Source organism: Shewanella sp. Pdp11 (assembly GCF_002838165.1).
Lineage (GTDB): Bacteria > Pseudomonadota > Gammaproteobacteria > Enterobacterales > Shewanellaceae > Shewanella > Shewanella hafniensis.
Genome location: NZ_CP015194.1, coordinates 3,336,915 through 3,394,585, shown reverse-complemented (window position 1 = coordinate 3,394,585; position 57,671 = coordinate 3,336,915). Strand labels below are relative to the sequence as shown.

General features: G+C 46.2%; 50 protein-coding genes (2 of these 50 cut by a window edge). 26 read left to right on the top strand and 24 right to left on the bottom strand.

What is annotated here, in order from left to right:
- Positions 1-3,115: the 3' portion of an Ig-like domain-containing protein gene (locus AYJ58_RS14990; protein WP_106650742.1), read on the top strand. The gene continues 371 nt to the left of window position 1, outside the view; 3,115 of the gene's 3,486 nt are visible here — the last part of the coding sequence; the start codon falls outside the window, past its left edge; the stop codon is at positions 3,113-3,115.
- Positions 3,116-3,170: 55 nt separating this feature from the next.
- Here the strand turns inward: AYJ58_RS14990 and astB are convergent, their stop codons facing one another.
- Complete coding sequence (gene astB, locus AYJ58_RS14985; RefSeq protein ID WP_106650741.1) at positions 3,171-4,505, bottom strand: N-succinylarginine dihydrolase; 1,335 nt, start codon at positions 4,503-4,505, stop codon at positions 3,171-3,173.
- Between the two features lie 330 nt (positions 4,506-4,835).
- On the opposite strand from astB, the gene topA reads away from it, so the two are divergent.
- Entirely contained in the window at positions 4,836-7,478 is a 2,643-nt protein-coding gene (topA, locus tag AYJ58_RS14980) for a type I DNA topoisomerase (RefSeq protein WP_106650740.1), read from the top strand.
- A gap of 222 nt (positions 7,479-7,700) precedes the next feature.
- On the opposite strand, the gene zomB is transcribed toward topA, so the two are convergent.
- Entirely contained in the window at positions 7,701-8,480 is a 780-nt protein-coding gene (gene zomB, locus AYJ58_RS14975) for a flagellar motor control protein ZomB (protein WP_106650739.1), read from the bottom strand.
- 228 nt (positions 8,481-8,708) lie between these two features.
- Here zomB and cysB point away from each other — a divergent pair, with 228 nt between their 5' ends.
- Positions 8,709-9,692 (top strand): HTH-type transcriptional regulator CysB, encoded by a 984-nt coding sequence (gene cysB, locus AYJ58_RS14970; RefSeq protein ID WP_106650738.1) that lies wholly within the window; start codon positions 8,709-8,711, stop codon positions 9,690-9,692.
- Positions 9,693-9,756: 64 nt separating this feature from the next.
- On the opposite strand, the gene AYJ58_RS14965 is transcribed toward cysB, so the two are convergent.
- The 4 genes from AYJ58_RS14965 to ppsR all read right to left on the bottom strand — a co-directional run bounded on the left by AYJ58_RS14965 (position 9,757) and on the right by ppsR (position 13,362).
- Complete coding sequence (locus AYJ58_RS14965; protein WP_106650737.1) at positions 9,757-10,419, bottom strand: response regulator transcription factor; 663 nt, start codon at positions 10,417-10,419, stop codon at positions 9,757-9,759.
- A 219-nt stretch (positions 10,420-10,638) separates the two neighbouring features.
- Positions 10,639-11,103, bottom strand: coding sequence for an acyl-CoA thioesterase (locus AYJ58_RS14960; RefSeq protein ID WP_198555476.1), 465 nt, complete (start codon positions 11,101-11,103; stop codon positions 10,639-10,641).
- Positions 11,104-11,302: 199 nt separating this feature from the next.
- Positions 11,303-12,367: a 3-deoxy-7-phosphoheptulonate synthase gene (locus tag AYJ58_RS14955; protein WP_006086250.1), complete on the bottom strand. Its 1,065-nt coding sequence runs from the start codon at positions 12,365-12,367 to the stop codon at positions 11,303-11,305.
- Positions 12,368-12,549: 182 nt separating this feature from the next.
- Complete coding sequence (gene ppsR / locus AYJ58_RS14950; RefSeq protein ID WP_106650736.1) at positions 12,550-13,362, bottom strand: posphoenolpyruvate synthetase regulatory kinase/phosphorylase PpsR; 813 nt, start codon at positions 13,360-13,362, stop codon at positions 12,550-12,552.
- A gap of 124 nt (positions 13,363-13,486) precedes the next feature.
- Here ppsR and ppsA point away from each other — a divergent pair, with 124 nt between their 5' ends.
- The 4 genes from ppsA to AYJ58_RS14930 all read left to right on the top strand — a co-directional run bounded on the left by ppsA (position 13,487) and on the right by AYJ58_RS14930 (position 20,149).
- A complete protein-coding gene (gene ppsA / locus AYJ58_RS14945; RefSeq protein WP_106650735.1) occupies positions 13,487-15,856 on the top strand; it encodes a phosphoenolpyruvate synthase in 2,370 nt (789 codons plus the stop codon).
- Positions 15,857-15,954: 98 nt separating this feature from the next.
- Positions 15,955-18,996 (top strand): D-2-hydroxyglutarate dehydrogenase YdiJ, encoded by a 3,042-nt coding sequence (gene ydiJ / locus AYJ58_RS14940; protein ID WP_106650734.1) that lies wholly within the window; start codon positions 15,955-15,957, stop codon positions 18,994-18,996.
- A gap of 117 nt (positions 18,997-19,113) precedes the next feature.
- Positions 19,114-19,587 carry a DUF1285 domain-containing protein gene (locus AYJ58_RS14935; protein WP_106650733.1) on the top strand — a complete coding sequence of 158 codons (474 nt, stop codon included), beginning with the start codon at positions 19,114-19,116 and terminating at the stop codon, positions 19,585-19,587.
- A 145-nt stretch (positions 19,588-19,732) separates the two neighbouring features.
- Entirely contained in the window at positions 19,733-20,149 is a 417-nt protein-coding gene (locus AYJ58_RS14930) for a MarR family winged helix-turn-helix transcriptional regulator (protein ID WP_006081948.1), read from the top strand.
- A gap of 138 nt (positions 20,150-20,287) precedes the next feature.
- Here the strand turns inward: AYJ58_RS14930 and AYJ58_RS14925 are convergent, their stop codons facing one another.
- Together AYJ58_RS14925 and AYJ58_RS14920 are read right to left on the bottom strand one after the other, a co-directional pair.
- Positions 20,288-20,632: a hypothetical protein gene (locus AYJ58_RS14925; protein ID WP_106650732.1), complete on the bottom strand. Its 345-nt coding sequence runs from the start codon at positions 20,630-20,632 to the stop codon at positions 20,288-20,290.
- Between the two features lie 192 nt (positions 20,633-20,824).
- Positions 20,825-21,859 (bottom strand): Glu/Leu/Phe/Val dehydrogenase dimerization domain-containing protein, encoded by a 1,035-nt coding sequence (locus AYJ58_RS14920; RefSeq protein ID WP_106651836.1) that lies wholly within the window; start codon positions 21,857-21,859, stop codon positions 20,825-20,827.
- 280 nt (positions 21,860-22,139) lie between these two features.
- On the opposite strand from AYJ58_RS14920, the gene AYJ58_RS14915 reads away from it, so the two are divergent.
- The gene (locus AYJ58_RS14915; RefSeq protein WP_106650731.1) at positions 22,140-22,589 is read left to right on the top strand and encodes a DUF4826 family protein; all 450 of its coding nucleotides are present in this window, start codon (positions 22,140-22,142) and stop codon (positions 22,587-22,589) included.
- 151 nt (positions 22,590-22,740) lie between these two features.
- Here the strand turns inward: AYJ58_RS14915 and AYJ58_RS14910 are convergent, their stop codons facing one another.
- From AYJ58_RS14910 to rluE, 6 genes are all read right to left on the bottom strand, one after another.
- A complete protein-coding gene (locus AYJ58_RS14910) occupies positions 22,741-23,880 on the bottom strand; it encodes a ribosomal protein uL16 3-hydroxylase (protein WP_106651835.1) in 1,140 nt (379 codons plus the stop codon).
- Positions 23,881-24,014: 134 nt separating this feature from the next.
- A complete protein-coding gene (gene purB, locus AYJ58_RS14905; protein ID WP_012089398.1) occupies positions 24,015-25,385 on the bottom strand; it encodes an adenylosuccinate lyase in 1,371 nt (456 codons plus the stop codon).
- A 29-nt stretch (positions 25,386-25,414) separates the two neighbouring features.
- On the bottom strand, positions 25,415-26,005 hold the full coding sequence (hflD, locus tag AYJ58_RS14900; protein ID WP_443019244.1) for a high frequency lysogenization protein HflD: 591 nt from the start codon (positions 26,003-26,005) through the stop codon (positions 25,415-25,417).
- 30 nt (positions 26,006-26,035) lie between these two features.
- A complete protein-coding gene (gene mnmA, locus AYJ58_RS14895; protein ID WP_106650729.1) occupies positions 26,036-27,154 on the bottom strand; it encodes a tRNA 2-thiouridine(34) synthase MnmA in 1,119 nt (372 codons plus the stop codon).
- A gap of 282 nt (positions 27,155-27,436) precedes the next feature.
- The gene (locus AYJ58_RS14890) at positions 27,437-27,931 is read right to left on the bottom strand and encodes an NUDIX hydrolase (protein ID WP_106650728.1); all 495 of its coding nucleotides are present in this window, start codon (positions 27,929-27,931) and stop codon (positions 27,437-27,439) included.
- A gap of 67 nt (positions 27,932-27,998) precedes the next feature.
- A complete protein-coding gene (gene rluE, locus AYJ58_RS21965) occupies positions 27,999-28,784 on the bottom strand; it encodes a 23S rRNA pseudouridine(2457) synthase RluE (RefSeq protein WP_232790818.1) in 786 nt (261 codons plus the stop codon).
- A 343-nt stretch (positions 28,785-29,127) separates the two neighbouring features.
- Between rluE and AYJ58_RS14880 the strand changes: the two genes are divergently transcribed.
- A complete protein-coding gene (locus AYJ58_RS14880) occupies positions 29,128-31,353 on the top strand; it encodes an NADP-dependent isocitrate dehydrogenase (protein ID WP_106650727.1) in 2,226 nt (741 codons plus the stop codon).
- Between the two features lie 325 nt (positions 31,354-31,678).
- Here AYJ58_RS14880 and cspD read toward each other — a convergent pair whose 3' ends face one another.
- The gene (cspD, locus tag AYJ58_RS14875) at positions 31,679-31,885 is read right to left on the bottom strand and encodes a cold shock domain-containing protein CspD (RefSeq protein WP_006081937.1); all 207 of its coding nucleotides are present in this window, start codon (positions 31,883-31,885) and stop codon (positions 31,679-31,681) included.
- 194 nt (positions 31,886-32,079) lie between these two features.
- Between cspD and clpS the strand changes: the two genes are divergently transcribed.
- Both clpS and clpA read left to right on the top strand, forming a co-directional pair.
- A complete protein-coding gene (clpS, locus tag AYJ58_RS14870; protein ID WP_106650726.1) occupies positions 32,080-32,388 on the top strand; it encodes an ATP-dependent Clp protease adapter ClpS in 309 nt (102 codons plus the stop codon).
- Positions 32,389-32,431: 43 nt separating this feature from the next.
- Positions 32,432-34,699, top strand: a complete 2,268-nt coding sequence (clpA, locus tag AYJ58_RS14865; RefSeq protein ID WP_106650725.1) for an ATP-dependent Clp protease ATP-binding subunit ClpA — start codon at positions 32,432-32,434, stop codon at positions 34,697-34,699.
- 116 nt (positions 34,700-34,815) lie between these two features.
- Here the strand turns inward: clpA and infA are convergent, their stop codons facing one another.
- The 3 genes from infA to aat all read right to left on the bottom strand — a co-directional run bounded on the left by infA (position 34,816) and on the right by aat (position 36,527).
- Entirely contained in the window at positions 34,816-35,034 is a 219-nt protein-coding gene (gene infA, locus AYJ58_RS14860; RefSeq protein WP_006081934.1) for a translation initiation factor IF-1, read from the bottom strand.
- A 91-nt stretch (positions 35,035-35,125) separates the two neighbouring features.
- Entirely contained in the window at positions 35,126-35,827 is a 702-nt protein-coding gene (locus AYJ58_RS14855) for an arginyltransferase (RefSeq protein ID WP_106650724.1), read from the bottom strand.
- Entirely contained in the window at positions 35,814-36,527 is a 714-nt protein-coding gene (gene aat / locus AYJ58_RS14850) for a leucyl/phenylalanyl-tRNA--protein transferase (protein ID WP_106650723.1), read from the bottom strand. The genes AYJ58_RS14855 and aat overlap by 14 nt, the downstream gene beginning before the upstream one ends.
- A 54-nt stretch (positions 36,528-36,581) precedes the next feature.
- On the opposite strand from aat, the gene AYJ58_RS14845 reads away from it, so the two are divergent.
- Together AYJ58_RS14845 and AYJ58_RS14840 are read left to right on the top strand one after the other, a co-directional pair.
- Complete coding sequence (locus tag AYJ58_RS14845) at positions 36,582-37,052, top strand: glycine zipper 2TM domain-containing protein (RefSeq protein WP_106650722.1); 471 nt, start codon at positions 36,582-36,584, stop codon at positions 37,050-37,052.
- A gap of 70 nt (positions 37,053-37,122) precedes the next feature.
- Positions 37,123-37,875, top strand: coding sequence for a Nif3-like dinuclear metal center hexameric protein (locus AYJ58_RS14840; RefSeq protein ID WP_106650721.1), 753 nt, complete (start codon positions 37,123-37,125; stop codon positions 37,873-37,875).
- A 157-nt stretch (positions 37,876-38,032) separates the two neighbouring features.
- Here the strand turns inward: AYJ58_RS14840 and AYJ58_RS14835 are convergent, their stop codons facing one another.
- Positions 38,033-38,989, bottom strand: a complete 957-nt coding sequence (locus tag AYJ58_RS14835) for an AEC family transporter (protein WP_106650720.1) — start codon at positions 38,987-38,989, stop codon at positions 38,033-38,035.
- A gap of 300 nt (positions 38,990-39,289) precedes the next feature.
- Complete coding sequence (gene metG / locus AYJ58_RS14830; RefSeq protein ID WP_106650719.1) at positions 39,290-41,359, bottom strand: methionine--tRNA ligase; 2,070 nt, start codon at positions 41,357-41,359, stop codon at positions 39,290-39,292.
- Between the two features lie 160 nt (positions 41,360-41,519).
- Here metG and apbC point away from each other — a divergent pair, with 160 nt between their 5' ends.
- The 9 genes from apbC (at position 41,520) to AYJ58_RS14785 (ending at position 48,664) form a co-directional block, all read left to right on the top strand.
- The gene (gene apbC / locus AYJ58_RS14825) at positions 41,520-42,635 is read left to right on the top strand and encodes an iron-sulfur cluster carrier protein ApbC (RefSeq protein WP_006081927.1); all 1,116 of its coding nucleotides are present in this window, start codon (positions 41,520-41,522) and stop codon (positions 42,633-42,635) included.
- An 11-nt stretch (positions 42,636-42,646) separates the two neighbouring features.
- Complete coding sequence (udk, locus tag AYJ58_RS14820) at positions 42,647-43,285, top strand: uridine kinase (RefSeq protein WP_011846994.1); 639 nt, start codon at positions 42,647-42,649, stop codon at positions 43,283-43,285.
- Positions 43,286-43,316: 31 nt separating this feature from the next.
- A complete protein-coding gene (gene dcd, locus AYJ58_RS14815; protein WP_006081925.1) occupies positions 43,317-43,898 on the top strand; it encodes a dCTP deaminase in 582 nt (193 codons plus the stop codon).
- A gap of 5 nt (positions 43,899-43,903) precedes the next feature.
- Positions 43,904-44,713, top strand: a complete 810-nt coding sequence (gene pabC / locus AYJ58_RS14810; RefSeq protein WP_106650718.1) for an aminodeoxychorismate lyase — start codon at positions 43,904-43,906, stop codon at positions 44,711-44,713.
- Positions 44,710-45,747, top strand: a complete 1,038-nt coding sequence (mltG, locus tag AYJ58_RS14805) for an endolytic transglycosylase MltG (RefSeq protein WP_106650717.1) — start codon at positions 44,710-44,712, stop codon at positions 45,745-45,747. The genes pabC and mltG overlap by 4 nt, the downstream gene beginning before the upstream one ends.
- A gap of 22 nt (positions 45,748-45,769) precedes the next feature.
- Complete coding sequence (tmk, locus tag AYJ58_RS14800; RefSeq protein WP_106650716.1) at positions 45,770-46,396, top strand: dTMP kinase; 627 nt, start codon at positions 45,770-45,772, stop codon at positions 46,394-46,396.
- On the top strand, positions 46,390-47,346 hold the full coding sequence (gene holB, locus AYJ58_RS14795; RefSeq protein WP_106650715.1) for a DNA polymerase III subunit delta': 957 nt from the start codon (positions 46,390-46,392) through the stop codon (positions 47,344-47,346). The genes tmk and holB overlap by 7 nt, the downstream gene beginning before the upstream one ends.
- 6 nt (positions 47,347-47,352) lie before the next feature.
- Positions 47,353-47,679, top strand: a complete 327-nt coding sequence (locus AYJ58_RS14790) for a PilZ domain-containing protein (RefSeq protein ID WP_006081920.1) — start codon at positions 47,353-47,355, stop codon at positions 47,677-47,679.
- A gap of 196 nt (positions 47,680-47,875) precedes the next feature.
- Positions 47,876-48,664, top strand: coding sequence for a TatD family hydrolase (locus tag AYJ58_RS14785; protein WP_006086270.1), 789 nt, complete (start codon positions 47,876-47,878; stop codon positions 48,662-48,664).
- A 324-nt stretch (positions 48,665-48,988) separates the two neighbouring features.
- Here AYJ58_RS14785 and rsmF read toward each other — a convergent pair whose 3' ends face one another.
- Entirely contained in the window at positions 48,989-50,434 is a 1,446-nt protein-coding gene (rsmF, locus tag AYJ58_RS14780) for a 16S rRNA (cytosine(1407)-C(5))-methyltransferase RsmF (protein WP_106650714.1), read from the bottom strand.
- Positions 50,435-50,656: 222 nt separating this feature from the next.
- Here rsmF and AYJ58_RS14775 point away from each other — a divergent pair, with 222 nt between their 5' ends.
- Entirely contained in the window at positions 50,657-51,883 is a 1,227-nt protein-coding gene (locus AYJ58_RS14775) for a nucleoside recognition domain-containing protein (RefSeq protein WP_106650713.1), read from the top strand.
- Positions 51,884-52,026: 143 nt separating this feature from the next.
- On the opposite strand, the gene AYJ58_RS14770 is transcribed toward AYJ58_RS14775, so the two are convergent.
- From AYJ58_RS14770 to AYJ58_RS14760, 3 genes are read right to left on the bottom strand one after another with little or no spacing between them, the layout of a single operon-like run.
- Entirely contained in the window at positions 52,027-54,666 is a 2,640-nt protein-coding gene (locus AYJ58_RS14770; RefSeq protein ID WP_106650712.1) for a PqiB family protein, read from the bottom strand.
- Entirely contained in the window at positions 54,653-55,270 is a 618-nt protein-coding gene (locus AYJ58_RS14765; protein WP_011846987.1) for a paraquat-inducible protein A, read from the bottom strand. The genes AYJ58_RS14770 and AYJ58_RS14765 overlap by 14 nt, the downstream gene beginning before the upstream one ends.
- Before the next feature lies 1 nt (position 55,271).
- Positions 55,272-55,904: a paraquat-inducible protein A gene (locus AYJ58_RS14760; RefSeq protein WP_106650711.1), complete on the bottom strand. Its 633-nt coding sequence runs from the start codon at positions 55,902-55,904 to the stop codon at positions 55,272-55,274.
- 208 nt (positions 55,905-56,112) lie between these two features.
- Here AYJ58_RS14760 and AYJ58_RS14755 point away from each other — a divergent pair, with 208 nt between their 5' ends.
- The 3 genes from AYJ58_RS14755 to proQ form a co-directional block, all read left to right on the top strand.
- Entirely contained in the window at positions 56,113-56,412 is a 300-nt protein-coding gene (locus AYJ58_RS14755) for a YebG family protein (protein ID WP_106650710.1), read from the top strand.
- Positions 56,413-56,429: 17 nt separating this feature from the next.
- Positions 56,430-56,888 carry a GAF domain-containing protein gene (locus AYJ58_RS14750; RefSeq protein ID WP_028759760.1) on the top strand — a complete coding sequence of 153 codons (459 nt, stop codon included), beginning with the start codon at positions 56,430-56,432 and terminating at the stop codon, positions 56,886-56,888.
- Between the two features lie 280 nt (positions 56,889-57,168).
- A protein-coding gene (proQ, locus tag AYJ58_RS14745; RefSeq protein WP_006081911.1) for an RNA chaperone ProQ crosses the window boundary here: on the top strand, positions 57,169-57,671 show its 5' portion. Its footprint extends 127 nt past the window's final position; only the first 503 of its 630 coding nucleotides appear in the window; the start codon lies at positions 57,169-57,171; its stop codon lies off the right edge, out of view.

Sequence of the window (57,671 nt, the reverse complement as noted above, 5' to 3'; positions counted from 1 at the left end):
GTTTGCAGAATTGAATGTCACCATGGTTGGTGATGGGGTTGTATCAGGCGATAAGCCGACGGTAAGCCTTGCTGCTAACAATATAGATATAAATGCAGCTACTCCAGCCCAGTTAACTGCAACAGTAAAAGATCGAAGCGGTTTGCCGCTCGTCAACAAACTGGTGAGCTTTTCCTTAAACGATAATACCTTGGGTATTTTTGACCCTGCCACGGGTACGGCGCTAACCAATAGCAACGGTGTCGCGAAAATAACCTTAGCAACGGCGGATATCAAAGGCGCGGCCTTAGTGACTGCCTTAGTGCAAGGTGTGGATGCAGAGCCAGCTTCGCTCGGTGTGAATATGGCCGGTGACGGTAACACTGGAGATGGCTCCGGAATTATCGTGAGTTTATCGTCGAATTTAGGCACGGTAGCCAAAGCAACTCCGGCGATATTAACGGCAACGATTAAGAGTGTAGATGCGACCCCATTAGCGAACAAAATTGTGAGTTTCAGTCTAAACAACCCATTGATGGGAAGTTTTACACCAGACTCAGGTACTGCGTTAACGGATGTAAACGGTGTTGCCAAAATTCAATTAATAACTGCAAATATTGAAGGTGCAGTGAATGTTAAAGTAAATGTGTTTGGTTATGACAGTACTGCCGATGTATCGCTTTATATGCAAGGTGACGGTAATGCGGTAGGGCAAGTGCCACCACCGAAACTAACACTCAGTTCAACTACCACCAACATTAACGCAGCGACCCCAGCAACCGTGACGGCAACGTTACTGGCAGCTGATGGCAGTGCCTTAGCCAACAAGTTGGTGCAATTTAGTTTAAGTAATGCGGCGTTAGGATTATTTGACCCAGAAATTGGCTCTGTGCTGACTGACGCTAATGGTAAGGCAAGCATTAAGCTGAAGACCTTGAATATTCCAGGTGCGGGTTTTGTGTATGCTGACGTAGTAGGTGTGGATGTCGCACAAGCTTCATTGGGCGTAACCATGGCAGGCGATGGTGGAACTTCTAAAGTAACGTTAGAGTTAACAGATAAAAATGGTACTCCAACAGAAACGATCTCTACAGCTTCATCCGGGAAACTTAAAGCAACTGTTATCGGGTTAACTAAACCTGTCATTGTTACTTTCGCATCACCAATTGGTGATTTACCCGTGGTGACCGCAGTAACAAAACTCATTAATAATGAATGGGTTGCTGTTGTTGATATTTTTGCAACGGATAAGCTGGGTGCAGGTATGGCCACAGCATCACTTGTTGATGGTGATGTGGGTGAAGCCATTGTGGTTGTTGGTGCTACGAATCTTAATATGGGTAGTGGTGATCCGTTTGTTGTAGGCGTTGCGAGTGTCAGTGCCGCGCAAATATCAGCCGGTGGTACAGCTTCAGTCAGTGTCGCTATCCGAGATAATCTTGGAAATCTATATACTCAGCCTGTTGCTGTTACTTTTAAATCAACTTGCTCAAGTCAGACTCCAGCTAGAGCAGACTTAAGCTCACCAGTCACAACCATCAATGGCGTTGCAGAGTCACGTTACTTGGCAAAAGGTTGTGAAGGTGATGACACTATTAATGTGTCTGCCAATACGGGTGGTTTGACTCTTTCTGCAACTGCATCTATCAATGTGTTACCAGCTAGTGCGGGTAGTGTAGTGTTTGTTGATGCAACGCCAGAAAACATAGGTATAAAAGGTACAGGTGGTAGCGAGTCTTCAACATTACGCTTTAGAGTGTTAGATACTAATGGTAATCCTGTTGCTAATCGCGATGTCAGTTTTAAATTAAATAATCTGTCGGCAGGTTTGGGATTAATTCCAACCACTGCGAAGTCAAATAATGAGGGGTATGTGCAAACAGTGGTTAACTCTGGCACAGTTGCCGCTACAGTAAGAGTCACCGCGAGTATTGACGGTACCATCCCATTAATCTCTAGCCAATCCAATGTGCTTGTGGTTTCTACTGGTAAGCCTGACCAAGATAGTTTCTCTTTGTCGGCCTCTGTGCAAAACATCGAAGGTTGGGATCATGATGGAGCTCAAGTCACTATTACCGCCCGTTTAGCCGATGCCTTTAACAACCCTGTGCCAGATGGTACTGCTGTAGTGTTTACTGCTGAAGGTGGTGCAATTGACAGTTCTTGTCAAACTTCAAAAGGTGTGTGTTCAGTGGTTTGGACAAGTCAGAATCCTCGTCCTGTAGGCGTTGATGGTAATGGCCCTTTGCTTAATCCTAGTAGTCTTCAGACTGAAGATCCTAATGCAGCATTAAAGGAAGAAACTAATTTTGATGGTGGTAAATATTTCGGCAACCATTTTGGCCAGCCCTATGGGGGGCGAGTGACTATTACTGCAACCGCGATTGGTGAAGAGTCATTTGCGGACTTAAACAGTAATAACATTCTTGATACCGATGCTGAATTTAGTATATTCGTTGGTTTGCCGCCCAATTGTGGCCGCGATAATAGTGGTGAATGTTATGATCTTACCGAGGCATTTGTTGATCACAATGAGGATGGTTTATACACGCCTGCTTATCCAAAGAATGGTTCAACAGATGCATCAGGTGATCGAGAAACTTTCATCGATTTCATTGATCCGGTAAGCCCAACTGGACAAGGAGTCTTTAATTTAAATGATGACGAATACAGTGGTGTGTTATGTGATGACTCAACCGCTTCGTCAGTCAAATGTAGCCCGCAAGCATCAATCTCAGTACGTCGTTCGCTTGTGCTGGTGATGTCCAGTAGTGAGGCGTATGCGACACGGCTTGAAAATGTCGTTATTTCGGATAGTGATGCAGGTAATAATCAGATTGATATGGCACCTAAAGGCACCGCATCAGTGAAATTTACCATTGCTGATATCAATAACCAGCAAATGCCTGAAGGTACCGTGGTTGAGTTTAAGCCAACTGGAGCTTCTGTGACTAGTTCTACTAAGTTTACTTGGCCGAGCAGTAGTTATAACGGCGGGCGTGAGTTTGTGGTGAGCTTAAAAGCAGGCGAAGATCCTGATTCTGGGAATTTAGTTGTGACAGTGACAACACCCAATAAATTTAATATTGCGGCAACCACAACTGAAGTGCTTAATATACCCATAGTGGTTAAATAAAAACTAAACATAAATAAGGTGCCGTTGGCACCTTATTTTTTTACTTGAAATCATGTTATCGCTGGAACTGATACACGCTACCTAGTTTCATGATTTGCGTGAGCTCATCTAATGCTGTACGTGATTCGATGATTAGCTGAGGGTCAGCAAGATCTTGGGTGGTCAATCTGTCACGGTAATGTTTGTCTACCCAAAGATTTAAACGCGCAAATAAGGCATCATTCATTAATGTGTGTTGATTTACTGCCGCGACTTCCATCTCATTCATCGCAACACGTAAACGCAGGCAGGCGGGACCGCCGCCGTTTTGCATGCTTTGTTTTACGTCGAAGTAAAGCACTTGCTCAATGGGGGTGTTTAGTGTCAGTAGTTCATTCAAATAGGCAAATACTGCGGGATTTTCTTGGCAATCGGTTGGGGCAATAATGACCATTTCACCAGAAGGAAGCGTAATAATCTGGGTATTGAATAAATAGCTTTTGACTGCGTCGTTAATCGCCACTTTGGCGGTGGGCACTTCAATGAAATACAGTTCGGTATCGAGCTTACGTTTAATTTCATCAATTTTATGTTGGGTATTTAAGAAGGCTTGTTCATGGTAGAACAGCACATTCTGGTTACCGACTGCGATAACATCGTTATGGAATACACCTTGATCAATGACATCAGGATTCTGCTGGATGAAGACGCAATTATCCTCTTCCAGCTGATGTAAGCGTGCCACTGCCATCGATGCCTCTAAGGTTTGTCTTGCTGGATACTTTTGCGGTTTAGGGGCATTGGGATTGGTGGCTTCTTGCCCATAAACGAACAGCTCTACACCGGCATGGCCGTACTCGTTGCATAGCCTAGTGTGGTTCGCCGCACCTTCATCACCGAAGCTATTATGCTCAGGTAAGTGACTATGGTGATGAAAATAGTGGGGATCACTGAAAGTTGCTGTTAATATGCGCCCCGTTGTGAGGGGCTCGATGCTGCGATGCAGTTTATCGACTAAATTTGCTGGGGTGAAATGCAGTTTGCCGTCACGTGTATCTGCACTGGGTGAGACAGTTGCGGCATTGGCAGTCCACATACTGGATGCACTGCAGCAGGCATTAAGTAGCATAGGCGCTTCTTTCGCGGCCTGTTTTAATACATTGGCGTCAGAGCCGGAAAATCCAATTCGGCGCAATGTGTAGAGGTCTGGACGCTCCTGAGGGGCTAACATGCCTTGAACCATGCCCATATCGGCGAGTGCTTTGGCTTTTTGGAGTCCTTGTTTCGCAGCAGCTTTGGGGTTGGAAACTAAGGCGGCATTGCTGAGCGAGGCGACATTGCCAAAAGACAACCCTGCGTAATTGTGTGTTGGTCCAACGAGTCCATCAAAATTCGCTTCAAAGTGCTTCATTGCTTATCCTTGTGATAGGGAAAGTTATTATTTGTTCATATGGTCCCTGAGGGAACCCAGTATACTGAAGCTTTTCGAGTGCACAAGCGGACGGTTTTGTGCTCAAAGCGACTTTTTCACGATAAATGCATAACTATTTCTTGCTTGCTGGCAAATAATGAAATATTAGTTTTTAATTACGCATATTATATTTTTACATTTTTTCAACTTTGATTAAAAAGTGACTCGCTGGTACATATAAAAGAGGGATTAACTTGAAACTATCAGTACAACCCTCTATATATGGTGCCAATTTCCATCTTCTTGAGATTTTTTGGCGCAAATTAAACTATGGGTAAATCGCTAGTTATTGTCGAATCACCGGCCAAAGCTAAGACTATTAATAAATATCTTGGCAAAGAATTCATCGTTAAATCGAGCGTAGGTCACATCCGTGATCTGCCGACATCATCGACTTCAGAAGGCAATGAAAAGGTTAAATCCGCTGCCGAAGTTAAGAAAATGTCGCCAGAAGAAAAAGCTCAATATAAAAAGGTGAAAGATCAGCAAGCGCTGGTGTCTCGCATGGGCGTAAACCCTGAAAAGGGCTGGGCGGCTAAGTATCAAATTTTGCCGGGTAAAGAAAAGGTCGTTAAAGAGTTACAGGCACTTGCCGATTCTGCCGACCAAATCTATCTCGCAACCGACTTAGACCGTGAGGGAGAAGCTATCGCCTGGCATTTGCAAGAGGTGATTGGTGGTGATCCTTCACGGTATCAACGTGTGGTTTTCAACGAAATTACTAAGTCTGCGATTCAAGACGCTTTTAGCAAGCCGTCGACACTCGACACTAACATGGTTAATGCCCAGCAAGCTCGTCGCTTCTTAGACAGAGTTGTCGGTTTTATGGTGTCGCCACTGCTGTGGAAAAAAGTCGCTCGCGGTTTGTCCGCAGGTAGAGTGCAGTCGGTTGCCGTTCGCTTAGTGGTTGAACGTGAAAGCGAAATTAAAGCTTTTGTGCCTGAAGAGTTTTGGGATGTACATGCAGAGCTCAATACGCCAGCCCAAGAAGCTTTGCGGATGGAAGTGGTAAAGCATCTAGATGCTGCCTTTAATCCCATCAATGAACAGCAAGCGATGGCCGCGGTTCAAGCGTTATCGGCGGCAAGTTATACCGTGCTGGCCCGCGAAGACAAAGCGACCCAAAGCAAACCATCTGCGCCCTTTATTACGTCGACATTGCAACAGGCCGCGAGTACGCGCTTAGGTTTCGGTGTCAAGAAGACCATGATGATGGCTCAGCGACTTTATGAAGCTGGTCATATCACTTATATGCGTACCGACTCGACCAATTTGAGTCAAGAAGCCGTTGAAAGCTTGCGCAATATGATTGCCAAAGAATTTGGTGATAAATATCTACCCGCTGAACCGATTCGCTACGGTTCTAAGGAAGGCGCACAAGAGGCTCACGAAGCGATTCGTCCATCGAACGTTCAGGTACAAGCTGCGACCTTATCGGACATGGAGCGTGATGCTCAGCGCCTATATGAGCTGATTTGGCGCCAGTTTGTCTCGTGTCAGATGACGCCAGCACAATATGATGCCACTAAGTTGACAGTCAAAGCGGGTGACTATGAGCTCAAGGCAACGGGACGTACTTTACGTTTTGATGGTTGGACTCGGGTGCAAACAGCACTCAAGAAGAAAAACGAAGAAGACAATACGTTGCCATTTGTGGCACAAGGCGATGTATTAGCATTGAAAGAGTTGCAGCCTAAGCAACACTTTACTAAGCCGCCAGCGCGATACAGCGAAGCCTCTTTAGTTAAAGAACTAGAGAAACGTGGTATTGGCCGTCCATCGACCTACGCAACCATCATTTCAACGATTCAAGATCGAGGTTATGTAAAAGTTGAGAATCGTCGTTTCTATGCCGAAAAAATGGGTGAAATTGTCAGCGAGCGATTAGTCAGCAGTTTTGCTGATTTGATGAGCTATGACTTTACCGCCAGCATGGAGCAAACATTGGATGATGTGGCTCGCGGCGAGTTAGACTGGAAAAAAGTGCTCGATGGTTTCTATGCTGACTTTACTAAGCAATTAGAAAAAGCGGAGCTCGATCCCGAAGAAGGTGGTATGCGTCTGAACCAAATGGTGATGACGGATATCAAGTGCCCAACCTGCGGCCGTCCTATGGGGATACGCACGGGAACAACTGGGGTTTTCCTGGGTTGTTCTGGTTATGAATTACCGCCTAAAGAGCGTTGTAAGACAACGATGAACCTCACACCTGGCGTTGAGGCGATCAGTGAAAACAGTGAAGATGCCGAGACTGATGCGCTGCGTGCTAAGCATCGATGTGGTATTTGCGGTACCGCAATGGACAGTTACCTTATCGATGAGAAGCGTAAGCTACATGTCTGTGGTAATAACCCGATTTGTGAAGGTTATGAGGTCGAAGAAGGCCAGTTCAAGATCAAAGGCTATGAAGGTCCGCTAATAGAGTGTGATCGTTGTGGCAACGACATGGAACTGAAAAACGGCCGTTTTGGTAAGTATTTTGGTTGTACCAATAGCGAATGTAAAAATACCCGTAAATTACTCAAAAACGGCGAGGCTGCGCCACCAAAAGAAGATCCTATCTATTTGCCTGATCTGAAATGCAGCAAATCGGATGCCCATTTCGTATTACGTGATGGTGCAGCAGGGATCTTCTTAGCGGCCAGTACTTTCCCTAAATCACGGGAAACCCGTGCACCTCTGGTTGAAGAGCTGGTTCAATACCGCGAGCTGCTGTGGCCTAAGTATCAATATTTAGCCGATGCGCCCGTCACTGATGACGAAGGTAATAAAGCTGCGGTGAAGTTTAGCCGTAAGACGAAAGAGCAATACGTTGCGACTGAAGTCGACGGTAAAGCTACTGGTTGGTCAGCCCATTACGTTAATGGCAAGTGGGTGAGTGAGACTACCAAGAAAGCCAAGAAAAGCGCATAGCGGCGGATTGAGTTAGCTTAACGCCAAGATAATAAAAAAGCCAAGTCAATGATGACTTGGCTTTTTTGTTTCGATTTCTTTAGAGACTGATTTGTTGCTGTAGACGATGAGGCAAAAATGTTGTTCGCTTGATTCTTACTCACTCACCACGCCCGATAACGCTGAAGAACGAGTGGAAAGCGTGTCGCTAATTCAACTTAAAAGTAAGCAAATAGAAACTGATCACCATTTCTTTTTCGGTTGAAACAGCATGTCGATATCATCTTCTTCATTTTTAGGTCTTGGTGCACTGGGTTCAGATTGTTTCTGCGCGCCCATAATCTCATCAAGCAATTGTTTAGCCTCATCCACTTTACGACCAATGAAAGGGTCATTCGGTGTTTGTGCCTTAATGGCGTGTAATGTCGATAGGGCTTTAGTCACCATTTGTTTTGATGAACCGTATTGTTTCATAAAACTGGCTGCTCTGGCTCGGGAAAGCATGGAATCAACATTGATCCTCAGCTGTAAACTGTCGATACGATTTTCTTCCTGAGCAAAAATGCTCGGGTCGACTTTACCTTTATTATGCTCGGCTCTGAGTATTGCCTTGAGCTTTTTCAAGGTTTGAACTAGCGCTAAAATTTGTTTGTCGTTATCGGGTAGTCTGAAATTCTCAATCGGTGGTGATTGAGGTTGACCAGACTGTAGGGTTGTTATTTGATTATTAATATCGGCTAGGCGGCGCTGATAATCAGACTGTTGCTGGGTATTACTAATTGCTGTCGCAGCCTGTAAGGCATCTTGCACACGGCGGTACAAAACCAACACAATATTCGTGCTACAAGGCATCATCCCAGTGTTAGATAACACAGCTTCGGTTTCATCGATAATTGCTCTTTGACGGGCAAATTCAATGCGCCGCTCAGCCTCTACGCGTTCTTTTTGTTGTTGTAATACGTTAATTCCGATAACAAGCAGTAAAAGCGCACCGATGAGGATCAGAACCAAGGTGAATGACATAGATGTTCCATTATTTATCCAATTGAGCTAATGCTACAATAAATCAATAAACTAGCATAGTTATCTTAGCCTAGGTTATCATTTCTGTCGTATGAATCTGCAGACTTGTGCTCTATATTCCTATTTGCTTTAAATTTTACTATATACTATAACGATTGATTATAGCTGAGAGTGCTTTGAGGGCTCAGTTGTTAATGGCATTTTGCGTGTTTGGGACAAGGAAATAAGATGAAACTGCAACAACTCAGGTATATTGCTGAGGTCGTAAAACATAACCTCAATGTGTCGGCAACCGCTGAAAACTTGTATACCTCTCAACCAGGGATCAGCAAACAAGTTCGCATGCTTGAAGATGAGTTGGGTATCCAAATATTTGGTCGTAGCGGTAAGCACTTAACCCATGTTACACCCGCAGGTTTGCAAGTGATCAGCATTGCCAATGATATTTTAGGTAAAGTTGAGAGCATTAAGAAAGTTTCTGAGGAATATACTAAGCCCGATCAAGGCGAGTTGAATATTTCCACGACAGACACTCAGGCGCGCTATGCATTGCCGACGATCATTCGCCAGTTTATAGATCGTTACCCTAAAGTGAATTTACACATGCACCAAGGGACGCCAGCACAGATCAGCGAGCAGGCCGCGCGCGGTGATGCGGATTTCGCCATTGCGACCGAAGCAATGCATTTGTATTCCGACTTGATTATGCTGCCATGTTATCACTGGAATCGCTCCATCGTGGTGCCTAAAGATCATCCCCTTGCGACTCGTAGCTTAAATAATCCGATTAGCATCGAAGAGTTAGCGCGCTTCCCCTTAGTGACCTATGTGTTCGGTTTTGACCGAGCCTCTGAAATTGAGAAAGCCTTTAATCGTGCCAATTTAGAGCCGCGTGTCGTTTTTAGTGCGACCAGCGCCGATGTGCTGAAGACCTATGTCCGTTTGGGATTAGGTGTGGGCGTTATCGCCTCAATGGCGATTGACCCTAATATTGATAAAGATCTAGTGGCGATTGATGCTGGCCATTTGTTTGCTCACAGTACGACTAAAATTGGCTTCAGGAAGGGCAGCTTCTTGCGTAGTTATATGTATGATTTTATTCAGCACTTTGCGCCGCATTTAACCCGTGACGTAGTGGAGAAAGCCGTCGCCTTACGGGACCAGCAGCTTATCGATGAAATGTTTGCTGATAAAAATTTGCCAATGCGTTAATTGGTGATGATTTGCCGACATAAAAATGCCGCTAATATAAGCGGCATTTTTGTGGGATGAGCGATTAAGATAAATCGACTTTATCCATTTCAAGTTGAGCAAGTGCTATAACAGCTTGGGTACGGTTGCGAACGCCCAGTTTTCTAAAAATGGCAGTCGCGTGCGCCTTAATGGTCGCTTCTGAAACGCCAAGATCGTAGGCAATTTGCTTATTTAACAAACCTTCGGCAAACATCTGCAGCACTTTATATTGCTGCGGCGTGAGATCGGATAATTTACTGGCCATTTTATCAACGGCATCGTCATCGATATCAATAATCTCAGTGCCTTTAGGTAACCAAATATCCCCGAATAACACTGCACTTAGCGCCTCTTTGAGGGTTTCCATCGAGGCCGATTTGGGGATAAAACCACTGCTGCCATAATGAATTGCACGGCTAATGGTATTGATATCCTCGTGGGCTGATATCACTACAACGGGTAGTTCGGGATAATGTGAGCGAAGATGGATAAGGGTGGAGTAGCCGTGTGAACCTGGCATCTGCAGATCCAACAGTACAAGATCGTAGTCGACGCTACGGACATCCAATACAGATTGCAGTGCATCAGCACTGTCGGCTTCAAACCATTGTGCATGTTCAAACGCTGTGGTCAGCGCTTGACGTAGTGCATTTCTGAACAATGGGTGATCGTCTGCGATAATAATATTTAAGTTTTCTAGCTTCATGGCTTTTATGATTATGTTCGGTGCGCGTGAAGATTGAACTCAATGTAACAGAAAAGTAATCAAGGATCCTATTGCTTTATTCATGAATCAGGACAAAATTTTGATATGTTTCTGGTTGTTAGACTTTGGTCGGTGTTATAAAAAACATATTTAAATTGCAACGTCGCGATGAAAAGCCCGAGATGACGGGCGGTTCAGTGTCTTTCAATCGTCTACAAACTACTCGTATGTCCACACTTGGGTGGGATTATGTTGTTCGTCAACTGCAACAAAGGTAAACACACCACGTATGGCATGTTCTCGATGGTCTTGATACATGTCTTCGACATAGATATTCACTTCAACTTTCAATGAGGTGTTACCGACATGGATCACCCGCGCGATCAGTTCGGCTAATGTGCCTGCGGGGATCGGTTTTTTAAAATCGATTCTATCGGAACTCACAGTTACTAAGGTTTTACGGCAAAAACGAGTCGCAGCGATAAAGGCTGTTTCATCCATCCACGCTAAAGCTTCACCACCAAATAAGGTATTGTGATGATTGGTGATGGATGGAAATACCGCCTTGATAACCCGTGCTTCTGAGGAATCGATTCGCGTTTGAATCGCTTCTGGGAATTGTGCTTCAGGGGTTTCAGTTCGGGAGGTATTTTCGGTGTTTGGAGAAATGGGCGTAAGCGACATACAGCAACCTAAGGTAATGCAGCAAAATAAGGCAGAATTATAGAGATTTTTAATTCTTAAAGATAGAAATGCACTGGCTTTAACGCTCATTAAGAATGTGGCTGAAGATTCTTAAACCGCTCTTAATAAAAAACCGATCTAAGATCGGTTTTTTTATTGGAAAATGTATATCGCTTCGGACATTTTTCGAGCGTCAGGCTTATTTCGCTAACAGTGCTTTTCGCTCGCGGGAAGCGGCTGCCAGTTTACGCAGCAGGACTTCTGAGTCATCCCAATGTAAGCAGGCATCGGTAATGCTTTGGCCATAACAGAGTGGTTGGTCTGCAACGACTTTCTGGTTGCCTTCCTGTAAGAAGCTTTCAGCCATAATACCGGCGATGGCAGTGCTGCCTGCCCGCATTTGCGCCATGATTTCATCGGCGACGTTAAGCTGCTTAAGGTGATTCTTCTCACTGTTACCGTGGCTGAAATCAACCACCATACGTTGAGTGACCCCAACAGAGGCAAGTTGTTGGCGTGCTTTTTCGATATCTTCGGCGTGGTAATTAGGCGTTTTGCCGCCGCGCAGAATGATATGACCAAACGGATTACCGTGGGTGCGATAAACAGCCATCGCGCCATCTTTATCCGGTGAATAGAAAATATGCGGAACTTGTGCGGCGCGCACTGCATCGACGGCGATGTTGATATTGCCATCGGTACCGTTTTTAAAACCAACAGGGCAAGACAGTGCCGAAGCCATTTCACGGTGAACTTGGCTTTCAGTGGTGCGCGCGCCAATTGCGCCCCAAGTGATGAGATCGGCGATGTACTGGCCGTTCACCATATCTAAAAATTCCGTGGCAATAGGTAATTTTAATTCAGTGATTTGTTGCAGTAGCTCGCGAGCAATGCGTAAGCCTTTGTTTGGCTCGAAACTGCCATCAAGATCGGGATCAGAAATTAATCCTTTCCAGCCGACAATCGTGCGAGGTTTCTCAAAATAGACCCGCATTAAGATGCACAAATCATCTTTCAATTCTTGATGTAATGCGGCTAAGCGCTGCGCATAATCTAATGCCGCTTTGGTATCGTGGATTGAGCAGGGGCCTATGATCACCAAAAGACGCTGGTCTTCACCCATAATAATGGCTTCGACTTCACGACGTTGCTGAACCAGATAATCGGCCGCATCTTGAGTTAATGGGAACTCAGATGCCAGTTGCGCAGGTGAGATGACTTTTGCTAATAAGGAAGTGCGTAGTTCGTCTGTTTTTATGGTCATTCAAAATACCGAGCTTGCGTGCGGCGCTTTTCGCCAGATTGCCTCGGATTATAACGAATCGAACCGAGTTGCACAGCGCCAATTGTGTTAATTGTCGGCAACTGTGCAATGAATTTGATTTAAGTTAGATTCATTTAAGCTAAATTCACTCGGTTTTTCTGGCTGCGTTTCACTCTGCAAGCTTAGAACATGTGCCGTTCTAGGCCTGTGACATCTAATATTTTAGTGGCTATTTCTTCCACGGAATGATTCGTCGTATCTATATAAGGAATGCGTTCACGTTTAAACAGCATTTCCACTTCTTTGACTTCTAAGCGGCACTGCTTGAGTGACGAGTAGCGGCTATTCTCCATTCGACTCTGACGGATTTCATGTAAACGCACGGGGTCAATCGTTAAACCAAACAGCTTTTTCTTATTGCGTTTCAACGCTTCAGGTAACTTGAGGTTATCCATATCATCTTCGGTGAAAGGGTAGTTTGCTGCTTTGATTCCAAACTGCATCGATAAATACAGGCTAGAGGGCGTTTTGCCACAGCGTGAGACCCCAAGTAGAACTAGATCGGCTTGATCCATGTGTTTCATGGTCTGGCCGTCATCATTATCCATGGCGAAATTAATGGCATCAATTCGCGCTTCATAGCCGTGATTGGCTTTTCCATGGGTGCGATGTAGCACCGGAGAAGCTGAAACCCCTAAATGTTGTTCGAGTGGGGCCACGAAAGTATTCAAAAAATCATAATCTAAGCCTTCACTCGAATAAATAATGTCGCGAATTTCTGGTTTGACGATGGAATGGAACACTAACGGCCGCTCACCTGTTGTAATAAAACAATCATTAATTTGTCGCTTAACTTGCTCCGCTTTCGTGAGAGTTTCAACGAATGGAATTGTAAGTGACTCAAATTCTAATGGAAATTGCGAGAGAACCGCATGACCAAAAACTTCAGCTGTGATCGCTGTCCCGTCGGAGATATAGAATACTTTTGGTGCCATACTGACCTCTTGTAGTAATAAAATTACAAATAAAATTATAGATTTACGCGTGTTCGGCAGGAGTGTAAAATGCCGCTGCCCTCGTGTGAAGGGGCCACTGAAATAAACTTGCGGAGATAGAACTGTGCAGCAATACGTACTCTGGTATCAAGAATTAGGCATGGGTGACGTCAACTTGGTTGGCGGTAAAAATGCTTCTCTAGGCGAGATGATCAGCAATCTGGCCAATGCCGGTGTTCAAGTACCTGGCGGATTTGCGACAACTTCCCATGCGTTCAACGAGTTCCTTGAACAAAGCGGAGTTAACCAGAAGATTTATGACATTCTAGCCACACTGGATGTAGATGATGTCAATGCGCTGGCTAAAGTAGGTGCACAGATCAGGCAGTGGGTTATCGACACCCCATTTCAACCAGCATTAGAGCAAGCGATTCGTGAAGCTTACGATAAACTTGCCGCTGAAACTAGCGAAGCGTCATTCGCGGTACGTTCTTCTGCAACAGCAGAAGATATGCCAGATGCCTCTTTTGCGGGTCAGCAAGAAACTTTCTTAAACGTTAAAGGATTTGAATCTGTACTCGTGGCGATCAAGCACGTATACGCTTCACTCTTTAACGATCGTGCTATTTCCTACCGTGTCCACCAAGGTTATGAGCACCACGGTGTAGCCTTGTCTGCTGGCGTGCAACGCATGGTTCGTTCAGATAAAGCGGCTTCAGGTGTGATGTTCACTATGGACACTGAATCTGGCAATAACGATGTGGTGTTTATTACTTCATCTTTTGGTCTGGGTGAAATGGTTGTTCAAGGCGCGGTAAATCCTGATGAATTTTATGTTCACAAACCGATTTTAGCCTTAGGTCATAAGGCTGTTGTGCGCCGTAATATCGGTAGCAAGCTCATCCAAATGGTGTATTCAGATGATGCTGCTCACGGCAAACAAGTGAAAATTGAAGACGTGAGTGCTGACAAGCGTCGCCAATTCTCAATCAATGACGCTGAAGTCGAAGAATTAGCTAAGCAAGCTATGGTTATCGAAGAACATTACGGTCGTCCAATGGATATCGAATGGGCGAAAGACGGTAACGACGGCAAGCTGTATATCGTTCAAGCACGTCCAGAAACGGTTCGTAGCCGTGAAGATGTGCAATTAATTGAGCGTTATCACTTAAAGAGCCGTGGCGCTGTGATCTGTGAAGGTCGCGCTATCGGTCATAAAGTGGGTACTGGTGTAGCCAAAGTATTAACCTCAATCGCCGATATGGATCAAATCCAGCCTGGTGATGTGTTAGTGACAGATATGACAGATCCTGATTGGGAACCTATCATGAAGCGCGCAAGTGCTATCGTCACAAACCGTGGCGGCCGTACCTGTCATGCGGCGATTATCGCCCGCGAATTGGGTGTGCCAGCTGTCGTAGGTTGTGGTGACGTGACTGACCGTATCAAGAATGGTCAAATCGTGACTGTGTCTTGCGCCGAAGGTGACACTGGCTTTATCTACGAAGGTAAACAAGAGTTTGAAGTGATTTCAAACCGTGTTGATTCTCTGCCTACATTGCCAATGAAAATCATGATGAACGTGGGTAACCCTGATCGTGCATTTGATTTTGCCCGTTTGCCAAACGAAGGCGTGGGTCTAGCGCGTTTGGAATTCATCATCAACCGTATGATCGGTATTCATCCAAAGGCACTGCTTGAGTTCAATCAACAGGATGCAGCGCTGCAAACTGAAATCAACGAGATGATCGCAGGTTATGAATCTCCAGTTGAGTTCTATATTGCCCGTCTGGTTGAAGGTATTGCGACCATAGGTTCAGCTTTCTATCCGAAGAAAGTGATCGTCCGTATGTCAGACTTTAAGTCTAACGAATACGCAAACTTGGTTGGCGGTGACAGATACGAGCCAGAAGAAGAGAACCCAATGCTGGGCTTCCGCGGTGCAAGCCGTTATATCTCTGAATCCTTCCGTGACTGTTTTGCGCTTGAGTGTGAAGCGATCAAACGCGTTCGTAATGACATGGGGCTGAAAAACGTTGAAGTCATGATCCCATTCGTTCGCACAGTGAAAGAAGCTGAGCAAGTGGTCGGCCTGCTCAAAGAGCAAGGTTTAGAGCGCGGCAAAGACGGTTTACGTGTCATCATGATGTGTGAAGTGCCTTCAAACGCCCTGTTAGCAGACCAATTCCTTGAGCATTTCGATGGCTTCTCTATCGGCTCAAACGATTTAACTCAGCTGACACTCGGCCTTGACCGTGACTCAGGTATTATCAGCCACTTATTTGATGAGCGTGATGAAGCCGTTAAAATGCTACTTTCATTAGCCATTAAAGCGGCTAAAGCGAAGGGCGCTTACATAGGTATCTGTGGTCAAGGACCTTCAGATCACGCTGATTTTGCCGCTTGGTTGGTAGAACAAGGCATAGATACAGTGTCATTAAACCCTGATACTGTGATTGATACTTGGTTGTATTTAGCCGAAGCGCACGCTTGATCTAGATAGTCATTTCATAAACTTGTTAAAAAAGCCGCTTTTTAGCGGCTTTTTTTTGTTTATAATGGCGCCATAACGATAATTGACAGAAGCCATCTATGTTACCCCTGCTATCACATCAACAAACATTAGAACCAGTATATGTGGCATTCCTTGAGGCACTGGAGCAAAGTGAGTATTCCGGTGATATAGACAAACGTTACAGCGCACGTTTAGTGCAAGCCACCGACAACTCGGTATATCAGTTTTTACCTCAAGCCGTGTTATATCCTAAAAATCAGCAGGATATCCAAATTGCATTGACGCTGGCCGCCAGCGACGCATTTCGCAGCGTGACCTTTAGTGCGCGGGGCGGTGGTACGGGCACCAACGGACAATCTCTCACCCATGGTTTGATTTTAGATGTGTCGCGTTACATGAACCGCGTGCTCGAAGTGAATGCTGAGCAAGGTTGGGTGCGAGTTGAAGCTGGTGTCGTTAAAGATGCGCTCAACGATGTATTGCGCCCCCATGGATTCTTTTTTAGTCCCGATTTATCCACCTCAAACCGCGCCACGATTGGCGGCATGATTAATACCGATGCCTCGGGTGCGGGCTCACTGGTCTATGGTAAGACGTCAGATCACGTGCTGGCGCTGCGCAGTGTGTTGATTGATGGCAGTGTGCTGGATACGCATCCTCTAGATGCGGGACGACTGTGTAACCCCGATAATGTCAGTGATAATCCGCTGGGACAGAAACTGATTTCTGCTGTGGCGGCGGTATGCCGTGAAAAACGAACTCAGATTGAAAAGCAGTTTCCTAAGCTCAATCGTTTCCTCACTGGCTATGACTTAAAACACGTGTGGAACGACAGCCTGACACAATTTGATTTATCACGAATTCTGACGGGCTCAGAGGGCACGCTTGCGGTGATAACCGAAGCCAAACTTAATCTCACCCCGCTGCCGACCGAGCGCGCTATGGTGAACATTAAGTACGATTCGTTCCAATCGGCATTGCGTCATGCGCCATCTTTAGTCGCCGCGCGGGCGACTGTGGTCGAAACTGTCGATTCAAAAGTGCTGAATTTAGCCCGTGAAGATATTGTCTGGCACTCGGTATCGGATCTGATCCAAGAAGTGCCTGGTAAAGTTATTGATGGCCTCAATATGGTCGAATTTGCCGGTGACACGGTCGAAGTTGAGCAAAAGCTCGCGAGTTTGGAAACTGTGTTGATTGAGCAGATCAGCAAAGGCGAGTGCGGCGTATTGGGTTACCAAGTGACACAAGACAAGCCAAGCATCGAAAAAATCTACGGCATGCGCAAAAAAGCCGTTGGCTTACTCGGCGCCACTAAAGGACGTCGTAAACCTATCGCCTTTGCGGAAGATACTGCGGTGCCGCCCGAAAAACTCGCCGATTATATTATGGAGTTTCGCGCAGTACTCGATGGCCATAATCTGCAATATGGTATGTTCGGTCATGTGGATGCGGGCGTGTTGCATGTACGGCCTGCGCTTGATATGTGCGATGTTGAAGATGAAAAACTATTGCGGGTCATTTCCGATCAAGTGGCTGCACTGACGCTTAAATACGGCGGCCTAATGTGGGGTGAACACGGTAAAGGCGTGCGCGGTGAATACGGTCCTGCTGTCTTTGGTGATGAACTATACGGCGTTCTACAAGATATCAAAGGCTTGTTCGACCCCGACAACCGATTAAACCCTGGCAAGCTGGTGGCGCCTAAACAGACTGGCGCCCTCTATTACGATGTTGACAGTGTTAAGCGCGGTAAATTTGACCGACAAATTCCCATCGAAGTACGTGATGCGTTCCCCGATGTGATGAATTGTAACGGCAACGGCTTGTGTTTTAATTACAGTAGCTATTCGCCCATGTGCCCATCGTTTAAGGTGACAGGCGATAGAGTACAGTCGCCTAAGGGACGTGCAGGACTCATGAGAGAGTGGCTAAGGCTACTTGAGGCTGAAGGGGTTGATGTTAATGCCCTCGCAAAAGCGAAACCTTTTGGTATATTGCAGCGCATTCAAAATACCATCAATGCCAAACGTGATTATGATTACTCCCACGAGGTGATGGAATCGCTTAAGGGCTGTTTGGCCTGCAAAGCCTGCTCTGGTCAATGTCCGGTCAAAGTGGATGTGCCTAAGTTTAGGGCGCAGTTCTTTAATATCTACTATCAACGTTATTTAAGACCGGCTAAGGACTATCTTGTTGCAGGTATCGAAGATAGTTTGCCATTAATGGCCGCGGCACCGCGTCTCACTAACTTTGCCGCGCAAAATCCATTGAGCCAATGGGTGATTAAAAAGGCGATTGGTTATGTGGATGCGCCTGCGTTATCTGTGCCGACCTTGAAGCAAAGACTCGATGGTCATGCAAGCCGCGGTTATGACTTAGCGGCACTACAGGCAATTCCAGAAGAGGCGCGCTCACAGTTTGTGTTGGTGGTGCAAGATCCCTTTAACAGTTTCTATGACTCTGGCCTTGTGCTGCGCTTTATCCAGTTGATTGAAAAGCTTGGGTTAAAACCCGTGTTGTTACCCTATAAACCCAATGGTAAGCCAACGCATATCAAGGGATTTTTAGATAAGTTCGCAAAAACGGCGCAGTCGAGTGCGGACTTTTTGAACCAAGTCCATAAACTGGGCATGCCGATGGTCGGCATCGATCCTGCCTTAGTCTTGTGTTATCGCGACGAATACCGCGAAGTCTTAGGGGCTAATCGCGGTACTTTTGAGGTCAAGTTAGCTAACGAATGGCTACTGAATGTTATCAAGGATTTACCCGCGAAAGCGCCGCAAGATAAGCAATATACCTGGTTTAGTCATTGCACTGAATCGACGGCCAAGCCAAATACTGCCAACGAGTGGACTAAAATCTTTGCCCATTTTGGTGCTAAGTTAACCGCAGTCAATTTAGGTTGTTGTGGTATGGCCGGAACCTACGGCCATGAGGCGGAAAACCTAGAGCGCTCTAAAGCCTTGTTTGAGATGTCTTGGCAGCAAACGCTAGCAAAAATTGAACAGCCGCAAGTGCTAGTGTCTGGCTATTCTTGCCGTAGCCAGGTAAAACGTTTTGCCGGTTACAAGCCAAAACATCCACTGGAAGCCTTGCTTGAGTTAGCAAATATCTAGTGGTGTTTATCGCTTAGCTAGTGAGCTTGTGATTATCCTCACTAGCATATCCCAGTGTTGAATGTCACACTAAAGCCAGCCGCAAGGCTGGTTTTTTATGGATGATGGAGGCTGCAGATGGAAAAGATGACAGACAGTATTGAGCACACACTCAAACAATTCGCCGCCGATAGTAGGCCAACCTCGGTTGCGCCATTGTGCAGTGAAGTCCCATTGTTTGACATTAACGCCTTGGGTGATTGGACGTATTTGGGTACATCGCTACCAGCAAAGTTTGCTAAGTTGTTCGCCAGTATTTTGCATTGCATCGATGATGAGTATTTTTTAATTACCCCAGTGGAGAAGGTGCGAGTACGGGTTGAAGATGCGCCGCTGCTGATTGTCGATTTTGAGCGAGCACAACCCCATTCTCTGCTTGATGTGAGAACTAGCATTGAAACACTGCACCACGATGTGGATATAAGGCAGATGAAGATCACCGATGACAGTGTTTATTTGCCGCTTGAGCGCGGATTATGGGGAAAATTAGGTCGTGCCTGTTACTATAATTTTGTGAATGAATTCAATTTATATGATCTAAATGAGCAGTGAGTTCGTAGGTTAATCGCACAATTAGCTGTGGTGTTAACTAGTTTATTGCGGGTTAAGTGGTAGTATTAAAACTGACTCTGGGTTCTTATGATTGCGCACAGAGTAAGTGAAAACGCGTTAAAACCTTTGTTGTAGGAGGTGCTGTTTGAATCGTCATGAAAGCTTAGGCTATCTTGTTTCCCACTTAAATATCGAGCTGCAAAATGAGCTCGATCTGCATCTTAAGCGATATCAACTCGATATAAAACTGTGGCCTGTGCTGTTTGCTTTGTGGCAAGAGGAGGGCATCAGCCAAACTGAATTGTCTAAGCGTTGCGATGTGGCAAATTATACTATGACGCGTTTACTCGATCAGTTGCAGGTACAAGGTCTTATTACCCGCCATCAAGAAGCCGATAATCGGCGCGCCTTTCAAATTTTTTTGACCGATGAAGCCAAAGCGTTAGAGCAAGATCTGATTTGCGAAGCTGAGCGGGTCAACGAAAAATTCCTGTCTAACCTCAGTGATGAGGAGCAGCAGCAGTTCGTCTTACTGTTAAATAAGATCAATCGCTTGGCTTAATGATACGGATTCATTCGGTATGGAGGGAAACTGCGGTTTAGCCGTTTTCGCTGATATCTGTATGTGGTTGTCTAAATTCATTTTCTCCAGTTTAATCCCATCATTAATCTGTTACTTAGTGGGATTAAACTGGCTCAATCAATTCAAGTAAAGTGCAAAGACGCAAAGTAGGCTGACGACTATTACTGAGTGTTGCAAATAACGGCGGCTGGCTAACAAATTTTCTTTGCCTTGTTTTAGGCTGGCGACGAGTGTGTGCTGCTTATAAATCCGGCACATCAACTCATCGGTTTGGGGATCGATAAGCAGTTCAAACTTGCAAGGTGCGCCGTCTTTAAGTTGAATAGTGTGTTCGCTCTGAGGCTTAAAATTCAGTTTGTGCGACACCATCTGACCGTTGACAAAAACCCGCTCTAAACCGCTCCAATTGCTGGCTTGCAGTTCTACCACATCTTGGTTGAGATCGTACTTGAAACGGATCATAGCGCTATCCTGTGCTGGGACCTGATAGGCTAATTCAAGCAGACAAATATGACGTTTTCCAGCGTGATTAAATGAATATTCTGTGTCGGAATTAAAAGCGCGGCTAAACCATGGGCTTAGCGTTAGATTAAATTTTAGATAACAAAAAAGCGACCTGAGGTCGCTTTTGCGGATGTTACACAGGTAGAGATATTACTTTTTAGCGGCTTCGATAATGGCTTTGGCCATTTCATCTGCTACAGCGCCAGTTGTCCGGTTCTGTTCGTCGGCTTGGCTGAAGATTTTCAGCAGGGTGTTGTAAATTTCTTCTACTTTAGCGGTCGATTTCGCCGCGTCGTAATCTTTTTCGAACGACACGTTGATAATGCCGCCTGCGTTGATCACATAGTCTGGCGCGTACAGTATGCCCATTTCTTTCAGCTGTTCACCGTGGCGTACTTCAGCTAATTGGTTGTTGGCACAGCCAGCAACAATTTTGGCTTTCAGCTGCGGTAAGGTCGCATCGTTTAAGGTTGCGCCAAGGGCACAAGGAGCATACACATCCACATCTTGTGAGTAGATTTCTTGTGGCGCGACCACAATAGCGCCAAAGTCGGTAGCGACTTTGTCTAACGAGGCTTGATGAATGTCGGTAACAATCAGTTCGGCGCCTTCGTTATGTAAGTGTTTGCACAGGTAATAGCCAACGTGACCTACGCCTTGAACGGCGATTTTAAGCCCTTTAAGGCTGTCTAAACCGAGTCTATGTTTAACCGCAGCTTTGATGCCTAAATAAGTGCCAAGAGCGGTGAACGGTGATGGATCGCCACTCTTGCCTTCAAGACCTGCCATATAAGGGGTTTCTTCATGGGCGATCATGATATCAGCCGTAGTAGTGCCAACATCTTCAGCGGAATAATAGCGGCCGCCGAGGCTATTGATGAAACGGCCAAAAGCGCGGAATAGGGCTTCGCGGTCTGGTCTTTTAGGATCGGCGATGATCACTGATTTGCCGCCGCCCATGGTTAAACCGGCAAGGGCGTTTTTGTAAGTCATGCCACGAGAGAGGCGTAATACGTCAGTCAGGGCTTCATCATCCGATTGGTAATTCCACATCCGGCAACCACCCACGGCAGGGCCAAGGTTGGTGTTATGGATGGCGACAATGGCCTTTAAGCCACTTTCTTTATCATGACAGAATACGACCTGTTCATGTTCGTCAAAGGATACATGATTAAATACAGCCACGTGAATTTCTCCGCTATACACAATGAAAAAGCCGACGAGATGAGCCTCTATCGACTGCTTGTTATATTTATTGCAGAACCATAGCATTTAGCGATACTCTCAACCATGCATAATGACCGAATAAATACATTATTTGTGGCAATTTAGCTTTCCACTTTACGTAAACGTAAGCTTTGCGGTTGAAAATGGATTGTACTGAATTTAATGTAACGAATAGAATGAATCGCGTACTGATCCCAAGAATTAGGTTCGCGTTATAACAATAAGATAGGACGGAAGTATGACTGAACAAGCTGTCGACCAAACTCAACAGAATTTATCAGCGGAAGAAATAGAAAAGCTGCGTCAAGAGTGGGTTAGAACTCAATTTCAAAAAGCGAATCGTTTCCTCGCTGAAAAAGGCGTGATCCCAACTAAAGTCTTGGCCGATGAAAGTCGTTATCTTGCGCCTTACATGGCAATTTGGAAAATGGAATCCAAGCGTCCCAGCAACAAAACCTATTGGGTTATGTCGGGCGATTTACCCTCTGATTTCGTCGATGTGAAAGTGGCTGCAACGGCCCGTGATGCGGTACGTCATTTCTCTATGATGTGGCAAATGCAGGCGGAAAACTTAGTGCGCTCAGGCGCCACCCGTGATGCCACTCAGGCTAAATTTGCACAGTTACTGGTATCGCGCGCCGAGAGTTTATATCGTATGCACAATGACGATAAACTGTGGAATGCTTAAACTCAAATGAGTTGATACAACAGTATCTTGCGTTGGTTTATACTGATAACTGAAATAACCATAAGGCACTCAATTGAGTGCCTTACTTATACTGACGTATATGCAGATTTCCTCTGTTGAGAACAAGAGCATCTAGCAAAGTTGATAGGGCTTATTCTTCGCTGTCGCTTAAGTAGAAGAAACCTTGATTGATGAGTTTCAATAGTAAGGCTTGAACTTCTTCATGCTGACATATTTCAGTCGCTTCATCGGCGTTTAAGCTCACGTTATCGCTCAACTGTGCGATCACATCTGCCGGTGTATTTAGCAGTTCGTGCACATCACCATTGATGAATAATCGCGGCGTGGCGTCATTTTCAAGGCGCAATACTTTCAAACCACCGATACGGTTGACGCCAGCGCCTTGGGCGAAGGCATCTTGCAAATCTTCAATGCTGTAAGCTTCTTCGCCTTCACACAAATCAAGCTCGAAACGGTTTTGACTAAGCAACTTACCTAATACGATTTGGTAGCTATTGGGATCTTGGCTTAGCTGACTCAAGAGTGACATTATGCCCACTTGATGATCTTGGCTGACGATACCGGCTGAACTCGGTTCAGTTTGCGAGGTGAAACGCTGCTGACCTAAGTTATTGTCGAGCAAATAATCGGCGACTTCACTGATCAGTTCTTGCTGGCTTGGGGCGCGGAAACCAATCGAGTAACTCATTGCCACTGTTAGGGTTTCACCGCAGTGTGGGAAACCTGGCGGAATATAAAGCATGTCGCCTTTTTCTAACACCACATCGATAATTGGGGGGAAGTCTTCTACCAGCGGTGAGTTTGGGTTGCCACCGCGGCGTTGTTGCGGAGTATTGTCGCCCACAGTCCAGTGACGCTCACCTTCGCCTTGAATGATAAACACATCGTAGTTATCGACGTGTGGGCCTACGCCACCACTTGGGGTCGCAAATGAGGCCATCAAGTCATCGAAGCGCCAGTCAGGTAGAAAGCGCAGCGCTTCAACTAATGGCTGTGAATCGGGATACCAATGGTTGACTGCTTGCACTAGCAATTGCCAATGGGTTTCGCCATAGCTGTCGTAATCCTCAAACGGGCCTTGCACCACTTCCCAGTTATCATCTTTGGTGACGACAATACGCGAAGAGATTTCTTCTTCACAGGCAAGGCCTGCTAGTTCATCGGCGCTGATCGGATCTTCAAACTGCGGAAAGGCATTTTTGATCAGCAGGGGTTTCTTTTGCCAGTATTCACTAAGAAACTGGGCGATATCGAGATTGAGTGTATACATAGTGTTAAAAAAGGCGACCACATCGAGATGATGTGGGTCGCCTTAATCCTTATTTCTGTTTAAGAAAGAGTTTTATCTGTCGCCAATTTCAGTTAATAACTAAGTTTATTTAATAACTAAGTTTAGTTAAAAACTTACTTCAGTTCGTCGACAAACGTTTCGGCGCGACCAATGTAATTGGCGGGCGTCATTTTCTTCAGTTCAGCTTTCACTGAGTCTGGTAATTCAAGTCCGTCAATAAACACTGACAGTTGCTGCGCGTCGATACGTTTACCGCGCGTCAGTTCTTTTAATTTTTCGTATGGCTTTTCAATACCATAACGACGCATCACCGTTTGTACGGGTTCTGCTAACACTTCCCAGTTGTGATCTAACTCATCACGCAGGTGCGCTTCGTTAACTTCTAACTTGCTGATGCCTTTTAATGTCGCTTGATACGCGATCAACGCATGGGCAATACCTACGCCTAAGTTACGCAGCACAGTTGAGTCAGTTAAGTCACGTTGCCATCTTGATAACGGCAGCTTGGACGCTAAATGTTGCATCAGGGCGTTAGCGATACCTAAGTTACCTTCAGAGTTTTCAAAATCGATGGGATTAACTTTGTGCGGCATAGTCGATGAACCGATTTCACCAGCGATAGTGCGTTGTTTGAAATGGCCTAGGGCGATGTAACCCCAAATATCACGGTCAAAGTCAATCAGTACAGTGTTGAAACGGGCAACCGCATCAAACAGTTCGGCAATGTAATCGTGTGGTTCGATTTGCGTCGTGTAGGCGTTCCAGTGCAGGCCAAGGCTAGTCACAAAACGCTCTGACAGTTCATGCCAGTTAACTTCAGGATAGGCTGACAGGTGAGCATTGTAGTTACCTACGGCACCGTTCAGTTTGCCCATGATTTCAACATTGGCGATTTGTTTGATTTGACGCTCAAGACGCATCGCCACGTTCGCCATCTCTTTACCAAGTGTCGAAGGTGAAGCAGGTTGGCCATGGGTGCGTGACATTAACGGCACTGAGCGATATTCAATCGCCAGCTTTTTAATTGCCGTCAGCAACTCGTTACAGTAGGGCAGTAATACTTGCTCACGAGCTTCAGTCAACATCAAACCGTGGCTTAAGTTGTTGATATCTTCTGAAGTACAGGCAAAGTGAACAAACTCACCCACAGCGGCTAATTCGCTATTGCCGGCGATTTTTTCTTTGATGAAATATTCAACCGCTTTCACATCGTGGTTAGTGGTGCTTTCGATAGCCTTAACACGCAGCGCATCTTGTTCGTTGAAATTGTCTTTAATGCCATCGAGCACGGCGATTGCTGACGCGCTCAATGTTGGCACTTCGCTAATGTCTGGGCAGTCTGCTAACAGTTTTAGCCAATTGATTTCAACCTGAACACGGTACTTGGTAAGACCGAACTCGCTGAAAATCCCTCTCAATGACGCGGTTTTACTACCATAACGACCGTCTACCGGAGAGATAGCAGTTAGTGCGGAAAGATCCATGTGAAGCTCCTTGATGAACGCTAATTTTATTATAGGGTAAGACTTTTCTTGGCTGTATCGACTATGGCTTTGCGGGCGAAGACTAAGTGTCGACGCTTACCGCCAAGTTGGCGCCACAGTACAGCGCTGCGCATGGCTGCAAGCAGTAGAGCGCGAATTCTTTGTTGTACGATAGGGCGTTGCAAACATACTGGATTACCAGAGATTTGGATTTTCGGCCCTAAATTACTGATGATGTCACTGTAAATGCTGGCAAGATTGGCAATCACTTGCTCATCGGTGATCGCAAAATGATGTAGCTGGCGATTCACTTGATTAATACGCTCGGCCAACATGCCTAAACCACTGTTAGAGCGAACTAATTTTCGCTCTAACGCCAACACGCCAACTAAATAGCGGGTGATTTCAACATCTTTTTGACTGCTGTCACCGAGCTGATTCAGGATCAGCTTATAGCCTTTTTGCAATACGATTTTGTCTTGGTAGACATCGGCAGTATTGTCAGGATTGGTGACAAGAATGGTGTTTAAGCTCGCCGCGAGCTCGGCATTATCTAATTCGCCATGGCGGGCTAAATGTTGAACTTGGGCAATGGCTTGCAGTATGCCCGCAAACGCCATGGTCCGATTAATGAGTTGCTCGTTCACGCTTTACCCTCGGATCAATTGATCTATGATGCCGCCACCTAAGCAGACTTCACCATCATAAAATACCGCAGACTGTCCTGGCGTCACCGCCGCAACAGGCTCATCGAAGACCACGCGTAAGGTGTGTTCATCTGTGTAGGTCAAAGTACAAGGCACATCTTGTTGGCGATAACGGGTTTTCACTGCGATATGACAGCCATCGACAGGTCCGGTTCTATCCACCCAATGCAGTTGGTTAACTGTCATGCCGGTCGACATCAAACGAGGATGGTTTCCGCCTTGCCCTACGATCAACACGTTACGCTCAAGATCTTTATCGACGACATACCAAGGATCGTCATTGCTGTTTTTCATGCCGCCAATGCCTAGGCCTTTACGCTGGCCTAAGGTGTGGTACATCAGCCCTTGGTGTGTGCCTATGACTTCGCCTTCTGGGGTTTCGATATTGCCAGGCTGCGCGGGTAAATAAGTGCCCAAGAATTCAGTAAACTTGCGCTCACCGATAAAACAGATGCCGGTGCTGTCTTTTTTATCATGGGTGATTAGGCCCATTTCTTTTGCGATTTCACGTACTTGATGTTTTTCCAATTCACCGACAGGGAACAGACTTCGAGCCACTTGCTCGTGGCTAAGGGTGTAGAGGAAATAACTTTGGTCTTTATTGCCATCGACGCCACGGAGCATTTGTGTGCAGCCATCGCTACTATCGCGGCGGCGCACATAGTGGCCCATGGCGATGTAATCGGCGTCGAGGATTTCGTCGGCAAATTCTAAAAATGCCTTAAATTTGATTTCTTTGTTGCACATGATATCGGGATTTGGGGTGCGGCCGGCTTTGTATTCGGCGAGGAAATACTCAAAGACATTGTCCCAATATTCGGCAGCAAAGTTGACTGTGTGTAGCTTGATCCCGAGCTTGTCGCACACGGCTTGGGCATCTTTTAAATCTTCTGCGGCAGCGCAGTACTCGTTATTGTCATCTTCTTCCCAGTTCTTCATGAAAAGGCCTTCAACCTGATAGCCTTGCTGCATAAGCAAATAAGCTGAAACAGATGAATCTACACCGCCGGACATGCCGACAATGACTTTTTTTCCTGTATGAGTGGGTTCGATTGATGTCATAGATCCTAAAAACCATTGAGTATGTGTGTTGGCTAGGTTGTTGAAGTTAAGCCGCGACATTGAGCGCGTAACAAAAAGTGCCTAACCTAGCTTAAAAAATATGGGCTAGCGTTAAATCCAAGCTAACTTAAGAGCTAACTTAAAAATCAGGGTGTAGTGCGAGTTAACAGTAAAACTTGTATTTACGGCCAACTGTACAGTCTATTATTTTGCCACGTAGAGGCCGCTAGGCACTAGCACATGCATAAGTTTAACAAGCCGTTTATGCGGGGCGGTATTCTATCACGCCTTACTCGCTTGGGCTATCGTGAGGCGGTCACTATTGAGTAAGGAGAGGGGATAAGTTTGGCCCTGTTGTGCGTTATTAAGGTAGTCTTTTAGGCAATCGAGCACTAAGGGGCTGCGCAGTAAAGATGACTTAGCTTCTATCTGTGCAAAACTCAGCCAGTGCGCACTGTGGATAGCGTTATCCTGCGGCGCAGGTGAGGGCATTTCATTTAATTGCACGAAGAAAGTAAAGCGCACAAAAGCTAAGTCTTCACTGGCGCTAAATTGATAGATGCCGACGAGTCCTTGGGGATTAAGTGATAACCCCGTTTCCTCAAACACTTCACGCTCACAGGCTTGGATTAAGCTTTCATTGGCTTCTAAGTGACCCGCTGGCTGATTAAAGCGCTGCTCGCCATCAATCCACTCTTCCACCATCAGATATTTGTCCTGTGAGGTCGCATGAATAATACAAGCGACAGTCACATTGGGTTTATATCGTTGACTCATGGTGCTTCCTTTGAGTGGACATGGTGCCACTTTTTAGTGGCGTTGAGCGCAGAAACTTGGCTGAAAGTTAGACTTCATCACCGAGGCGGATGCATTTATGCTCGCCTGATGGCAAATTATCTAGACTCCATTGGCCTATTTTATAACGGATTAATCTTAAGGTAGGAAAACCTATATGTGCTGTCATGCGTCTGACTTGGCGGTTACGGCCTTCATGAATTTGGATTTCTAACCAAGTCGTTGGGATATTTTTGCGTTCTCTCACCGGTGGATTGCGTGGCCAAACGTCGGGTGAATCCATGATTTTGACTTTAGCAGGCAGCGTCATACCATCGTTTAATTCAACACCTTGGCGCAGTTTAGTCAGTGCATCTTCCGTCGGCACGCCTTCTACTTGCACCCAATAGGTTTTAAATGTTTTCTTTTTCGGCTCGGTCAGTCTTGCCTGTAATTGACCGTCATTGGTTAGCAGTAACAAGCCCTCACTGTCTCTGTCTAAGCGGCCTGCGGCATACACATCAGCAATGGGAATATAGTCTTTTAGGGTTTTGCGACCTTGTTCATCGGTAAACTGGCAAAGTACATCAAAAGGCTTATTAAACAGCACGATAATCGGCGCGAGGGTTTGGCTCTGCACCGGTTTTGCCGCCGCAATTGCGCGTCGATTAGGATTTTTAAAGGGTTCTTTCTTTAAACTGCCATTGGCATTACGTGCTGGCGCCACTTTGCTATCTACGGCGGTAGCGCGGCTGGCCGGGCCTCTGCTCGCGGGCTTAGCGGGTTTAATCGTGCTCTTGGCTGGGGAACTAGTACTGGAATTGGCACGTTTAGGTGGAAATTTGTTTTTGTTCATACTTTTGCTAACAGGAGGTTGAGACACGCTTACCTGACTTGATTGAGTCGTTAATGTGGTCATAGTGTACTTGGCATTCGCCGTTAGTGGAATTTGAATATTATTGCGAATGCTCTATGATGTCGGCCAGAAAATGTGATCTGTGCCTAAATGTTTATTAGGTTTTAATGAGTCGTTGTAACAAGTTTTAGCTTGCGCGCAAAGACAGAAGGGCATTGAGAATGTGGAAGATTAAGGTGGACTCGATTGCCTTGATTGATATTTTTACTGTGCTCAGATTTGTTCGCCATGCTATAAAATTATTATAAAAAATATTAAATTTTACAATAATGTAGGATGTAACATGAAAGATAACTCATCAACAATTATTTACACTGAAACAGACGAAGCGCCAGCATTGGCAACCCTCTCACTCTTACCAATTATCAGAACCTTTACCGACGCCGCGGGCGTTGCGGTTGAAACCCGTGATATCTCGTTATCGGGCCGTATTATTGCCAGTTTCCCTGAGCAATTGACCGACGCACAAAAGATTGGCGACCATCTGACTGAGCTTGGCGAGTTAGCAAATCAGCCAGAAGCGAACATCATTAAGTTACCGAATATCAGTGCTTCAATTCCACAATTAAAAGCCTGTATCCTTGAACTGCAGCAAAAAGGTTATGACATCCCAAATTATCCGGATGAGCCAAAAACCGACGCTGAAAAGTCAATCAAAACACGTTACGACAAGATCAAAGGCAGTGCGGTAAACCCAGTACTGCGTGAAGGTAACTCAGATCGCCGCGCGCCATTATCGGTGAAAAACTTCGCCAAGAAAAACCCGCATTCCATGGGTAAATGGGCTAAGGATTCTAAGTCTCACGTTGCCCACATGACTGAAGGCGATTTCTACGGTAGCGAGCAGTCTGTGACTTTATCTAATGCGGGCAGCGTTAATATCGTGCTGACGCAAAAAGATGGCCAAGAAGTGGTGCTCAAATCGGGTCTTAAGCTGCTGGCTGGCGAAATTATCGATGCTGCGGTATTGAGTAAAAAAGCCTTAGTAAGCTTCTATGAGCGTGAAATCGACAACGCCAAAGCTGAAGATGTGCTGTTATCGCTGCATCTGAAAGCCACTATGATGAAAGTGTCTGATCCTATTATGTTTGGTCACGCTGTGAAGGTATTCTTCAAGCCAGTATTTGACAAACATGCGGCGCTTTTCGCTGAATTAGGCGTAGATGTTAACAACGGTTTTGGTGATGTTTATGCCAAGATCGCGACATTACCTGCCGATAGCCGCGCCGAAGTCGAAGCCGATATCGCCGCCGTTTACGCTGCACGTCCCGCATTGGCTATGGTTGACTCTGACAAAGGTATCACCAATTTACACGTGCCAAGCGACATCATTATCGATGCGTCTATGCCTGCTGCGATTCGTTCATCTGGCCAAATGTGGGGACCAGACGGTCAACTGCATGACACTAAAGCCATGATCCCTGATCGTTGTTATGCCGGTATCTACCAAGAAACAATTGCCTTCTGTAAAGAGCACGGTGCTTTTGATCCTAAAACCATGGGCAGCGTGCCAAACGTGGGCTTGATGGCGCAAAAAGCCGAAGAGTACGGCAGTCACGATAAAACCTTTGAAATGCCAACTGACGGCGTGGTTAACGTTGTCGATGCCAGCGGTAAGGTATTGATGAGCCACAATGTGGAAGCGGGCGATATCTGGAGAATGTGCCAAGTTAAAGACGCACCTATCCGTGATTGGGTCAAACTGGCCGTGCGCCGTGCCCGTTTAAGCAATACTCCTGCGGTATTCTGGTTAGATAGCAAACGTGCCCACGATGCGCAAATCATTGCAAAAGTGCAGCAGTATCTGCCAGAACATGACACTGATGGCTTAGATATCAGTATTATGTCTCCAGAAGAGGCGACGCGTTTGTCTTTGGCTCGCATCAAAGAAGGTAAGGATACGATTTCAGTTACGGGTAACGTTTTACGTGACTACCTGACTGACTTGTTCCCTATCCTAGAGCTAGGCACCAGTGCTAAAATGCTGTCAATCGTGCCGTTAATGAACGGTGGCGGTCTATTTGAAACTGGCGCGGGCGGTAGTGCACCTAAGCATGTGCAACAGCTTGAGAAAGAAGGTCACTTACGTTGGGATTCACTGGGTGAATTCTTGGCTCTGGCGGCGTCTCTTGAGCATTTAAGCCAAACTGTCGGTAATCCAAAAGCCCAAGTGTTAGCTGATACCTTAGATCAAGCCATTGGCCAATTCTTAGATAGCAACAAATCGCCATCAAGAAGAGTTGGTGAACTGGATAACCGTGGCAGCCATTTCTACTTAGCCATGTACTGGGCACAAGCCTTAGCCGCGCAAACGAAAGATGAGCAGTTACAAGCTCACTTTATTCCGTTAGCGCATGCACTGGCGACGAATGAGCAAGTGATTGTCGCTGAGTTAAACAATGCACAAGGTGCACCAGTTGATTTAGGTGGTTACTACCGTTTAGATGCGGCTAAGGCTGAAAAAGCTATGCGTCCAAGCGAGACGTTGAACAAGCTGTTGATTGCTTAATCTCGTTCGTTTTAGCTTTTAGATGGCATGCGCGTCAGTGTGGGCTATCAAAGTTGATGTAAGGTTGTAAGTCATTAGACTGATTTTAAAAAGGGATCTGCATAGCAGATCCCTTTTTTATGCCCTAAATTTACTGTCGAGACTGGTGATGAAATCTTTTTGTGGGGATGCAATGGGTGATGTGCAGAGATTGATCTTGAATTAAATTCATGCGAAATGATGATGATGAGCGATGCAGCATTAAGTGGTGAGGATTGATAAAACACGCAGCAATAAAAAGGCAGGGACTTGTCCCTGCCTTTTAGATCATTGGCCTCACCAAACGTTATTTTGTTGGTGAAATGGCTGAAGCGTGCATCCCTTTTGGACCGGCTTCTACTTCAAATTGAACGGGTTGGCCTGCTTTTAGAGTTCGATAGCCTTCCATTTCAATGGTAGAATAGTGTGCAAAAACGTCCTCACCACCTTGATCAGGGCAAATAAACCCGAATCCTTTGGCGTTGTTGAACCATTTAACAGTTCCGCTTGCCATACTTCCACTTCCTTCTGTTGTCTACTTACCAGTAAGATAGTAAAACCTGTATAGACGGGTATTCGTTCACCGTCTGCACAACAGAATGTAAGGAGTAAAAGCGGAAGTCAAGCTAAAATTAACAAAGGGGTAACAACTGATTAATTTGAACGGATCAATTGGAAGAGGCCAACACGAGAGGCTAGTATTAAAAAATGGCAAAGATAGGAAATATTGAACACATTGAAGAACGTGTCGAATCAGAGTTAATGCCGCCTTCGATGTATAAGGTGGTACTCAATAATGATGATTACACCCCAATGGATTTTGTGATTGAAGTTTTGCAGGTTTTCTTTCGCAAGAACGAGCAGGAAGCGACCGATATCATGTTGACTATCCATCACCAAGGAAAAGGAATTTGCGGTATTTTCCCGTTTGGGATTGCAGAAACTAAGGTGATACAAGTAAATCAATTTGCAAGACAAAACCAACATCCGTTACTGTGTTCGTTAGAGAAAGCGTAAAACCGCTTTACTCTGTAGTCTGTTGTTAATTTTGGGGGTGCTTATGCTGAACAAAGATCTGGAAGTCACCTTAAATCTGGCGTTTCAGCAAGCCAGAGACGCGCGTCATGAGTATATGACAGTGGAACATCTGTTATTAGCTCTGATCGACAATCCTGCGGCTCAAGAAGCGTTAATCGCCTGTGGAGCGAATCTAGATAAACTCAGAGATGAAGTGGCAAGCTTTATCCAACAAACAACCCCAATCATTGCCGATATTGATGATGACAAAGAAACTCAGCCAACGCTCGGGTTCCAACGAGTGCTGCAACGTGCAGTATTCCATGTGCAGTCATCGGGTCGCAATGAAGTGAACGGCGCTAACGTGTTAGTCGCCATTTTCAGTGAGCAAGAATCCCAAGCCGTGTATTTACTGCGTCGCTGCGATATTAGTCGTCTTGATGTCGTGAACTTTATTTCCCATGGTTTCGCCAAAAATGATGATGCTGAGTCACATCAAGATCAAGAACGTATCGAAGATCAGAGCGAGGGCAACGAAGAGCGCAGCATGTTGTCGCAATTTGCGTCCAACTTAAACCAACTTGCTAAGCAAGGGATCATTGACCCACTTATTGGTCGCGACCAAGAAATCGAGCGCGCGATTCAAACCCTGTGCCGTCGCCGTAAAAATAATCCACTGTTAGTGGGTGAGGCGGGTGTAGGTAAAACGGCGATTGCCGAAGGGTTAGCGTATCGCATCGTCAATAAACAAGTGCCCGATGTTATGCTTGAAGCGACAGTGTATTCCTTGGACTTAGGTTCACTGCTGGCGGGAACTAAGTATCGCGGCGACTTTGAAAAACGCTTTAAGAACCTGTTAAAAGAACTGGCGGCGGATAAGCATGCCATCCTATTTATCGATGAGATCCACACCATTATCGGTGCGGGCGCGGCCTCTGGCGGCGTAATGGATGCCTCTAATCTACTGAAACCTTTGCTATCTAGCGGCAACTTGCGTTGCATGGGCTCGACTACTTTCCAAGAATATCAAAGTATTTTTGAGAAAGACCGCGCCTTAGCTCGCCGCTTCCAAAAGGTGGATATCAATGAGCCTTCAGTGGAAGAAACCACTAAGATTTTGATGGGGCTTAAGTCTAAATACGAAGAATATCATGGGGTTCGTTATACACAGGCTGCGATCAGCAGCGCTGCAGTATTGTCGGCCAAGCACATCAACGACAGACATTTACCCGATAAAGCCATCGATGTGATCGATGAAGCGGGTGCGCGTATGGTGATGTTGCCTATGAGCAAACGTAAAAAGACCATAGGCCAAGCTGAGATTGAGTCGATAGTGGCTAAAATGGCACGTATCCCTGAGAAGTCGGTATCTGCCACTGATAAGGACTTACTGCGTAATCTTGAGCGGAACCTTAAGATGGTGGTCTTTGGCCAAGACAAAGCGATTGAGAGCCTAAGTTCAGCCATTCGCTTATCGCGCAGTGGCTTAGGCACAGACAGGAAACCTGTGGGTAGCTTCTTATTCGCGGGCCCCACCGGTGTGGGTAAAACTGAAGTCACTAACCAATTGGCCAACTGTTTAGGGATGAAACTGGTGCGCTTTGACATGTCAGAGTACATGGAAAGCCACACAGTTTCTCGCTTGATTGGTGCGCCTCCTGGATATGTGGGTTATGACCAAGGTGGCTTGCTCACCGATGCTGTGATTAAAAACCCACACTGTGTGGTGCTATTGGATGAAATCGAGAAGGCCCACCGCGATGTGTATAACTTGCTGTTGCAGGTGATGGATCACGGTACTTTGACCGATAATAATGGTCGTAAGGCGGACTTCAGACACGTGACTTTGGTGATGACGACCAACGCGGGTGTTCAGGAGACTATTCGTAAGTCGATTGGCTTTACCCAGCAAGATCACACCCAAGATGCGTTATCTGAAATTAATCGGGTATTTTCACCAGAATTTCGAAATCGTCTCGATTCCATCATTTGGTTCAACCATTTGGATATGACGATTATCGCCAAAGTGGTCGATAAGTTCTTGGTGGAATTGCAGGCTCAATTGGATGCAAAACACGTTACTTTGGATGTCAGCGACGAAGCCAGAACCTTGTTGGCCGAGAAAGGTTACGACAAGAACATGGGCGCGCGTCCAATGGCTCGGGTCGTGACCGAATTGATCAAACGTCCATTGGCAGACGAGATCTTATTTGGTGTCTTAGAGTCAGGCGGTGTGGCGCATGTGGATGTGAAGGAGGGCGAGATTGTCATTCGTACCGAACGTCACGAAAAAGCGACAACAAAAGCTTAACGCTTGATTATCCATTAGTTTTAGACATAAAAATGGCTGCAATTGCAGCCATTTTTTTCATCTTTCGCAAACAAAAAAACCCGGCCTTGCCGGGTTTTTAAATCTAAGAGGCTATATCAGCGTGCGCGGAAGACAATGCGACCTTTGGTCAGATCATAAGGAGTCAGCTGGACGGTAACTTTATCGCCAGTAAGGATCCGGATGTAGTTTTTGCGCATTTTGCCTGAAATGTGGGCTATCACCACATGACCATTTTCAAGCTCTACACGAAACATTGTGTTTGGCAAGGTTTCAAGGATAGTGCCTTGCATTTCAATGTTGTCTTCTTTCGCCATTAATTAATTATCCCATTAGCCTTCGAATATAAAAAACGGGCGTATCATGCCCCAAATTCACCCTGCTGTAAAGGGGAAGTACTTAGCAAACTTAGGAATACTCCCAGCCCGTCGGTGTGAGAATTTGATATGGGCGATATAAACGCTTGTAGGACATTTTACGGTTTTCATCTATTTGATATCCGAGATAAACAAATTCTTTGTCCATGAGTTTTGCCAATCGGCACTGAATTAAAATTAACAAGGCGCCGAGGGAACGCTGTTCTTCGTCGGGGTCAAAATAGCTGTAAATTGCCGAAAGACTATTGGGTAAGGTATCTGTAACCGCAACCGCTAATAATTTATCGCCGTTATAGACTTCGATAAACGTCGGTGGCAACCAATGGCAAAAAAGAAAGTGATGATATTGATCTTCACTCGGGGGAAACATAGGGCCATCAAAATGCCGCTCACGAATGTAATGCTCATACAGGGCATATTGTTCGGCGGTTTGCTCCGAAGTAATTCGCCAGGTCAGATCTTGGTTTTTTGCTAAGGTCCGTTTTTGGCGTTTCGATGGCACAAATTCATGCGCTGGCACACGAATAGGCTGGCACGCGCTGCATCTTGGGCAACGGGGTTTATAAATGGAGCCGCCACTGCGGCGAAAACCCACCGCGAGTAAACGCTCAAATAAAATGGGATCGAGCGTATCTTCTTGGATGACAAGTAGCTGCTCCTGCTGGCCATCGAGGTAGCTGCAGGGAAATATTTGACTGATACCGATAGCAATCGATGCTTTACTCGAGTTCAAGGATGACCTCTTTAGTGGTCCAAGTATTTGGGTCCACGGGATTGTTTCTCAGTTCGCTCAGTAACGTTGTAAAATCAATGCGTTTAATGGCTTTGGCTCCCAAACTTTCTAGGTGAGGATTCATCACTTGTGCATCGATGAGTTTGAATCCCATTTTGAGTAAATGCTGTTGCAGCGCTGCAACGGCGGCCTTGGACGCATTAGTTTTACGGTGAAACATGGATTCGCCGCAAAACACTTGGCCGATTGCTAAGCCGTAAAGCCCACCGATTAAACGTTCGCCTTCCCAGACTTCAATGGAATGGGCGTGACCTGTGTGATGCAGTTCGCGATAGGCCATTTGAATTTCTTGGGTGATCCAAGTGCCGCTCTGTTTTTCTCTTGGCTGCGCGCATCCCGCCATTACATCGGTGAAAGCGTGATTGATTGTGATCCGCCAAGGTTGTTTTTTTAAGTATTTCCGCAAACTTGTGCTGATGTGTACTTCACCTGGAATAAACACGGCGCGGGGATCGGGCGACCACCACAAAATAGGATCATCTGAGTTAAACCAAGGAAAAATACCGTTGTAGTAAGCCGAGAGTAAGCGTTCAGGGCGTAAGTCGCCGCCGATAGCCAATAACCCATTAGGATCGGTTAAGGCGAGTTCGGGTGAAGGAAAAGCTTCAAATTCGTGATTCAGAAAAGACAGTGACTTCACAATTGAGTATGATTTAGTTATAGACCTTATTATTAAGTTAGCGGAAATTCAGATATGTGGAAACCTACTCTAGCAAGCTTTATGTTTATTTTTGCGTTTATCCTCAGCCCCGCAAGTGCAGGTTATGACCGTAATCAAGCTGTGCCTGTCGAGAAAGTGCTCTATGGCGATATTACCTCAGTACGTAATATCACTGAAACCCAGCTGATTGAAGACCGTAATCGAGGTTGGAAAACCTTTGGTGGCGCCTTAGCGGGTGGGGTGATTGGTAATCAGTTTGGTGGCGGTTCTGGCCGTGATGTGGCGACCATTTTAGGCGCCTTGATTGGTGGCGGTATCGGCAATCGTTATGGCAGTGGCACGAGCGTGCAGTCATTGAAGCTGGTTGAACTGATGATCAATCAAGAAGATGGCACCCAAGTTATGGTGATCCAAGACTATGATGCTGGCATGGTATTCAATGCGGGTGACAGAGTACGTGTCGTCTACCTGCAAGGTGGTGTGCGTGTTGATATCGCGATGTAAGCGATTGTCTTATTTTGATTAAGTCGCCATTTTCAGTAAATGAACATCTTGAGTAAAGGACGGTAATGCAATGACACGGACAGAATTAACCCAATATTTAGCCGATTTTTTACATATCTCGGCGTTTAAAGATTACGCGCCCAATGGGCTTCAAATAGAAGGCAAGGATGAGATCCGCACCATAGTGACGGGCGTGACTGCATGTCAGGCTTTGATCGATGAAGCGATTCGATTAAACGCCGATGCGATTTTGGTCCATCACGGCTTTTTTTGGAAGAATGAGCCTGAAGTGATCACTGGCATGAAACAACGCAGGATTAAGGCGCTACTCAAGCATGATATTAGTTTGTTTGGCTATCATTTGCCCTTAGATGCCCACCCAATGCTGGGTAATAACGCGACCTTAGGCAGGCAACTTGGGATCGTCGACGCAGAAGCCATCGAAGAGGTGGCTCAGGGGCTGCTGTGGCGTGGAAAACTTGATCTTGCGGTTAGTGCTAGCGAATTTTCTCACACCCTTGAGGATGCGTTAGGCAGAGCCCCACTGCACATAGGTGATGGCGATGCCAAGATCCAACATTTAGCTTGGTGTACTGGCGGCGCGCAGGATTATATCGATATTGCGGCTAATTTAGGTGTGGATGCGTTTATCAGTGGTGAAGTGTCCGAACGCACTTTCCACAGTGCGGTGGAGCAGGGCGTACATTATTTTGCGGCGGGGCACCATGCGACCGAACGTTTTGGGATTCAAGCCTTAGGCCGTCATCTCGCCCGCGAGTTTGATTTAGTGCACCATTTTGTGGATATCACCAATCCGGTCTAATTCATTAATAAAGCGGCTTATGATGGCTATCTAACCGTTTATCCCTAAACGAAAGGCGAGCATGGCTCGCCTTTTTGCTGTGAGTTATGGTGACTTATCAGCACTCAAACTCGTTCCTCTAGCGCTTGTGCAATCAGAGTTAAGCCTTTAGCTGTAGCTAGATCAGCTCCAAAGTTGACAATACAAAGATGCCTAAGGTGCACGTGATCAACGAGCAGACTGTGGTCAGCGCGATAATATTGGCTGCAAGGGGTGCATTGCCACCCATGGCGCGTGCCATCACATAGCTGGCGGCTGCGGTGGGCGCAGAACTCATTAAAAAGACCAGGGCTAATTCAATCCCTCGATAGCCCAACAGCAAGGCCCCAAGCGTGATAAAAAGCGGGGCAAAGATCAGTTTTAATGCGGTCGAGAACCAAGTCGAATGCTTTTCATGTTTGAGTGAACCAATATCGAGCGAACCGCCAGTGCACAGTAGCGCTAGTGGCAGGGTCATATTGGCAAAGTATTGGCCCGCATCGAGCACCATTTTCGGTACTGGAATAGCAAGTAAATAGAACAACATACCGACCATAATGGCAATAATCAGTGGGTTTTTAGTGATGGTTTTAATAATCACGCCAAATGCGCGTTGGCCGGATTCTTCGCCTTTAGGGCTGAGGCAAATAACCGCTTGAATATTGTAGAGCAGCGTCATCGAGGCGACATAAACCGCAGCTAAAGCAACACCAGAACTGCCGTAGGCGTTGGAAACATAAGCTAAGCCAATAATCGCGGTATTGGCCCTGAATCCCCCTTGAATGATCACGCCTTGGTCTTTGTGCTTGGGAAATAGTCGTCCAGTTGCATAGGTGGATAATATAAAAAACAGCAGATTGGCCGCTAAACCATAGCCAATTAAGGGCGCACTGGAGGCGAGATCGTGATTGGAGCTAATAATGCTAAGGAACAGTAAGGCTGGCAGCGTCACGTTAAAGACTAACTTTGATGCGACATCAATAAAGTTTTCATTGATGATTTGGGTGCGTTTTAGGATCACACCGAGCGCTAACATCAAACAGATTGGACCCGTAATCGAGGCAGAAAACAGCAACTGCTCAACGATATTTCCCATAACTACTCCTCGAATGATTCACTGAACATTGCGTCGATTTTAGACCTGTCACAGATATGGATATCACACTGCAGCGAATGCCTTGTCGATAGAAATACGAGCATTAACTCGTTTTCTGAAACCTGTCACTTAAAGCAGTCACTTAAGCCTGTCAGTTAAACTAGTCGCTTAAACCTGTCAGCTAAACCTAGTGGTATAAACTCAGTCTTTTAAAAGACGAATTGGCTAACAGTCAAAACCAACAAATAAGGCCACATAAAATGCGGCCTTATTGATTTTTCGAGCGTTATCTAGCGCAGATTACTTAACCCGCATGCCAGGCTGTGCGCCTTCATGGGGTTCTAAAATCCACAGGTCGCTGCCACCAGGGCCTGCTGCTAACACCATGCCTTCAGACATGCCAAAACGCATCTTACGTGGCGCTAAGTTCGCCACCATTACAGTTAACTTGCCTTCGAGATCTTCTGGCGAATAAGCCGATTTGATCCCGGCAAACACTTGGCGCGTTTCACCACCGATGTCGAGTTGTAACTTGAGTAATTTGTCAGCGTCAGCAACATGTTCAGCTTTAACGATGCGAGCGATACGCAGGTCGATTTTAGCAAAATCATCAAAGTTGATGGTCTCACTGATAGGATCGTTAACCAGCGGCTCACTACTAACCGATGAAGCTTTAGCGGTTTTTTCAGGCGCAGCCGTCTTTGGCGCATCGGCCGTGACTTGCAGGTTATCCTTGGAATCAGCAACCATGGCATTGACTTTATCCAGCTCAACACGTTGCATCATGGCCTTGAATGGGGCGATTTCATGACCCGCTAAATCTTGGCTCAATGCATCCCAAGTGAGTGGCAATTGGAAGAAGGCTTCTACATCTTGGGCTAAACGTGGCAATACAGGTTTTAGATACGTCACTAAAATACGGAACAGATTCAAGGCGTTTGAACACACTTGATGTGCCGTTTCCTGTTGATCGTCATGTTTGACCATTTGCCAAGGTGCAGCATCGGCCACAAACCCGTTGGCAATATCTGCCAGTGCCATGATTTCGCGCATCGCTTTGCCGTATTCGCGCGACTCGTAAAAATCGGCAATCACGTCTTGCTTGGCTAAAAACGCTTCGGTCAGGGTGGTGTCGTTAATTTTCGCGAGCTTGTCATCGAAGCGTTTAGTGATAAAACCAGCGGTGCGCGAGGCTAAGTTCACTAGCTTACCGACTAAGTCTGAGTTCACGCGCTGGGCGAAATCTTCCAGATTTAAATCTAAATCGTCGATACGACTGCTGAGTTTGGCGGCGTAGTAGTAACGTAAATATTCAGGATCTAAATGATCTAAATAGGTACGCGCCTTGATAAAGGTGCCTTTTGATTTAGACATTTTCGCGCCATTGACCGTCACATAGCCGTGGGCATAGACGCTGTTTGGCTGACGATAACCTGAGCCGTGCAGCATGGCTGGCCAGAACAGGCTGTGGAAGTAGACTATGTCTTTACCGATGAAGTGATAAACCTCAGCGGTTGAATCTTTACTCCAAAATTCATCAAAGCTCAGTTCTGGGCGTTTGTCACACAGATTTTTGAATGAACCCATATAGCCGATAGGCGCATCTAGCCAAACGTAGAAATACTTACCTGGCGCATCGGGAATTTCGAAACCAAAATACGGTGCATCACGGGTGATATCCCATTGCTGCAGACCTTGCTCGAACCATTCGTCGAGTTTATTGGCCATTTCGACTTGCAGTGCGCCAGAGCGAGTCCACTCTTTGAGCATGCCTTCGAAGGCCGGCAGGTCAAAGAAAAAGTGCTCAGTGTCTTTCATCACTGGCGTTGCACCCGATACCGCTGATTTTGGATTGATGAGCTCAGTAGGGCTGTAAGTCGCGCCGCAGGCATCACAGTTATCGCCGTATTGATCGGGCGATTTACACTTAGGGCAAGTGCCTTTTACGAAGCGGTCAGGTAGGAACATGGATTTCTCAGGATCGAACAGCTGAGAAATGCTCTTGCTTTTGATATAGCCATTCGCCCGCAGTTTTAAGTAAATATCACTCGCCAGCACGCGGTTTTCTTCACTGTGGGTGCTGTGATAATTATCGAAGGCGATATTAAAATCGGCGAAATCCTGCTGATGTTCTTTGTTCACTTGGGCGATCATATCTTCAGGCGCTATGCCTAATTGCTGGGCTTTAAGCATGATCGGCGTGCCATGGGCATCATCGGCACAAATATAGTGGCACTCATGTCCACGAAGCTTTTGATAACGCGACCAGATATCTGTCTGGATGTATTCCAACATGTGACCTAAATGTATCGGTCCGTTTGCGTAGGGAAGTGCGCTGGTCACGAGAATTTTACGTTGTGAAGTTGCCATCTTGTCTCAAATATCGTGGTGGGCCAAAAATATTGGTAGAGATACTAACCGATTACAGGATGATTTTCATCAAAAGCTGAGCCGATTGAGCTAAATCTGCGCTAATGTTTTCTGCATTATCTGGTACACTTGGGCAAATTTATTGGTGGGGGTAATTCTTTTGTCTTCAACTCAAACTGATTATCGTCTAAATGACGATCTTCTCGGGCCAGTTCTGGCTATTCTCGATTCATTTGTTGACCCGTATCTCGCGAAAGGGTTAGTGAGCGCAGGATGCGTAAATAAACTGGCGTTGGAAGGTAAGCGTTTGCAGCTTGGCTTAGTCTATCCATACCCTTGCATGACCCAGTATCGAGACACAGTCATGGCGTTGACGAATAAGCTAGCAGTGCTCGATGCTATCGATGAAGTCGAATGTGAAATCGATTTTCAACCTAAAGCCTATTCAGCGTTATCTTCTATCGCACCGATTGCCAATGTGAAGCAAGTGATTGCCGTTGCCTCAGGTAAGGGTGGAGTGGGTAAGTCAACCACAGCTGTGAACTTAGCTTTGGCCCTCGCGGCTGAAGGCGCGCAGGTGGGTATTCTCGATGCGGATATTTACGGCCCGTCAGTGCCTATGATGCTAGGTATTCCTAATTTCAGACCGCTTTCCCCCGATGGCAAACACATGACCGCCGCCAGTGCCCATGGTATTGCTGCGCAATCGATTGGGTTTATGCTCAGCGGTGATGAAGCCGCTGTGTGGCGCGGCCCAATGGCTGCGGGCGCGTTAGCGCAACTACTCAATGAAACCCAATGGCCAGAGCTGGATTATTTAGTCGTCGATATGCCGCCGGGTACGGGTGATATTCAATTAACTCTGTCGCAAAAAGTGCCGGTGAGTGGCGCTGTTATCGTCACCACGCCGCAGGATATCGCGCTGGCAGATGCCAAGAAGGGCATCAATATGTTCCAGAAAGTGAACATTCCTGTGCTGGGGATCGTCGAAAACATGAGTTTCCATTTATGTCCCGAGTGTGGACATAAAGAACATCCATTTGGAACACACGGTGGCAGTAAAATCGCCGAGCGTTATCAAGTTCCACTGTTAGGCGCCTTGCCGCTGCACATCAATATCCGTGAAGCCATGGATAACGGTGCACCGACGGTCGTTGCCGAACCAGACAGTGAAGTAGCCGCACTTTATCGGGAAATTGCCCGTAAAGTGGGCGCAGAATTGGCTTTAAAGCAAAGCCAGAAAACAGTTTCTATTAGTGTTTCAGATGACGAGTAAGGTTTAAGGGTATGAATTCTCAGCAGTGTGTCATTATTGCAATTGCTGGCGCGTCAGCATCGGGCAAAAGTTTAATTGCCAAAACGATTTTTGACGAATTACGCCGCGATTTAGGCACAGATCAAATTGGGGTAATTAATGAAGACGCGTACTATCGCGATCAAAGTCATTTATCCATGGATGAACGGGTATTAACGAATTACGATCATCCTAAAGCGTTGGACCATCAACTGTTGTGCACCCATTTACAGTTGCTTAAGTCTGGCGAAGCTGTTGATATCCCTTGTTATAGCTACACAGAGCACACTCGTACAGCAGAAACTCTGACGATGACACCGAAAAAGGTGATCATTTTAGAAGGTATCTTACTGCTGACCGATCCTAAGTTACGTGCGTTGATGGACGCGAGTGTGTTTATGGACACGCCGCTGGACATTTGTTTCCTACGTCGCCTAACCCGTGATGTAGCGGAACGCGGCCGTACGATGGAATCTGTGATTTCTCAGTACAAAAAAACCGTGCGTCCTATGTTCTTACAGTTTATCGAACCGTCGAAACAATACGCCGATATTATCGTTCCCCGTGGCGGTAAGAATCGTATTGCGACCGATATTTTAAAGACTCGTATCCAACATTTACTGGCAAAATAACGACATAAAAACTCAAGGAGTAATAGGCAAGATGCGCTTAACCGATATCGAAATTGAACAGGCCCTTGATAACGGCACTATCGTAATAGAACCTCGCCCAGGTATAGAAGCTATTTCAGGCGTCAGTGTTGATGTGCGCTTAGGTGGACAGTTTCGCGTCTTTAAAGATCATACTGCGCCTTATATCGACTTGAGTGGTCCAAGCGTCGAGATGCAAGCTGCGCTTGATCGGGTGATGAGTGAGATTATCGAAATCCCTGATGGCGAAGCGTTTTTCCTGCATCCTGGCGAATTGGCTTTGGCTGTGACTTACGAGAGCGTAACTTTACCTGCCGATATCGTCGGTTGGCTCGATGGTCGTTCATCATTGGCGCGTTTAGGCCTGATGGTGCACGTGACGGCACACCGTATTGATCCGGGTTGGCAGGGTAAAATCGTGCTCGAGTTCTATAATAGCGGCAAGTTGCCTTTGGCCCTGCGTCCTCGTATGACCATAGGCGCGCTTAACTTTGAACGCTTAAATCATGCGGTTGCACGTCCTTATAACACCCGTAAGAGTGCCAAGTACAAAGATCAGCAAGAAGCGGTGGCTAGCCGTATCAGTCAGGACTAACACACGTGTTTTGGGTGAATGGCGCATCGCAGGCGAGTATCGACCCTTCCGATCGAGGGCTTGCCTACGGTGATGGCCTGTTCGCGACTATGCGGACAGGCGCTGAGGGGATTTTATTTTTAGAGGCCCATCAAGCTCGTTTAACCGCAGGCGCCGCAAGGCTTGGGTTTCAATGGCAAATGAGTGAAGCACTGCAACAGCAGCTTTATGCCTTAGCCATTGAATATCCTAATCATTGTATTAAGTTAATTGTTACCCGTGGTGTCGGTGGCCGTGGTTACACACCACCAGAAACAGTTAATCCGACCGAAATTGTCTCAGTTCATGCTATCCCAAGCCATTATGCAAAGTGGCAGCACGCGGGCATTTGCCTTAAAACCTCGTCGGTACGCTTAGGTTTGCAGCCCTTGTTGGCTGGGATGAAGCATTTAAATCGACTCGAACAAGTGTTGATTAAATCCCACCCTTTACCTCAGGGGTTTGATGACTGGTTAGTTAACGATATCGAAGACAATGTGATTGAATCTTCGATGGCGAATGTGTTTTTTATCAAAGGCAATCGCGTTATAACCCCTGCATTAGCCCAGTGCGGCGTGGCGGGTGTGATGCGCGAACAGGTTATGTTAGCCTTGCTTGAACAGAACATGAATATCGAATGTTTGCCCGTTGGCGCAGAGCGTTTAATTGAATTTGACTCAGCGTTTATCACTAACAGCGTTTTAGGAATTGTGGATGTACTGGCGATAGACTCGCTCAAGTTCAGCCGTGCTCCGATTACCGCGCAACTTAGACAGACACTTTCACTTATCCTATGAAAAAACTCATTCTTATCGGCAGTTCAACCCTGTTGACCTTGCTGACATTAGTCTGTTTGGGCGCCTTTTGGGGCTATCAAACCGTCATTGAATACAGTCAAACGCCGCTGAGTCTCAGCGAGCCTAAAGAGCTGACCGTTGAACGCGGTACCAGTGTCAACCAACTTGCGCAGCAACTTGCCGACGATGGCGTGATTCAAGACACGTGGAAACTCAAGTGGTTACTTAAGTTCCGCCCTGAGCTTGCTAAGATCCGCTCGGGTCTTTACGAAATTTCACCTTCACAAACCATTACCGATTTGCTGAATGATTTGATTGCCGGAAAAGTGAAAACCTTCAGTTTGACCTTAGTTGAAGGCAAAACCATCGTTGAATGGGAACAACAACTTGCCAGTGCGCCGCATTTACAGATGTCACCAGAGGTGTTTGCCGCTGTCTTGATGGCGCAGGGCGATGACTCAGGTTTGCCAGAGGGTAAATTCTTCCCCGACACCTATCATTATACTGCTGAGGCGGATGTTAAAGTTCTGCTGACTCAAAGCTATAAGATGATGGAGCAAGAGCTTGCCAAAGCGTGGGCAGAACGGGCGCCGAATTTGCCGTTAAAATCGCCCTATGAAATGCTGATTTTGGCATCGATAGTTGAAAAGGAAACCGGCCAAGCCCATGAGCGTGAGCAAATCGCCGGCGTATTTGTTAATCGTCTGAACCAAGGCATGCGTCTGCAAACCGATCCGACGGTTATTTATGGCATGGGCGAACGCTATAAGGGCAATATCACCCGTAAAGATTTAGTCGAAGAGACACCTTTTAACACTTACCGTATTTTTGGATTACCGCCAACACCGATTGCAGCACCGAGCAAAGCCTCACTGATGGCCGTGTCTAAGCCCGCCAGCGTGAGTTATCTCTATTTTGTGTCACGCAACGATGGTACCCATGTGTTTTCAAGCACACTTGAAGCACACAACCAAGCTGTAGATGTGTATCAGCGTAAGAAAAAACCGGCGACGCCAGAAAAATCACCAAAGTAAAAATGCAGAGAAAGAAAATCTAATGTCAGTTTTTGCAAAATTTATCGTTATTGAAGGTTTAGAAGGCGCGGGTAAGTCGAGTGCGATTAACCTTATTCGCGACTTTATTGAGAAACACACGGGTAAAGCGCCGATCTGCACCCGCGAGCCGGGTGGCACGCCACTGGCAGAACGTATCCGTGACTTAGTCAAAATTGCTGATGCGACCGATCCCTTGTGCGACGAGGCCGAGTGTTTACTCATCTATGCCGCCAGAGCCCAGTTGGTTGCCAATGTCATTAAGCCCGCGCTTGCAAAGGGTCAGTGGGTATTGGGTGACAGACACAATTTATCGTCACTGGCCTATCAAGGTGGTGGCAGGGGCTTAATGCCGTTAGTGGAGGCGGTTAGCACTGCCACCCTTAAAGGCTTTAAACCCGATCTCACCTTGTACTTAGATTTAGATCCCAAGCTTGGGCTAACCCGCGCGGCTAAACGCGGTGAGCTTGATAGAATTGAGCAACAAGCGATTGATTTCTTTGAACGAGCTCGCGCGACTTACCTTAAACTTGCTAGCGAAGATGACAGCATAGTGGTTATCGATGCGAGTCAAACCATGGCCGAAGTGCATAAAGATATCTTAGCCGTGTTACAGGCGATGGCATGGTAGTTGAGTCTGGGTTTACGGCTGCGCAATTGCCTTGGCTCGAAGGGCCAAGGCAGGCATTTTTAGCGCAACTCACGCGGCAAAAAATGCCCCATGCGCAGCTTGTCGGCATTGATTCTGCTTATGGTGGTGAGCTGCTGAGTGTGTTTATGGCGCGTGCGGCCATGTGTTTGCAGCCAACACCGGTGGGAGCGTGCGGTTTTTGTAAGTCTTGTCAGCTTTTTGATGCGGGCAATCATCCCGATTTTTACCATATTGCTGCCGATGGCAATCAAATTAAAGTCGATCAAATTCGTGAGCTTTGCACGCGTCTGACGGCGACAGCCCAGCAAAGCGGTATGCGAGTGGCGATTATTCATCATAGTGAGCGGCTTAACTCCGCTGCCGCCAACGCTCTCCTTAAAACCCTTGAGGAGCCGGGTAAAGACACTTTACTGATATTGCAGTCGGATACGCCTGCACGTTTAATGGCGACGGTCAGCAGCCGTTGTCAGCGCATTCCCTTCGTTGTGCCAAGCCGAGAAATCATCAAAAACTGGTTAGCGCAGCAATGTGATATCCAAGAGGATGTTACTTGGTGCTTGAGTGTGGTGGGTGGACCGCTAAAGTTGGCAGAGAGCTTGCAGTGTGAAGGTGGTCAACAGAGCCGTTATCAATCCTTGCTACAGTTTCGCAAAGATTGGGCCCAAAGTTTGTCGTCTGGTCATCTGTGTGCTAGTTTGTTAACTATAAGTGAACAACAAATAATTGATGTTCTTAAGGTTTTATACCTGCTTATACGACAAGTGTTACTGAAAAACAGCCATCAAGATGCGTTTGTTCATGCGCAGCTCGGGAATTTGGCGGCTAAGATCATGGGAATGTCTCATAGCTTAAGCACAATGCCGAGCGTCAATTATCTGGCTTTGTGTCAAAGTTATGTCTTAGAATATAGAGAGATAACAAATAAGTAATATGCCATGGTAGATCTCGTCGTTAATTTTGATACCTTACATCAGCTATATCGTGCCTATATGCCTTTTATTAAGCCGGCAGGATTATTCATTGCGACTAGTGAAGGGCATTACCTTGGCCAGCCACTGACGATTGCGTATCGCTTACCGGGCGCGACCATAACGAATGAATTTCGCGGTGTTGTGGTATGGATCAATCCCTTAGGTGCTTCGGGCGGCCGTCCTGTAGGCATTGGCATTAAAATTGTTTCTGAGCCCGATAGCCATAAACACCACATCGAAAAGTTACTGTCCCGCGAACTGGCCTCCGGCGATCTAACCTGCACTATGTAGCTTGGCCCGCATTCTTGCTCTAATTTGAAGCTTGCACAGTCTTAAACGTTTTTATTTCAATATCTCGCTGGTTTAAATTTTCAAGTTTTTATATTTACTCACTCTCTAAACTGATACTTCACCTTCGCGGAATTTGACCTCGATCCCCTGGCTGGGTATCCTTGTCGTCCTTTTGTTATTCAGCTTGGAAATCCCTGTGCTTATTGATTCACACTGCCATCTCGATCGCCTGAAAGCGGCGCCTGATCAACAAACCTTAGAACATATTCTGGCCAGCGCGAAAGCCCGTGGCGTGGACTATATGCTATGCGTGAACGTGCGCCAGCAGGGATTCGAATCGATGAGAGATAAAGTTGCAGCCTTCGATCAGGTATTTTTGTCATCGGGCGTGCATCCATTAGACGTTAAAGAAGGGCTTGATGTTGAGCAAATCCGTCGCTTTGCCACCGATCCTAAAGTGGTCGCGATTGGTGAAACTGGCCTAGATTATTTTTATGCCGACGAAACTAAACTGCTGCAACAACAATGTTTTGAGCAGCAGATTGCCCTTGCGGTCGAAGTGAATAAACCTTTGATTGTCCATACCCGCGATGCGCGTGAAGATACTATCACTATGCTTAAGCAGGGCAACGCGGATAAAGTCGGCGGCGTACTGCATTGCTTTACCGAGAACTGGGAAATGGCGAAAGCGGCGATTGATCTTGGCTTTTACATTTCAGTATCAGGCATAGTCACCTTTAAAAATGCCGGTGAACTGCGCACCGTTATCCGTAAAGTGCCTCAGGATCGTCTGCTAGTTGAAACTGACTCGCCTTATTTGGCGCCGATCCCACACCGTGGACAAGAAAACCAGCCCGCCTATGTGCGCGATGTGGCTGAGTTTGTAGCAGAGCTTAGAGGTGAGCGTTACGAAGATCTTGCTGAGTACACCAGTAATAACTTCTTTAATTTATTCAAAGATGCGGCGCGTTTAGTCGGCCGTTAGTTTTAAGTGCTTTGACCCACGTTATGCGATTGCGTGCTTGCCAATACTGAGACATAAAGGATCAGGCAAAAAGCTCAGGCATAAAGGCACTGGGATAAAGACACTGGCATAAAAAAAAGGCCCAAAACGATGAAAGCTGTTTGGGCCTAGGGGAATGGCTCGTTGAAGAGCCGTGCGCTACAGGTGAAAGCGCCATGCAGTGCGCTACAGGTGAAAGCGCCATGCAGTGCGCTTTACAATAGACTCAGTGTAGTCGAGCTTTTGCCCTAGAGTCGCGTTCACCTTCCCCTTTTTTAGGTTATTTATCGCTAAAAAACAGCAGAACTATAACGATTTTGTCTGTTCTGGTAGCAATAACACTTTATCTTTCACTAAGTCTCTGGGCAGGTTGTTTTTTAACTTATTGCCTAAATGTTTCGCCATGCCTAATGGTGCGCCGCCATAACAGACGATCACTTCACCTTGGGCTTTTCCTGCGGTAGCTAAGGGAATATCTCGCCCCATCAAATACTCTTTGGCTTCAACATCGCTCACATCGACCGTTTTTGCGGTTGGGCTAAGTTGTTTTCCCGCTAAAGCAATAATCGCTTCATGGCGGACTTTAAAACCGTGCTTACTGTTATCGGCGAGTTTAATGCCAATACGCTGAAAGCGCATACGGCCGATAAAAGCGTTGAATTCATGTGGAAACAACCAAAATTCATCATCGCGAACCATGATGAGTTCGTCTGGTAAGCTGATGCCTAAATCCTGCTGAAAATAATCTTTGATCCCTTGGGCTTGTTTCGCTGATGCGGGCGTGAAGGGGAAGTTTTTCTGCAGTTTAGGCTCAGGCTGTAACCGCGGCACAGAGGTCGTTTTGGTTAATTTAGCGACAAAGAAACCTTCACTGTCGTAAATCTGCGGCCAGACATGCAAGAAGCCTTCGGCAGTCGTGGCTCGCTCAGCGCCATCAAATAAATCACTTAAGGATTCAAATTGCACGGCATCGCCGTAGACTTGCTTTAAATACTCGCACACGCCTTGGTTTTCGAGGCGGTTTAAGGTGCAGGTTGAGTAAACTAAACTGCCGCAGGGTTTGAGGGCGAGAAACGCCGATTCGATTAAGGCTTTTTGGGTTTCACTAATCGCCAATACATCGTCAAGGCTCCAGTGTTTTAGCGCATCGGCATCTTTACGCACTGTGCCTTCGCCGCCACAGGGGGCATCGATGAGCACGGCATCGAAACTTTCGTACAGGTATTCGCCAAACACACGGCCATCGAAATGGGTGAGGGCGCAGTGGCTCGCGCCCATGCGTAGCACATTGGCGTGCAATACTTTTACGCGGCTCGCCGAATACTCATTTGCCACCAATAAACCTTGGTTTTGCATTAATGCAGCCATTTGCGTGGTTTTTGAACCCGGCGCGGAGGCAAGATCGAGAACGCACTGCAAATGTGCATTCGGTGTAAAAAGTGCGGTCGGCGGCAACATAGAGCTGGCTTCTTGAATGTAGAATAAGCCCTGAATGTGCTCTAAGGCATTACCGAGTTGTTCTTCTTCATCGTAGCTGATCCAAAATCCGTCTTCACACCAAGGAATAGGATCGAACGTCCAGCCCTTAGGTTGCATCAGAGTCTTAAAGTCGTCGCTGCTGATTTTTAAGGTATTGACCCGAATTGAACGTCTAAGCGGCCTGTCGCAGGCGGCAATAAACTCGTCCATGGATAAATGGGCGGGGAGTTCTTGGGTGATTGTATCGATAAAATTTTGATTTAATTGAACCATTGATTTCATTGAACCATAGGAAAATAGACTGTGTATCAACTGGCGCGAGTATATCATAATCCCTTATTGGGTCTGAGATTTTATCCTAAGTGCCTCAGCCGTTATGGTGATTTAATGTTGATGCTTGGCGATTGCCGTAATATTGCAATGCATCGCCATAACGTTAGCACTCAGTAGCTATAAGCTAATAGAATAAAAACAAATAAAAATAAGGGGATTAGCGTGCTGAATCGCGTGTGGTTAGCTTTCTTTGTTACGGCATTACTGGCAATAGCGGTGCAACTGTTTAATGGGCACATAGAAGTCCTATCGGCTTCGGTCGCGGCATTATTTGCGAGTGCTAAGCTTGCCGCCGAAATTTCCCTTGGGCTGATTGGCGTACTTTCCCTATGGATGGGATTGATGCAGGTGGGCGAGAAGGCCGGAGTAGTCGGCGCCATCGCCTTTGTGTTTGAACCCTTACTGCGCCGCTTGATGCCAGAAGTGCCCAAGGGCCATCCCGCCTTTGGCAGTATCACGATGAATTTAACGGCGAATATCTTTGGCTTAGATAATGCCGCCACGCCGCTTGGTTTAAAGGCCATGCATGATTTGCAGAGTTTAAATCCGTTAAAAACCGTGGCGACCAATGCGCAAATCTTATTCTTAGTACTCAATACTTCCTCTGTGACCTTAGTGCCTGTGACGGTATTCCTTTACCGTGCCCAGCAAGGTGCAGCTGCGCCTGCGGATATTTTCCTGCCGATTTTACTCGCAACCTCGGCCTCGACATTGGCAGGCTTACTGGTTGTGGCGTTAGTGCAGCGGATTTCGTTATTAAACTCAGTGGTGCTCGGTTATGGCGCCTTGATGCTCTCTGGCTTAGTGGCGAGTGGTTTTTATCTGATGACCTTAAGTGCGGAAGCCATTGGTACAGTGTCGACGGCCATGGGCAATGGTATCTTACTGTTACTGGTTTTTACCTTTGTGATCGTTGCGGGCATTCGCAAGGTGGCGGTTTATGATGAGTTTATTGAAGGGGCGAAGGCGGGTTTTGCTCAATCTATCCAACTGATCCCTTATTTACTCGCCATGTTATTAGCTATAGGTTTACTGCGCGCATCCGGCGCCTTGGATTATCTGTTGCACTTGATTGCCAGTGGCGTGCGGATATTGGGTTTTGATACGCGTTTTGTCGATGCTATGCCGACCGCGCTGATGAAACCTTTTAGTGGCTCAGGCGCCAGAGCTATGATGCTTGAGACAATGGATCACCACGGAGTAGATTCTTTTGCGGGCCGATTAGCGGCGATTTTTCAGGGCAGCACTGAAACTACTTTTTATGTTCTCGCCGTGTATTTTGGTTCTGTGGGTATTCGCCATGGCCGCCACGCCTTAGCCTGTGGGTTAACCGCAGATTTCGCGGGGATCAGCGCCGCGATCGCCGTTTGCTATTGGTTCTATGGTTAACAGTATGGTAAGGGTTTTAAGTGCCCAGGAATGTGCCAATAACATTGCGAGAAGCTAAAAATCAATCAGGCGCATTATGCGCCTGATTGATTTGTAAGAGCTTTAATATTAGGGAGTTGGTGTAAGTATTTTGCTGAAAAGGATTACTGGGCGGGTGCCCATTCCTGCCATTCGTTTTCAGCTTTATGCTGCAATCTTAATACTGTTCCTGCTGCTAAACGATTACCTTCTTGAGTCGTGTCCTTAGTCGCGACATTGATGCCGCCAGCGAGTAAGGTTTCCAGCGAGCCCGCTTCGATTTGCGCACCTGAAAAGAGGCCAACATCGACTTTAATCCCTGAAGCATCCCAGAACTGACTGCTCTGATTCACTAAGTGACTGTACTGCGGCTCGATATGGGCCTGCATCAATACACTATTACCCTGTGTCGATAGGCTATAACCGTCGATTTGACCGACTTTAATCCCTCGGAAGAAGATAGGTGTGCCGACTTTCATCGAGCCTAAGTTGTTATCTTCTAAGGTGAATTTAAGCGCATCTTCGGCAACATTGGCATAGCTGCTGGCAGCGAGGTTGGCGACAAACTGGGTCGCTGTTTGACTGCTTATACCCGGCAGTACACCGATATAAGGGCCAGTTAACAAGGTATCAGGCGCTTTAATTCCCGCCAGAGAAATTTGCGCATCCACTAAATGATATTCACAGTCGCTGCGGCTGAAATGCTCGGCGTATTCGCCGTAGAGATAGGCAGTTGCAGTGAGTGTATTGAGATCAGCATTGAGTTTCACCTGCGACACTTCACCTACTTGATGACCTTGATAGCGGATCGCTGCTTTGGCGGTAAGCTTGCTTGAAGCGGGTAAGGTGAGGCGAATTGCCTGCGCCTGAGTTAATGCCAGTTGCTTGCTTTCATAGAGTTTTAAGTTAGCGGCATTGCTGGCTTTATCACTGCTATCAAGCAATCCCAAACTAATGCTGCCCTTTAATGCTCCTTGAAGCGGCGCGACCGTAACATCAATACCGGCAAGACTGGCGCTGATATCGACAGCGCTGTTACGCCAGAACACATGAGGCTTTTTCAGCAAGGGCTGGAACTGTTTGTCGATAGCGAGCTTGATAGCAAAGTCTTCGGTTTTGCTTTGCCAGTTCACTGAGTCAACTGTGCCAATTTGCATTTTTTTATAGTAAATCGGTGAGCCTTGGCTGACATCGGCGCCATCTTGACTGATTAACGTTAAATGCACTTGCTGCTGACGATCATAAAAAGTTGTCGCGGTATCCACAGAGCTAAAGAGGGTTAGAGCGCTGTTAGCAGCTAAAGGTGTGTCGCTATGACCTTGGATCAAGCTAACTGCACCTTGAGTTAGCGTTGTAAAATCCCTTGCTTTGACTGAGACACCATCTAACGATGCGTTTACCGTTAATGCTGACTCAGGCACAAAATAGCTGTCACTGCGAATAAGGCCTGCAAACTCAGGTTGTAGCTCGAGTTGATATTCTACCGCCGATAAATCTTTGGTTAACTTAACCGCAAGCACAGAGCCAATGGGGATTTGCTTAAAGCGAACTTCGGCGCCCGCTGAAATGCCCATGTTTTCGGCTGAGGTTAAGGTCAAGAAACGCTTCTTTGATTGCAGTAAGTCAGGCGCCTTTGATTGCAAGGCAAAACTGCTTGGTACCGCCGTTTTAGTATTAATGCCCGGCAGGAAGTTGATCACGCTACCCGTCAGTAAACGCTCTGGATTTTTAATGCCTGAGAGGGAAATATCGGCACCTTCAAGCCAAAACACGCCGTCGTTAGTTAACAGTGCACCGTATTGAGGTTCAAACTTAGCCACGGCTATTACGCCATTGGCGGTGAGTTGCTTACTTAAAATACTGCCGATATTGATGCCGCGATAAACAATGCGAGTGCCTTTGTCTACACCGTTAGCATCAGCCATGGTCAGACTTATTTCTATGCCGCCAAGGGCTGTAGTTTCTGAATCATAAAGCGAAAAAACGTCGCCGTTTTTGGCAATATCCGCGTTATCGTCAGAGCTGAAACTCACGCCGCCAGCCAGAATGGATGCCAAACTCTCAGAGCTGACTTTAACCCCAGTCAGCGAAGCATCAATTTTAACACCGGAGACATTCCAAAAGTGAGAGTTTTTCTTCACTAATCGCGCGTATTGCTCTTGAATAAAGGCGCTGATGATGACTCTTTGATTACCATCTAGACGATAGCTGACCACGCTTCCAACCGGAATTTGGCGGAAAAATATCGGCGAGCCAACATCGAGCGAACCGAGTTTGTCTGAGGTCAATTCGACCATCACACCTTCTGAGCCGATTTGCATCGGCGGTGGTTGGCGTTCTGCTTCAAAAAATGTTGACGGATTACCTTTACCCGGTTGAATCGCAATGTAGTTACCCGAAAACAGTGCATCTAAGCCTTCAACACCTGTGATGCTGGCCTTAGGGGTGACAAGCCAGAAGAGGGTCTCTTTATTTAAGAAAGGCTTAGCGCGGTAGTCCATCATGACCTTAACGTTTACGCCCTTGAGATCTTCATCTATGCCAATGTCTTTTACTTTACCGACAGTCAAGCCTTGGTATTTGACTAAGGTTTTACCTACGTCAATCCCAGTGGCGCTCGGAAAGTGAATTTGAATTTCAACGCCCGATTCTTTAATGCTCTTAATGCCCAGCCACGCCCCCAATGCCAACGCGACAATAGGCAGTAGCCAAATGGGCGAAAAGAGTTTTTTCTTTACAACTTTCGGCGATTCAATTTGTGTCATCTTGAGGTTCCAATCGATCCCAGAGTAAACGAGTGTCTAACACTTTTGCGGCTAACTGAGTTAACAGAATAACCAAGGCAAATGCAGTCGCGGCAGGTGCGGGTTTAGCATCGAGTAGTTGTCCCATATTCACTAATGCCACTGTGATTGAGATGACAAATAAATCGAGCATAGACCAACGACCAATCCATTCGATGATGTGAAAACCCACCATCAATTTCTTTTTTGAAATCGGAATATCAAAGCTGATCGCACACAGATAAATGGATAAACCGATGATTTTAATCCATGGCACTAAAATACTGGCAGTAAAAACTATCACGGCAATGGGCAACATATCTGAATGCACTAGATGCAAAATGCCCGAAAAAATGGTGTCGTGCCGCACTTGCCCTTGATTGGTCAGCATAGTGATAGGGTAAATGTTGGCAGGCACCAGCAAGATGGCAGCGGTAATCAACAAAGCCCAACTTTTTTGCAGGCTAGAATAGTCCCTGACCTGCAACTCAGCTTCACAGCGTTGGCAGTGGGTGAGGTCGCTACTATTGAGCTGGCGGCAGACCTTACACAGACACAGGCCGATATCTTTACCTTGTTGCTTCATATCAGCGATGACCTTCCAATAACGTCCACATGTGCTCTAAGTCGTATTCTCTTTGTAGAAACAAGGTCACGAGAAACAACATAGTGAAGCAAAATGTGCCCATACCAAAATAAATATCCGAAAAATCAGAAAGCTGGAACGATGAAACCAAAAAGCTGATCACATAAATTTCTAGCATAGTGAGCTGCGACAATACGCCATGAAACTTCAATAATTGCTTTAATGAGTTACGCCAAAAAAGACGACTCAGTCCCCATTTCACAATCCAAATCTGCGTCAGTATCGATAACAGTAATAAGCCTGGGCCAATCACAGCGGCGGCAAGCACGGCTAAACCTACAACCCAATAACCTTGGTCAAATACCGCAAACGCGCCCTGAAAAACCGTGGTGGTGCGAATGCTGCCGAAAAAGTGAATTTCGAGTACGGGTAAAAAATTGGCAGGAAAATAAAACACTAATGCCGAAATACATAGGGCTAGCATGCCATTTACAGAACAGTAGGGAGTGTCATAGAGTGCTGTGCCACAACGGGGACAGAGGGCTCTAACGCCGCTTGGCAAGGCACGTTTGCGGACTGCTAAATCGCAGGAACGGCAAAGGATTACTGAATTTTCTGCTGCGTTTTCATGCATATAAAAATATTATATTAGCCTAAATAGGAGTAATAACAGCGAGTTCGGTGCAAAGTGTAGTGCTAATCAGTCGTTCTGCACAGTCTGGCGCTTTATAATCTTGGCAACGAAAGTACGCTAATAATATCAGATTAATCAGAACACTTGCATCACAAGTTCAATCTATGTCACTCTAGTTACTGTATATAAAAACAGTGCGAGGGCAGTCATGGCAGTAATAACACAGTTTGTCGTGGTCAGAGAAGGGGTTGAAAAGATGACATTCACATCTAAGAAGGAGGCTGATGCCTACGATAAGATGCTCGATATCGCCGATAACCTTATCCCCTTCATTCAAAAAGCTGATTTAGGTATAGATGAAAGCGTGGCCGAAAAGCTTGCATTCTATTTTGCTAACAATAAAGATGAGCTGACGAACTTGCTTAAAGGTGTCGTTCAGGTTAATAGTACGCCAACGAATTCACCTGCTGCGAAAAAAGCGGCTAAAAAGACCGAAGTAGCAGAATAAAATTGTTAGGAAATGTAATGAAATCGAAATTTTATGAGTCACTTAACCGTCAAGCCTTGGCCTTGTTGGAAGGGGAAGACGACCTTGTTGCGGCAATGGCGAATTTTTCAGCCTTACTCAATGATAATTTGACTGAGCTGAACTGGGTGGGATTCTACGTTATGCGTGGCGAACAACTGGTACTAGGCCCGTTTCAAGGTAAAGTGGCTTGTACACGCATTCCGTTAGGAAAAGGCGTGTGTGGTACGGCGGCATTCACCAATCAAACCCAGCGAGTGGCCGATGTTCATCAATTTGATGGCCATATTGCCTGTGATTCTGCCAGTAATTCTGAAATCGTTGTGCCAGTTCGTGCCCAAGGTAACGTGGTTGCCGTGCTCGATATTGACAGCCCAATCTTCGATCGTTTCGATGAAGAAGACCAAAAGGGGCTGGAATTACTGGTTAAAAGTTTTGAAAACTGCCTATTTGATTAATTTGCGTACAATAACGCATAATTCATAGTCGCAATCGGTGGCGTGCGCCTTATAATATGCGCCTGCACGCATTAAGCTGGTTTGATTGGCATGCAATGAATAAGCTTAGTGTTTTGAGCTGTAAAAATTTGTTAAGGTATATTTTTTAACTTTAGTAAACGCGGCTAGGATGCTAATTTGTACGTTGACTCAATATTGAGTTTAACGAAGATAAACGACACGTAAGAAGCTGATATATATCACCTCGAATCGATGTCCCTTTTTGACTGTGGAAGTAATGATGGAATCAACAGAAAAGTTGACCGACACCAATGCAATTTTGGCGTATTTGTATGAAACATTTCCTTTGTGCTTTATTGCTGAAGGTGAAACTAAGCCATTAAAAATCGGATTGTTTCAAGATTTGGCTGAAAGGTTGGCTGATGATTCTAAAGTCAGTAAAACTCAGCTCAGAGTTGCCTTAAGACGTTACACCAGCAGCTGGCGCTATTTAAAGTGCGTTAAAGCGGGCGCACAACGCGTTAATCTGGATGGCGAACCTTGCGGCGAGTTAGAGCAAGAGCACATTGACCATGCTCAAGCCATGTTGAAAGAAAGTCAGGATAAAGCGAAAGCGAAACGTGCAGCACTCGCACCTAAGCCTGCGGCGAAGAAAGCCCCTAAAAAAGTGGCTGTTCCTCAACGTGCTAAAACTGAGCGTCCAGCTAAGCCTGCACCTAAAGCTGCAGCGCCAGTCGTAAATTATGTTCAAGCACAATTGACTGATTTAACGAAAAAACAACG

What these genes read in the sequence shown, in the direction of transcription:
- astB (WP_106650741.1), bottom strand. Translation starts at nt 4,505, where the DNA reads ATGAAGCACTTTGAAGCGAATTTTGATGGACTCGTTGGACCAACACAC.
- topA (WP_106650740.1), top strand. Translation starts at nt 4,836, where the DNA reads ATGGGTAAATCGCTAGTTATTGTCGAATCACCGGCCAAAGCTAAGACT.
- zomB (WP_106650739.1), bottom strand. Translation starts at nt 8,480, where the DNA reads ATGTCATTCACCTTGGTTCTGATCCTCATCGGTGCGCTTTTACTGCTT.
- cysB (WP_106650738.1), top strand. Translation starts at nt 8,709, where the DNA reads ATGAAACTGCAACAACTCAGGTATATTGCTGAGGTCGTAAAACATAAC.
- AYJ58_RS14965 (WP_106650737.1), bottom strand. Translation starts at nt 10,419, where the DNA reads ATGAAGCTAGAAAACTTAAATATTATTATCGCAGACGATCACCCATTG.
- AYJ58_RS14960 (WP_198555476.1), bottom strand. Translation starts at nt 11,103, where the DNA reads ATGTCGCTTACGCCCATTTCTCCAAACACCGAAAATACCTCCCGAACT.
- AYJ58_RS14955 (WP_006086250.1), bottom strand. Translation starts at nt 12,367, where the DNA reads ATGACCATAAAAACAGACGAACTACGCACTTCCTTATTAGCAAAAGTC.
- ppsR (WP_106650736.1), bottom strand. Translation starts at nt 13,362, where the DNA reads ATGGCACCAAAAGTATTCTATATCTCCGACGGGACAGCGATCACAGCT.
- ydiJ (WP_106650734.1), top strand. Translation starts at nt 15,955, where the DNA reads ATGTTACCCCTGCTATCACATCAACAAACATTAGAACCAGTATATGTG.
- AYJ58_RS14935 (WP_106650733.1), top strand. Translation starts at nt 19,114, where the DNA reads ATGGAAAAGATGACAGACAGTATTGAGCACACACTCAAACAATTCGCC.
- AYJ58_RS14925 (WP_106650732.1), bottom strand. Translation starts at nt 20,632, where the DNA reads ATGATCCGTTTCAAGTACGATCTCAACCAAGATGTGGTAGAACTGCAA.
- AYJ58_RS14915 (WP_106650731.1), top strand. Translation starts at nt 22,140, where the DNA reads ATGACTGAACAAGCTGTCGACCAAACTCAACAGAATTTATCAGCGGAA.
- AYJ58_RS14910 (WP_106651835.1), bottom strand. Translation starts at nt 23,880, where the DNA reads ATGTATACACTCAATCTCGATATCGCCCAGTTTCTTAGTGAATACTGG.
- purB (WP_012089398.1), bottom strand. Translation starts at nt 25,385, where the DNA reads ATGGATCTTTCCGCACTAACTGCTATCTCTCCGGTAGACGGTCGTTAT.
- hflD (WP_443019244.1), bottom strand. Translation starts at nt 26,005, where the DNA reads ATGGCGTTTGCGGGCATACTGCAAGCCATTGCCCAAGTTCAACATTTA.
- mnmA (WP_106650729.1), bottom strand. Translation starts at nt 27,154, where the DNA reads ATGACATCAATCGAACCCACTCATACAGGAAAAAAAGTCATTGTCGGC.
- AYJ58_RS14890 (WP_106650728.1), bottom strand. Translation starts at nt 27,931, where the DNA reads ATGAGTCAACGATATAAACCCAATGTGACTGTCGCTTGTATTATTCAT.
- rluE (WP_232790818.1), bottom strand. Translation starts at nt 28,784, where the DNA reads ATGAACAAAAACAAATTTCCACCTAAACGTGCCAATTCCAGTACTAGT.
- AYJ58_RS14880 (WP_106650727.1), top strand. Translation starts at nt 29,128, where the DNA reads ATGAAAGATAACTCATCAACAATTATTTACACTGAAACAGACGAAGCG.
- cspD (WP_006081937.1), bottom strand. Translation starts at nt 31,885, where the DNA reads ATGGCAAGCGGAACTGTTAAATGGTTCAACAACGCCAAAGGATTCGGG.
- clpS (WP_106650726.1), top strand. Translation starts at nt 32,080, where the DNA reads ATGGCAAAGATAGGAAATATTGAACACATTGAAGAACGTGTCGAATCA.
- clpA (WP_106650725.1), top strand. Translation starts at nt 32,432, where the DNA reads ATGCTGAACAAAGATCTGGAAGTCACCTTAAATCTGGCGTTTCAGCAA.
- infA (WP_006081934.1), bottom strand. Translation starts at nt 35,034, where the DNA reads ATGGCGAAAGAAGACAACATTGAAATGCAAGGCACTATCCTTGAAACC.
- AYJ58_RS14845 (WP_106650722.1), top strand. Translation starts at nt 36,582, where the DNA reads ATGTGGAAACCTACTCTAGCAAGCTTTATGTTTATTTTTGCGTTTATC.
- AYJ58_RS14840 (WP_106650721.1), top strand. Translation starts at nt 37,123, where the DNA reads ATGACACGGACAGAATTAACCCAATATTTAGCCGATTTTTTACATATC.
- AYJ58_RS14835 (WP_106650720.1), bottom strand. Translation starts at nt 38,989, where the DNA reads ATGGGAAATATCGTTGAGCAGTTGCTGTTTTCTGCCTCGATTACGGGT.
- metG (WP_106650719.1), bottom strand. Translation starts at nt 41,359, where the DNA reads ATGGCAACTTCACAACGTAAAATTCTCGTGACCAGCGCACTTCCCTAC.
- udk (WP_011846994.1), top strand. Translation starts at nt 42,647, where the DNA reads ATGAATTCTCAGCAGTGTGTCATTATTGCAATTGCTGGCGCGTCAGCA.
- dcd (WP_006081925.1), top strand. Translation starts at nt 43,317, where the DNA reads ATGCGCTTAACCGATATCGAAATTGAACAGGCCCTTGATAACGGCACT.
- mltG (WP_106650717.1), top strand. Translation starts at nt 44,710, where the DNA reads ATGAAAAAACTCATTCTTATCGGCAGTTCAACCCTGTTGACCTTGCTG.
- tmk (WP_106650716.1), top strand. Translation starts at nt 45,770, where the DNA reads ATGTCAGTTTTTGCAAAATTTATCGTTATTGAAGGTTTAGAAGGCGCG.
- holB (WP_106650715.1), top strand. Translation starts at nt 46,390, where the DNA reads ATGGTAGTTGAGTCTGGGTTTACGGCTGCGCAATTGCCTTGGCTCGAA.
- AYJ58_RS14790 (WP_006081920.1), top strand. Translation starts at nt 47,353, where the DNA reads ATGGTAGATCTCGTCGTTAATTTTGATACCTTACATCAGCTATATCGT.
- rsmF (WP_106650714.1), bottom strand. Translation starts at nt 50,434, where the DNA reads ATGGTTCAATTAAATCAAAATTTTATCGATACAATCACCCAAGAACTC.
- AYJ58_RS14770 (WP_106650712.1), bottom strand. Translation starts at nt 54,666, where the DNA reads ATGACACAAATTGAATCGCCGAAAGTTGTAAAGAAAAAACTCTTTTCG.
- AYJ58_RS14765 (WP_011846987.1), bottom strand. Translation starts at nt 55,270, where the DNA reads ATGAAGCAACAAGGTAAAGATATCGGCCTGTGTCTGTGTAAGGTCTGC.
- AYJ58_RS14760 (WP_106650711.1), bottom strand. Translation starts at nt 55,904, where the DNA reads ATGCATGAAAACGCAGCAGAAAATTCAGTAATCCTTTGCCGTTCCTGC.
- AYJ58_RS14755 (WP_106650710.1), top strand. Translation starts at nt 56,113, where the DNA reads ATGGCAGTAATAACACAGTTTGTCGTGGTCAGAGAAGGGGTTGAAAAG.
- AYJ58_RS14750 (WP_028759760.1), top strand. Translation starts at nt 56,430, where the DNA reads ATGAAATCGAAATTTTATGAGTCACTTAACCGTCAAGCCTTGGCCTTG.